This window comes from Bacillus sp. I-2, assembly GCF_001974945.1.
Lineage (GTDB): Bacteria > Bacillota > Bacilli > Bacillales > Bacillaceae > Bacillus > Bacillus safensis.
The window spans coordinates 227,642-280,103 of sequence record NZ_LZRW01000045.1 but is presented as its reverse complement, the minus strand read 5'-3'; the positions used below and the strand labels follow the sequence as shown (position 1 = coordinate 280,103).

General features: G+C 41.7%; 57 protein-coding genes and 1 other RNA gene (1 of these 58 only partly in view). 6 read left to right on the top strand and 52 right to left on the bottom strand.

Annotation, left to right across the window (positions count from 1 at the left end; all coding sequences use genetic code 11):
* Window positions 1–147: 147 nt before the first annotated feature.
* The 7 genes from BAE31_RS17935 to BAE31_RS17905 all read right to left on the bottom strand — a co-directional run bounded on the left by BAE31_RS17935 (window position 148) and on the right by BAE31_RS17905 (window position 6,905).
* Window positions 148–1,302, bottom strand: a complete 1,155-nt coding sequence (locus BAE31_RS17935; protein WP_034623490.1) for a THUMP domain-containing class I SAM-dependent RNA methyltransferase — start codon at window positions 1,300–1,302, stop codon at window positions 148–150.
* A gap of 108 nt (window positions 1,303–1,410) precedes the next feature.
* An RNA gene (gene rnpB / locus BAE31_RS17930) (RNase P RNA component class B) lies at window positions 1,411–1,797 on the bottom strand.
* Between the two features lie 60 nt (window positions 1,798–1,857).
* Window positions 1,858–2,163, bottom strand: a complete 306-nt coding sequence (gene gpsB, locus BAE31_RS17925; protein ID WP_012010336.1) for a cell division regulator GpsB — start codon at window positions 2,161–2,163, stop codon at window positions 1,858–1,860.
* A 75-nt stretch (window positions 2,164–2,238) separates the two neighbouring features.
* Entirely contained in the window at window positions 2,239–2,781 is a 543-nt protein-coding gene (locus tag BAE31_RS17920; protein WP_029706022.1) for an SLOG family protein, read from the bottom strand.
* A gap of 48 nt (window positions 2,782–2,829) precedes the next feature.
* The gene (cotD, locus tag BAE31_RS17915) at window positions 2,830–3,069 is read right to left on the bottom strand and encodes a spore coat protein CotD (RefSeq protein WP_076841037.1); all 240 of its coding nucleotides are present in this window, start codon (window positions 3,067–3,069) and stop codon (window positions 2,830–2,832) included.
* A gap of 317 nt (window positions 3,070–3,386) precedes the next feature.
* Window positions 3,387–4,634: a ribonuclease H-like domain-containing protein gene (locus BAE31_RS17910; RefSeq protein WP_076841036.1), complete on the bottom strand. Its 1,248-nt coding sequence runs from the start codon at window positions 4,632–4,634 to the stop codon at window positions 3,387–3,389.
* A gap of 24 nt (window positions 4,635–4,658) precedes the next feature.
* Window positions 4,659–6,905 (bottom strand): DEAD/DEAH box helicase, encoded by a 2,247-nt coding sequence (locus BAE31_RS17905; protein ID WP_076841035.1) that lies wholly within the window; start codon window positions 6,903–6,905, stop codon window positions 4,659–4,661.
* Window positions 6,906–7,064: 159 nt separating this feature from the next.
* Between BAE31_RS17905 and BAE31_RS17900 the strand changes: the two genes are divergently transcribed.
* Complete coding sequence (locus BAE31_RS17900) at window positions 7,065–8,183, top strand: NADH-dependent flavin oxidoreductase (protein ID WP_249895873.1); 1,119 nt, start codon at window positions 7,065–7,067, stop codon at window positions 8,181–8,183.
* A gap of 53 nt (window positions 8,184–8,236) precedes the next feature.
* Here the strand turns inward: BAE31_RS17900 and BAE31_RS17895 are convergent, their stop codons facing one another.
* Entirely contained in the window at window positions 8,237–8,743 is a 507-nt protein-coding gene (locus tag BAE31_RS17895; RefSeq protein WP_024422767.1) for a PTS sugar transporter subunit IIA, read from the bottom strand.
* 169 nt (window positions 8,744–8,912) lie between these two features.
* Between BAE31_RS17895 and BAE31_RS17890 the strand changes: the two genes are divergently transcribed.
* Window positions 8,913–9,332, top strand: a complete 420-nt coding sequence (locus BAE31_RS17890) for an Hsp20/alpha crystallin family protein (protein ID WP_076841033.1) — start codon at window positions 8,913–8,915, stop codon at window positions 9,330–9,332.
* Between the two features lie 19 nt (window positions 9,333–9,351).
* On the opposite strand, the gene BAE31_RS17885 is transcribed toward BAE31_RS17890, so the two are convergent.
* The 3 genes from BAE31_RS17885 to BAE31_RS17875 form a co-directional block, all read right to left on the bottom strand.
* Window positions 9,352–9,813, bottom strand: coding sequence for a YppG family protein (locus tag BAE31_RS17885; RefSeq protein ID WP_076841032.1), 462 nt, complete (start codon window positions 9,811–9,813; stop codon window positions 9,352–9,354).
* Between the two features lie 108 nt (window positions 9,814–9,921).
* Window positions 9,922–10,302: a YppE family protein gene (locus BAE31_RS17880; RefSeq protein ID WP_224426683.1), complete on the bottom strand. Its 381-nt coding sequence runs from the start codon at window positions 10,300–10,302 to the stop codon at window positions 9,922–9,924.
* A gap of 49 nt (window positions 10,303–10,351) precedes the next feature.
* The gene (locus BAE31_RS17875; RefSeq protein WP_223251001.1) at window positions 10,352–10,585 is read right to left on the bottom strand and encodes a DUF5446 family protein; all 234 of its coding nucleotides are present in this window, start codon (window positions 10,583–10,585) and stop codon (window positions 10,352–10,354) included.
* Window positions 10,586–10,782: 197 nt separating this feature from the next.
* Between BAE31_RS17875 and sspM the strand changes: the two genes are divergently transcribed.
* Window positions 10,783–10,887, top strand: coding sequence for an acid-soluble spore protein SspM (sspM, locus tag BAE31_RS17870; RefSeq protein ID WP_024422772.1), 105 nt, complete (start codon window positions 10,783–10,785; stop codon window positions 10,885–10,887).
* 24 nt (window positions 10,888–10,911) lie between these two features.
* Here sspM and BAE31_RS17865 read toward each other — a convergent pair whose 3' ends face one another.
* The gene (locus BAE31_RS17865; protein WP_041109590.1) at window positions 10,912–11,868 is read right to left on the bottom strand and encodes a DUF2515 domain-containing protein; all 957 of its coding nucleotides are present in this window, start codon (window positions 11,866–11,868) and stop codon (window positions 10,912–10,914) included.
* 46 nt (window positions 11,869–11,914) lie between these two features.
* Between BAE31_RS17865 and recU the strand changes: the two genes are divergently transcribed.
* Window positions 11,915–12,550, top strand: coding sequence for a Holliday junction resolvase RecU (gene recU, locus BAE31_RS17860; RefSeq protein WP_076841031.1), 636 nt, complete (start codon window positions 11,915–11,917; stop codon window positions 12,548–12,550).
* A gap of 19 nt (window positions 12,551–12,569) precedes the next feature.
* A complete protein-coding gene (locus tag BAE31_RS17855) occupies window positions 12,570–15,284 on the top strand; it encodes a PBP1A family penicillin-binding protein (RefSeq protein ID WP_076841030.1) in 2,715 nt (904 codons plus the stop codon).
* Window positions 15,285–15,319: 35 nt separating this feature from the next.
* Here BAE31_RS17855 and BAE31_RS17850 read toward each other — a convergent pair whose 3' ends face one another.
* The 17 genes from BAE31_RS17850 to BAE31_RS17770 all read right to left on the bottom strand — a co-directional run bounded on the left by BAE31_RS17850 (window position 15,320) and on the right by BAE31_RS17770 (window position 30,272).
* Window positions 15,320–15,829: a YpoC family protein gene (locus BAE31_RS17850; RefSeq protein ID WP_076841029.1), complete on the bottom strand. Its 510-nt coding sequence runs from the start codon at window positions 15,827–15,829 to the stop codon at window positions 15,320–15,322.
* Entirely contained in the window at window positions 15,826–16,488 is a 663-nt protein-coding gene (gene nth / locus BAE31_RS17845; RefSeq protein WP_076841028.1) for an endonuclease III, read from the bottom strand. The genes BAE31_RS17850 and nth overlap by 4 nt, the downstream gene beginning before the upstream one ends.
* A 17-nt stretch (window positions 16,489–16,505) precedes the next feature.
* On the bottom strand, window positions 16,506–17,210 hold the full coding sequence (locus tag BAE31_RS17840; RefSeq protein ID WP_076841027.1) for a DnaD domain-containing protein: 705 nt from the start codon (window positions 17,208–17,210) through the stop codon (window positions 16,506–16,508).
* 99 nt (window positions 17,211–17,309) lie between these two features.
* The gene (gene asnS, locus BAE31_RS17835; RefSeq protein WP_139336401.1) at window positions 17,310–18,602 is read right to left on the bottom strand and encodes an asparagine--tRNA ligase; all 1,293 of its coding nucleotides are present in this window, start codon (window positions 18,600–18,602) and stop codon (window positions 17,310–17,312) included.
* Window positions 18,603–18,716: 114 nt separating this feature from the next.
* Complete coding sequence (gene tseB / locus BAE31_RS17830; RefSeq protein WP_024422779.1) at window positions 18,717–19,202, bottom strand: cell wall elongation/penicillin-binding protein regulator TseB; 486 nt, start codon at window positions 19,200–19,202, stop codon at window positions 18,717–18,719.
* Between the two features lie 12 nt (window positions 19,203–19,214).
* Window positions 19,215–19,385 (bottom strand): YpmA family protein, encoded by a 171-nt coding sequence (locus BAE31_RS17825; RefSeq protein ID WP_065214698.1) that lies wholly within the window; start codon window positions 19,383–19,385, stop codon window positions 19,215–19,217.
* A gap of 132 nt (window positions 19,386–19,517) precedes the next feature.
* On the bottom strand, window positions 19,518–22,310 hold the full coding sequence (gene dinG / locus BAE31_RS17820; RefSeq protein ID WP_076841025.1) for an ATP-dependent DNA helicase DinG: 2,793 nt from the start codon (window positions 22,308–22,310) through the stop codon (window positions 19,518–19,520).
* A 114-nt stretch (window positions 22,311–22,424) separates the two neighbouring features.
* A complete protein-coding gene (gene panD, locus BAE31_RS17815) occupies window positions 22,425–22,808 on the bottom strand; it encodes an aspartate 1-decarboxylase (protein ID WP_024422780.1) in 384 nt (127 codons plus the stop codon).
* Window positions 22,801–23,667, bottom strand: a complete 867-nt coding sequence (panC, locus tag BAE31_RS17810; RefSeq protein WP_076841024.1) for a pantoate--beta-alanine ligase — start codon at window positions 23,665–23,667, stop codon at window positions 22,801–22,803. The genes panD and panC overlap by 8 nt, the downstream gene beginning before the upstream one ends.
* Window positions 23,664–24,503 carry a 3-methyl-2-oxobutanoate hydroxymethyltransferase gene (gene panB / locus BAE31_RS17805; RefSeq protein ID WP_024422781.1) on the bottom strand — a complete coding sequence of 280 codons (840 nt, stop codon included), beginning with the start codon at window positions 24,501–24,503 and terminating at the stop codon, window positions 23,664–23,666. Before panB ends, panC begins: the two co-directional genes overlap by 4 nt.
* A 197-nt stretch (window positions 24,504–24,700) precedes the next feature.
* Window positions 24,701–25,684, bottom strand: coding sequence for a biotin--[acetyl-CoA-carboxylase] ligase (locus BAE31_RS17800; RefSeq protein ID WP_076841023.1), 984 nt, complete (start codon window positions 25,682–25,684; stop codon window positions 24,701–24,703).
* Entirely contained in the window at window positions 25,657–26,859 is a 1,203-nt protein-coding gene (locus tag BAE31_RS17795; protein ID WP_076841022.1) for a CCA tRNA nucleotidyltransferase, read from the bottom strand. Before BAE31_RS17795 ends, BAE31_RS17800 begins: the two co-directional genes overlap by 28 nt.
* The gene (bshA, locus tag BAE31_RS17790; RefSeq protein ID WP_076841021.1) at window positions 26,852–27,997 is read right to left on the bottom strand and encodes an N-acetyl-alpha-D-glucosaminyl L-malate synthase BshA; all 1,146 of its coding nucleotides are present in this window, start codon (window positions 27,995–27,997) and stop codon (window positions 26,852–26,854) included. The genes BAE31_RS17795 and bshA overlap by 8 nt, the downstream gene beginning before the upstream one ends.
* 2 nt (window positions 27,998–27,999) lie before the next feature.
* Window positions 28,000–28,704 carry a bacillithiol biosynthesis deacetylase BshB1 gene (gene bshB1, locus BAE31_RS17785; protein ID WP_024422785.1) on the bottom strand — a complete coding sequence of 235 codons (705 nt, stop codon included), beginning with the start codon at window positions 28,702–28,704 and terminating at the stop codon, window positions 28,000–28,002.
* Complete coding sequence (gene mgsA / locus BAE31_RS17780) at window positions 28,691–29,110, bottom strand: methylglyoxal synthase (protein ID WP_034280445.1); 420 nt, start codon at window positions 29,108–29,110, stop codon at window positions 28,691–28,693. The genes bshB1 and mgsA overlap by 14 nt, the downstream gene beginning before the upstream one ends.
* 17 nt (window positions 29,111–29,127) lie before the next feature.
* Window positions 29,128–29,931 carry a 4-hydroxy-tetrahydrodipicolinate reductase gene (gene dapB / locus BAE31_RS17775; protein WP_034280443.1) on the bottom strand — a complete coding sequence of 268 codons (804 nt, stop codon included), beginning with the start codon at window positions 29,929–29,931 and terminating at the stop codon, window positions 29,128–29,130.
* A 5-nt stretch (window positions 29,932–29,936) separates the two neighbouring features.
* The gene (locus tag BAE31_RS17770) at window positions 29,937–30,272 is read right to left on the bottom strand and encodes a nucleotide pyrophosphohydrolase (RefSeq protein ID WP_024422788.1); all 336 of its coding nucleotides are present in this window, start codon (window positions 30,270–30,272) and stop codon (window positions 29,937–29,939) included.
* Between the two features lie 137 nt (window positions 30,273–30,409).
* Here BAE31_RS17770 and BAE31_RS17765 point away from each other — a divergent pair, with 137 nt between their 5' ends.
* The gene (locus BAE31_RS17765; RefSeq protein WP_024422789.1) at window positions 30,410–31,282 is read left to right on the top strand and encodes a YitT family protein; all 873 of its coding nucleotides are present in this window, start codon (window positions 30,410–30,412) and stop codon (window positions 31,280–31,282) included.
* 30 nt (window positions 31,283–31,312) lie between these two features.
* On the opposite strand, the gene ypjB is transcribed toward BAE31_RS17765, so the two are convergent.
* The 23 genes from ypjB to hepT form a co-directional block, all read right to left on the bottom strand.
* Window positions 31,313–32,116 carry a sporulation protein YpjB gene (gene ypjB / locus BAE31_RS17760; RefSeq protein WP_076841020.1) on the bottom strand — a complete coding sequence of 268 codons (804 nt, stop codon included), beginning with the start codon at window positions 32,114–32,116 and terminating at the stop codon, window positions 31,313–31,315.
* A 65-nt stretch (window positions 32,117–32,181) separates the two neighbouring features.
* The gene (gene lhaT / locus BAE31_RS17755; protein ID WP_076841019.1) at window positions 32,182–32,775 is read right to left on the bottom strand and encodes a lipoprotein heptaprenylglyceryl N-acetyltransferase LhaT; all 594 of its coding nucleotides are present in this window, start codon (window positions 32,773–32,775) and stop codon (window positions 32,182–32,184) included.
* 100 nt (window positions 32,776–32,875) lie between these two features.
* Complete coding sequence (locus BAE31_RS17750) at window positions 32,876–33,643, bottom strand: menaquinol-cytochrome c reductase cytochrome b/c subunit (protein ID WP_024422792.1); 768 nt, start codon at window positions 33,641–33,643, stop codon at window positions 32,876–32,878.
* A 41-nt stretch (window positions 33,644–33,684) separates the two neighbouring features.
* A complete protein-coding gene (gene qcrB, locus BAE31_RS17745) occupies window positions 33,685–34,359 on the bottom strand; it encodes a menaquinol-cytochrome c reductase cytochrome b subunit (protein WP_003215804.1) in 675 nt (224 codons plus the stop codon).
* A 2-nt stretch (window positions 34,360–34,361) separates the two neighbouring features.
* Complete coding sequence (locus tag BAE31_RS17740) at window positions 34,362–34,868, bottom strand: ubiquinol-cytochrome c reductase iron-sulfur subunit (RefSeq protein ID WP_007500911.1); 507 nt, start codon at window positions 34,866–34,868, stop codon at window positions 34,362–34,364.
* A gap of 144 nt (window positions 34,869–35,012) precedes the next feature.
* Window positions 35,013–35,459 (bottom strand): YpiF family protein, encoded by a 447-nt coding sequence (locus BAE31_RS17735; protein ID WP_076841018.1) that lies wholly within the window; start codon window positions 35,457–35,459, stop codon window positions 35,013–35,015.
* A gap of 61 nt (window positions 35,460–35,520) precedes the next feature.
* Window positions 35,521–36,060, bottom strand: coding sequence for a ReoY family proteolytic degradation factor (locus BAE31_RS17730; RefSeq protein WP_008344562.1), 540 nt, complete (start codon window positions 36,058–36,060; stop codon window positions 35,521–35,523).
* 75 nt (window positions 36,061–36,135) lie between these two features.
* Window positions 36,136–37,407 (bottom strand): tetratricopeptide repeat protein, encoded by a 1,272-nt coding sequence (locus BAE31_RS17725; protein ID WP_076841017.1) that lies wholly within the window; start codon window positions 37,405–37,407, stop codon window positions 36,136–36,138.
* Between the two features lie 279 nt (window positions 37,408–37,686).
* The gene (gene aroA, locus BAE31_RS17720) at window positions 37,687–38,973 is read right to left on the bottom strand and encodes a 3-phosphoshikimate 1-carboxyvinyltransferase (RefSeq protein WP_076841016.1); all 1,287 of its coding nucleotides are present in this window, start codon (window positions 38,971–38,973) and stop codon (window positions 37,687–37,689) included.
* A gap of 10 nt (window positions 38,974–38,983) precedes the next feature.
* Entirely contained in the window at window positions 38,984–40,099 is a 1,116-nt protein-coding gene (locus tag BAE31_RS17715; RefSeq protein ID WP_076841015.1) for a prephenate dehydrogenase, read from the bottom strand.
* Window positions 40,100–40,213: 114 nt separating this feature from the next.
* Window positions 40,214–41,311, bottom strand: a complete 1,098-nt coding sequence (hisC, locus tag BAE31_RS17710; RefSeq protein ID WP_024422797.1) for a histidinol-phosphate transaminase — start codon at window positions 41,309–41,311, stop codon at window positions 40,214–40,216.
* 11 nt (window positions 41,312–41,322) lie between these two features.
* Window positions 41,323–42,126 (bottom strand): tryptophan synthase subunit alpha, encoded by an 804-nt coding sequence (gene trpA / locus BAE31_RS17705; protein ID WP_041109616.1) that lies wholly within the window; start codon window positions 42,124–42,126, stop codon window positions 41,323–41,325.
* On the bottom strand, window positions 42,123–43,322 hold the full coding sequence (trpB, locus tag BAE31_RS17700) for a tryptophan synthase subunit beta (RefSeq protein ID WP_076841014.1): 1,200 nt from the start codon (window positions 43,320–43,322) through the stop codon (window positions 42,123–42,125). The genes trpA and trpB overlap by 4 nt, the downstream gene beginning before the upstream one ends.
* A complete protein-coding gene (locus BAE31_RS17695) occupies window positions 43,303–43,971 on the bottom strand; it encodes a phosphoribosylanthranilate isomerase (protein WP_076841013.1) in 669 nt (222 codons plus the stop codon). Before BAE31_RS17695 ends, trpB begins: the two co-directional genes overlap by 20 nt.
* Window positions 43,968–44,720 carry an indole-3-glycerol phosphate synthase TrpC gene (gene trpC / locus BAE31_RS17690; RefSeq protein ID WP_041109622.1) on the bottom strand — a complete coding sequence of 251 codons (753 nt, stop codon included), beginning with the start codon at window positions 44,718–44,720 and terminating at the stop codon, window positions 43,968–43,970. Before trpC ends, BAE31_RS17695 begins: the two co-directional genes overlap by 4 nt.
* A complete protein-coding gene (gene trpD / locus BAE31_RS17685) occupies window positions 44,713–45,735 on the bottom strand; it encodes an anthranilate phosphoribosyltransferase (RefSeq protein WP_041109624.1) in 1,023 nt (340 codons plus the stop codon). The genes trpC and trpD overlap by 8 nt, the downstream gene beginning before the upstream one ends.
* Window positions 45,707–47,254, bottom strand: a complete 1,548-nt coding sequence (trpE, locus tag BAE31_RS17680) for an anthranilate synthase component I (RefSeq protein WP_041109626.1) — start codon at window positions 47,252–47,254, stop codon at window positions 45,707–45,709. The genes trpD and trpE overlap by 29 nt, the downstream gene beginning before the upstream one ends.
* 231 nt (window positions 47,255–47,485) lie before the next feature.
* Window positions 47,486–47,869, bottom strand: coding sequence for a chorismate mutase (aroH, locus tag BAE31_RS17675; RefSeq protein ID WP_024422804.1), 384 nt, complete (start codon window positions 47,867–47,869; stop codon window positions 47,486–47,488).
* Window positions 47,866–48,957 carry a 3-dehydroquinate synthase gene (aroB, locus tag BAE31_RS17670; protein ID WP_041109628.1) on the bottom strand — a complete coding sequence of 364 codons (1,092 nt, stop codon included), beginning with the start codon at window positions 48,955–48,957 and terminating at the stop codon, window positions 47,866–47,868. The genes aroH and aroB overlap by 4 nt, the downstream gene beginning before the upstream one ends.
* Window positions 48,957–50,129 carry a chorismate synthase gene (gene aroC / locus BAE31_RS17665; RefSeq protein ID WP_076841012.1) on the bottom strand — a complete coding sequence of 391 codons (1,173 nt, stop codon included), beginning with the start codon at window positions 50,127–50,129 and terminating at the stop codon, window positions 48,957–48,959. Before aroC ends, aroB begins: the two co-directional genes overlap by 1 nt.
* A 73-nt stretch (window positions 50,130–50,202) precedes the next feature.
* Window positions 50,203–50,982, bottom strand: coding sequence for a CheR family methyltransferase (locus BAE31_RS17660; protein WP_024422807.1), 780 nt, complete (start codon window positions 50,980–50,982; stop codon window positions 50,203–50,205).
* A 145-nt stretch (window positions 50,983–51,127) separates the two neighbouring features.
* Window positions 51,128–51,574 carry a nucleoside-diphosphate kinase gene (ndk, locus tag BAE31_RS17655; RefSeq protein WP_024422808.1) on the bottom strand — a complete coding sequence of 149 codons (447 nt, stop codon included), beginning with the start codon at window positions 51,572–51,574 and terminating at the stop codon, window positions 51,128–51,130.
* 129 nt (window positions 51,575–51,703) lie between these two features.
* Window positions 51,704–52,462, bottom strand: the 3' portion of a protein-coding gene (hepT, locus tag BAE31_RS17650; protein WP_041109630.1) for a heptaprenyl diphosphate synthase component II. Its footprint extends 204 nt past the window's final position; the window shows 759 of its 963 coding nt (coding positions 205–963); its start codon lies off the right edge, out of view — the gene reads right to left on this strand; the stop codon is at window positions 51,704–51,706.

The window sequence follows — 52,462 nt, the reverse complement described above, 5'->3', positions numbered from 1 at the left end:
TACACTAATCGGATAACTAACTCTTTTTCCCATACAAAAAACACCTCCAAATTGTTTTCAGATATGCTATACCCGATTTTTCAATTTAAAGGTGTTTTTATTTGTCTCACTTTATGGGGTCAGTCCCTCTTTCGGTGCGGCCTTTTATTACGATTCGGTTGGTTGCTTTCTAGGCGGGCGTTTTCCCCAATATTGATAATAGTCTGTTTTAATAAATCCATTAAACAGTTTTCTCTTTTTCGTCGCTTTTCTTCCGAAGCACTCTTCGAATTTTTCGTGTGACGTTAAGATGTAAATGGACCATGTATCTAGGTTCTTAAACGCTTCACCCATTCCTTGATACATTTTTTCAACTGCTGGTTTATCACTCAGTCGTTCACCGTAAGGAGGATTTCCGACAATCACACCGTACTCTTCTTTTGTTTGAAAGTCTTTTACTTGCATTTGTTTAAACTCAATCAGTTCACTCAGTCCTGCTTCTTCTGCATTCATTTTTGCGATGTCTACCATACGATGGTCGATGTCACTTGCAATGATGCGGAGCGGCTGATCATAGTTTGCTTTTTCTTCTACTTCCACACGCGCTTTGTTCCATACGTCTTCACCGATCCATTCCCATGATTCAGACGCAAAATCCCGGTTAAATCCTGGGGCAATGTTTTGTCCTATCATCGCTGCTTCAATGGCGATTGTTCCTGATCCGCAGAAAGGATCAACAAACGGACGGTCAGGTGTCCAGTTCGTTAATAAGACGAGCGCAGCAGCAAGCGTTTCTTTAATAGGTGCTCCGCCTTGATCCATGCGGTATCCGCGTTTATGAAGACCTACACCAGATGTATCAAGCGTAAGAACCGCTTTATCTTTTAAAAGAGCGATCTCGATTTTATATTCAGGTCCCGTCTCTTCAAGCCATTCAGACTGAATGTTGTAGGAGGATTTAAGCTTTTGCGCAATGGCTTTTTTGACGATGCGCTGGCAGTCCGGCACACTGGCAAGCTGAGATTTCACAGATTTCCCAATGACAGGAAACGTACTGTTTTTTGGTAAAAAAGCGGCCCAGTCAATCGCCTTTGTCCGTTCAAAAAGCTCATCAAATGTTTTTGCCGAAAATTCAGCAACTTGTACCTTAATTCGGTCTGCTGTGCGCAGCCAAAGGTTTGCACGGCAAATCGCAAGAGCATCCCCCTTGAAAATCACTTTTCCGTTGTCGACTGTGCACTCATAGCCAAGGTCTCTTACTTCTTTTGCAACAATTGCTTCAATTCCCATTGGAGCTGTTGCGATGAGTGTATAGGTTTTCATTGATTTATCACCTGTTTTCTCGTCCTTTTATGTATTCAAGATAAAAGCTCTCCATATGTTGAAATAGGAGAGCTTTGTTTCATCATGTTTATTATAACGGATTTAACGTTCTGTAAGCCATGTTTTGTTCCATCGTACTGCAAACGGCAAATGCCTCGTACTCAGGTGGTAATCATCTATCTACAGAATTCTCTGTCCTTCTCTCCGTTTGGTTCCTTTGAGAAAGTTCCCCTACCAAGTTTGGGTTTCTCGCTCGAGGGGTTTACCGCGTTCCACTCTCACCATTTCTAGTGAGACTTCGTCACTGTGGCACTTTCAAGGATACTTTGCCATATCCTAAAAAGGACGTAGGCATTTTTCCTGCCGTCAGCCTTTCCCAGGCTGCCCTGGCTTATTTTTTCGCCAGGCACGAACACTACGGGCATCTCAGCACCGTGCGAGCATGGACTTTCCTCTGCAATGCCCTAAATAGCATTACAGCGATTACCCGAACGTTAATCAATAAGCGTTATTATAAACGACAATGACATCTGACACAAGCTTTTTCAGCAAGACTCAATCATAAAGTTTGCTGCCGAAAACGTGTTTCTCAAGGTTCGATAGTCTTTTTAAAATATCAAAGTTTGTTGTATTAGACTGTGCAGGCTGTCTTTTCCCTTGTTCAACTGCTTCTTCAAGCTGTTTTGACAAGTGGAGGTTTTCTTGTTGAAGTTTTTCGATTTCTTGGTTGAAGGTCTCATAGTCTTTAATGACCATATCTAAAAATTTATCGACTTCTTCTTGTTTGTACCCTCTGACACCTGTTTTAAATTCTTTTTCTAAAATTTCTTTCGCAGAAAGCTTTACTTTATCAGCAAGCATCTTTTTCACCTCATATCGTGAATTCATAGTATATTTTTTCAGAAATACGTGACGTTGTCAAATTTTCTCTTGCTTTTAATCAAAAAACGGATCTTCCGCCTCAACCTGCGCTCTTAGATCATCCATCGTGATGTACATAATCGGGTAATCGGTATAGGCTTCCGCCTCCCTGATCATATACTTCGGCGATCCCTCATGCTCGGGATCATATAAGACGAGAAGGCCATCTGTTTTTTCAATAAAAAAGCGGTTCTTTTGTTTAAATTGTGCCGGACTTTCGTACGGTCTATGCGTGACACTTTCTACAAAATCGGCCTGTGCAAGAATTCCTTCATACAACTCTTTGTTTTGTTCATTCCAGCGCTCTTCCTGTTCATAAAAAGGCGTAATAACTGCAAGTTTTAACGCTGGATATTCCTCCTGAAGCTCAAACACCACTTCGGCTGTCCAAATTTCTGCCCCAAGCTGGCCTGATATGAGAACCCATTCCAGACCTTCTTCGATAAGGGCTGTCAGCCTTTTTTGAAGCTCCGCTTTTATGTATTGAAGTGCAGGCTCGTCTTGTTTGAATATCCCAAGCTCAAACGGCTTGTACCCTGTGACAGCAATAATTTTCATTTTTTCACCTGCTTTTAAAAAATGGGACTTATTAAAGTCCCATTCACTTTATCTGTTACAGCAAGGTCCACCGCAGTTAAAGTGTTGATGTGTTGCCGGGTCCACCTGAGAAAACGTATGCGGGAAGTAGTGAACATGTTGGAAATTATGGTGGTGAACATTTGTCACATGCTGCGGGTGGATATGCGGCACAATTGTTGTTGACTCGCTGTGTGTACAGCAATGATTCGTCGGATGAACAATTGGCTGTGTAACATTTGGATGGCAATGATGATGATGATGGTACATGTAGCATTCCCCTCTCCTTTATTTTCTTACATTAACAATGTATGAATTAAGAGGTGTACATGTACTAATGCATTAACCTATTTTAAAAGTTGGCAAGAAAAATATCTTTATAGTTTGAAAACACAAAAGCGACCAAAATGACCACAAGAAAAAACAAGTAGAAAAGACCCTTATACATGCTCTACGCTCCTCATTCAATTTCTAACGCTATTTTACAGGATTCGCGGCCTTTCTACAATAAAAGTGCTAAACAATTTTTATTTTCGGCCGAGAGCCGAACGTTGTCATTTTTTGCGCTTTCCCGGGCAATAAATAGTTCATTGCCCAGCTTTTCTCAATAGCCGTTTTTTGCGCTTCTCAAGCTCTTTCGTGTCTCGTTCGCTTAATGAAGAGAAAGATAATAAAGATTCCGTGATGGAAAGAGCTGATCTTGCATCTTTTTGGCGATGCTCCTGAAACTTCGCAAGCTCTATGCCCGCTTTTAATGCTAAATGGACATCACTTGATTCAAATAATGTTTCCCAAATTCGAACTGCTTCATCCCACTCGTTTAGCCGTTTATATTGTAAGGAGAGATCAAAAGCCGCCTGATTGGCATGTTCAAAATCAGCACCTGTTAATTCCCGCAAATGCTTCGTAGCTTCCTGTACATCACGATGCGCAAGATGCCACCTAGCCAGCGCGTATTTCTCATCGTGCTCCTTTACCGCATCCATAGATAGAATTTTTTTGGATAGATGAATGTAGAGGCTGATTAACGAAAGGACGTCTAATTCATTATGAGTCAAAATCCCTTCAATGAGCTTCGGATTTTGTTCCTTTAAAAAGTGAAAATAGATCATCGGTGCCAAAAAACCCGGTGTGTCTCCTTCCCTGTGAACGTGCAGCTCTTCTTTTTCAACCACAGACAGCGCCATTCGTTCATATTTATGCTTCCACAACCGTCTTGACCCATGCAGAAGATCAAAATGGCCAAACTCTGGAAGCGCAGGGATTTGATCTCTCAACAAAGTATGTCTCGTTTTCACTTGCGGCCAATCGAATGATTTTCCATTATATGTAACGAGTGATTCTACGTTCACTTCATCGAGAAAACTTTTATAAAGAGCTGCTTCATTTCCCGGATTTGTGAGCAGGTGCTGTTTCACCACTACTTTGTCAGCAAAGACCCGCGCATGTCCTAGCAAGAAGATCATATTTCCCGTTCCGCCAGATAATCCAGTTGTTTCTGTATCAAAGAAAAACAGTTCATGCGGCTTGTAACCTTTAGCCGATAGAGAATGCTGGATGCCGCTTTTGTTCCAAGCCTCGATGATCTTTGGCAGTTCCGCAAACGAGTAGAGTCCATGCTTGTCTTCTAATGAATAGGTGACTTCTCGAATGAGACAAAAGGAATCCTCAAAGTGATAAGGAGCTGCACCCAATTGCTCCCATTCCTTTAAAAATGGGATGTTTTCGGCCGTTACAGGCTGAGGTTGCCCTTCCGCTGCTTTTTGCCGTTTTTCATTTGGCTGGTTGTGCGATAGGTGCTTCTTCATTCGATTTAATTTCCCTTTTAAAGACATAAGTAGGTGCCTTCCTCCTTTCCCTTAAAATACAGACATCAATTCAACAATGCTGCTTTTTCCGCTCACCTCTTTCATTTCCATGCCAATGCAGGATGGACAGCCGTTCTCACAGCGGCACCGCTCTATCAGCTGAATGGCTGCACCTGCTATTTCATCGAAACGAGCTTGGACTTCTTTGCTTAAACCAATTCCGCCAGGGTAGTGGTCATATAAAAAGACTGTCGGTTTACCGGTATGTGCCGCTTTAATTTGTGAAACAACATGAATATCTGAGCGGTCACACATCACAAAAGCAGGTACAATGTGCTGAAGAACATTTGCAATGCCAAGCAGCAGCTGTTCAAGTGTTTTCTCTTCAAATCTCCGCTCTGCATCATGTAATTCAAACCAAGCCGCACTCGTATGAATTTCTTCTTCAGGTAGGTGAATTGGACCAGAGCCGATATTTTCACCGGTACTGAGCCGGATTTTTTTGAAAATTGTTGGCATTGCGTTGACAGTCACATCACCGTAGTGAACAGATACCGCTTCTTTCTCTGTTGTCTGGTCGATTTCCAGCACCTTGAGCTGAACAGCTAAATTAGCATCTGTATAGTATTCTACATCTACTTGTTTCACATAAGCCTTCAAATGCTCGTAATCTAGCTTTTCTACTTGATACTGAACCCCTTCATGTAAATAAATCGCCTCATCATGAAGCAATGTCATTGCACTGAATCGATCCATCTCTCCAATAATCCGAACATTCGCTACGTCGGATTGATCCACAATTACCACATTTTCCTGGCTTGCAGACCGCAGGCTGATGCCATGCGCTGGGAACGATTGATCTGACCAATAATACCGGTTCCCGCTAAAATGAAGAACCCCTTCCTCTTGTAAGTATTGCAAAATGTCTTCTACTTCCATGCCGCCAAACTGTTCATCCGTCCGAAATGGCAGCTCGTAGGAAGCACATTTTAGATGATCCACTAAAATAATGAGATTTTCAGGATTGATTCTGGCTGCTTCAGGCGGTCTATTAAAGAAATATTCAGGGTGTCTGACAATATATTGATCAAGGGGTGAGGAGCTTGCCACCATGATAATGAGCGCCTCCTCATGACGCCTTCCAGCACGTCCTGCCTGCTGCCATGTACTCGCTACACTGCCAGGATACCCCGTCATAATGCATACCTTTAGCTGACCTATATCTACCCCTAATTCTAGTGCGTTTGTGCTGACGACACCTAGAATGTCTCCTTCTCTTAACCCCTTTTCAATCACGCGCCGCTCTTTTGGCAAATAGCCTCCTCGATACCCGCGAATCGATTTTGGACCGATTTCTTTTTTCACAAGCTCTTGAATATGACTTAAAATCACTTCTACTCGTACTCTGCTTCTAGCAAAAACGATCGTTTGAATTTTTTCTTTTAAAAATGTTTTAGCCAATTGGTTGACGACAGTGGCAGCGCTTTGTCTAATATTTAATGGTTTATTCACCACTGGCGGGTTATAAAACACAAAATTCTTTTTACCGCTAGGCGCTCCGTTTCGTTCAATAAGATGCACTTTGCTCCCTGTGAGCTGCTGCGCCAGCTCTTTTGGATTTGCAATCGTTGCTGAAGTACAAATGAAAATTGGATCACTTCCATAAAATGCACAAATTCGTTTTAACCTGCGAATCACATTAGCCACATGACTGCCAAATACGCCTCGATATGTATGAAGCTCATCAATGACAATATACTTCAAATTCTCAAATAAGCTGACCCATTTCGTATGATGAGGCAAAATAGCTGAATGCAGCATATCTGGGTTTGTGATGACAATATGTCCTGCTTGTCTGACTCGCTGCCGAATGGCCGGGGAGGTGTCTCCGTCATATGTTTCACTATGAATCGGAACATCCATCTCGTGGATGATCTCGTTCAGTTCACTCTTTTGATCCTGCGCGAGCGCTTTTGTTGGGAATAAATAAAGAGAGCGGTTTGTCTGGTCTTCTGCGATCGACTGAAGAACAGGCAGATTGTAGCAAAGCGTTTTACCTGAAGCTGTTGGTGTAACAGTCACTACATGCTCACCATCCATTACTCGTTCAAAGGCTTCCTTTTGATGAATATACAGCTCTTTCACGCCTCGTTTTTCAAGCGCCTTTTTTAGCCTGTCGTCCACTCTTTCAGGAACGGGTGAGGTCTGTGCAGGCTTTGCTTCAATTTCATGCCAATGTTCTATCTGTTCGTCTTTCTTTAATTCTTCTATCAGTTCGTTCATTGTTTTCTTTTTCATATTGCGTCCACCTCTCATTCTAGTGTACCGAATATTTGTTTGCATGACTAGGCGGCAATTTTTTGATGCAGACTTATGAGCAAATACTTTGAACTGTTGTAACAATATCTATTACACTTCTAAAGTGAAATGATTTTATCAAGGAAGAAGATGATCAGATTGAAAAACGAATTTAAGCCTTTGTTTGAACCATTTACGTTTCCAGGAGGCGCCTCTATTGATGGCCGGTTAGTGGTTGCTCCAATGACACACTTTGGTTCTCATGACGACGGCACCATTTCAAAAGACGAAATTGACTTCATTACAGCTAGATCAAGTGAAATGGGCATGGTGATTACAGCATGTGCGAATGTGACTCCAGATGGGAAGGCATTTGAAGGACAGCCTTCTATCGCAAGAGATGAAGATATACCAGGCCTGAAAAAACTGGCTGCAGCTATCCAGGCAAAAGGAACAAAAGCCATTATTCAAATTCATCACGGCGGCTCTCAGGCCCTCCCTCATTTAGTTCCAAACGGTGATGTGGTTGCGCCAAGTGATGTGTTTAAAGATGGAAAACAAATTGCACGCGCTTTAAAAGAAGAGGAAATTACGCATATTATCGACTCCTTTAAAGAAGCGACAAGACGAGCGGTTCAAGCAGGGTTTGACGGTGTGGAAATCCACGGAGCAAACGGTTATTTATTACAGCAATTTTACTCACCGCATAGCAATCAGCGTACAGATCAATGGGGAGGAAATGAAGAGAAACGTCTAGCTTTCCCTATTGCTGTTGTAGATGCAGTTAAAGAGGCCATTAAAGAACATGCGGCTAAACCGTTTATCTTTGGATACCGATTATCTCCTGAAGAACCAGAAACACCTGGTTTAACAATGACAGAGACGTTTACATTAGTGGATGTTCTCAAAACAAAAAGCCTCGATTATTTGCATATCTCTTTAATGGAGATTGGCTCTAAAGCAAGACGAGGCGCAGATTCTAATAAAACACGTATGGAACTGCTAAAAGAACGCTGCGGCGATGCTCTTCCGCTTATTGGAGTAGGCAGCGTCATTACAGCTGAAGATGCACTCCATGCTTACAATCAAGGAATTCCACTCATCGCTGTCGCACGAGAGCTGATCGTCGACCCAGATTGGGCAAAGAAAATTAAAGAAGGCAGAGAACAAGAAATTGAAACCGTCATTAAACGCAGCCAAAAAGACAAGTATCTCATTCCAGAAGGATTGTGGTCTGTCATGGAAGCGAGTCAAGGCTGGGTTCCGATGGAGGATTAATGTCCTCACCTCAATAAAAAACTACCCTATCAATGGGTAGTTTTTTTCATGAACTATTTCATTTTCACTGTAAAGAGCTTGGACGTCTGCTTTTCTACAGAGCCTTTTGGTTCTTTATCAAGTCGTTCGATAAGGTCACCATTCATAATCACAATCGGTGTCACTGTACTTGACGCTTTCTCTTCAATCAGTTCTAAATCACACGTAATAAGAGGATCCCCGATTTTCACCTTATCCCCTTCTTTCATGTGCGCTTCAAATCCTTCACCATTTAACCCAACTGTTTCAAGTCCGATATGAATCAGAAGCTCAAGCCCCGAGAGTGTTCGAATGCCAATTGCATGTTTTGTATGGAAGAGCTGAATGATTTCACCCTCTACTGGTGACACAATCGTCCCACTTTTTGGTTTTACTGCTACGCCGTCTCCCATCATCTTTTGAGAAAAGACTGGATCTGGTACATCAGTCATATCCATTAACTCTCCATCAACTGGAGAATAAATGACTTCTTCCTTTACATCATCTTGGTTTTTTCCGAAACCGAATAATTTTTTCAGCAATGTCAATTTGCTCCCTTCAAGCTTTGCTTCCTACATCTATTTCGTGTATGAAACTTTACGCCCATACACCTTGCTTCATTCAACACTATTTAATCATAATTTTTTCCTCTCATCAATTGATAACCGCCTGAGCCCCCTCTGCATAGGCTGTAGATGAGAGGTGATTCAGATGAAACATGAAGGCGAAAAAAAACATGAAATGCTGGCAAATGAAGATATGCTATATGAAGCGATTGAACAATTTTTTGCATCCTCCCCGTTTCACGAGATATTAAATAGTGCAGAGGCACTCATGACCACATCGCATTCACTTGCATCCATTACGACCGATGTGACAGAGGATGAACAAAATGTGTATATCGAGATTCATTTTCCAGACCATTTTGTCGAAGGAGACATTGCGCTAGAAGTAAAAGCCCAATATTTACACTTATCAGTGCAGGAAAAAATCAAAACGGATACGACTTCTTCGTATTCAAGCTTTACTAAAACCATTTTAATGCCGGCAAAAATAGATGAGACAAAAATGAAGAGTGTGTGGAAAGATCAATCGCTTCATGTGTCTGCGCCAAAGCAAACAACCCAATAGTTCAATCTATTGGGTTTAGCTATGCTTTAAAAATGCTTGTAAATCCTTTCGCCAATGAGCCTACTTGATTCATTGTACTCATCATTTGGCCAGCTGTATCAAACATTTTGTTAAAATCGTATTGCCCATTTGACTTTTTGAATTGTGACAGCACACTTTTAAATTGAGATGGCTGCTGTTTTTGCGGCCTTGGCAATGGATAAGGGTTCATAGGCGGCTGCATGGGCATCATGCCTGGAGGCGGCTGCATTTGGGGTGGATTCATCGCTTCGGGCGGCTTTAAAGGCGGCACGTTTTCTTGGTATCCATAAGGGGGCTGATAAACAGTAGATGGTGCCTGATTCATTCCCCCTCCACCTTGATACGGCGGCATGAAATAGTCTGGAGGCTGCGGAGGCTGCTGCTGCATCTCTGAATACGGAAAAGGCCTTTGCTTGAATTGATTGAATTCATAAGGCTGCTGGTTTGAATAAGGGAACATTTATCTCGCTCCTCTCGCTCTCAACACATATTGATGTCACTCATATATTATGACCAAGAGCAGAAGATGTGCCTAAAGAAGCCATAAGAAAAACGCAGCATCATGTCTTTAGCTGCGCTTTTTGATTTCTTCTATTAAAAGGTTCAGAGTGTAAACCACTGACTCAACTAAATTTTTCACACGGGGCGCGTGCTGTTTACCAAAATAAGATTGCAGGACAACCTCTTTACCATTTTCTTTTACGGCTTCAAGCTGTTCTTGGTGTAAATATCTAGGTTTGGCCTGCTCAATAAACGAGATCGCAGCGGTGAGCCACTCCTCCATTTTCTGATCAAATGTAACAACGGCCGGCTGAATATCCGTATAAAAATCATACGATGGGTACTCCTCTTCAGCCTTTCCCTTTTGGTACTGCTCATACGCTTCTTCGATCCATATTCTCAAGTTTTGTGTATGTTCAAGTAATGTTTGATTATCCAAAGTGTTCACCTCTATGAACCATCCTATCAAACGTTTACCTATTGCTCAAATAGAAAAGCTATCCGGCGTGATATGCCGGTCTTGCTGCCAGTTTATACTCGGCTGCATGAAGCTTCACTTCACAGTCCTTTACTTCTGATTCAAGCCGGTCAATTATTTGTTCTTGCTCTTCTATCGCTGCACGTTTCGTCTGCTTCACAGCAAGAGACAGCTCTTCCTCCACCGCATCAATTTTCCGCTCGATTTCCTCTAACAACTGCATAATGGATTCTTTTGATACAAATTCGCTCATCATCAGATTCCTCCTTTATTGTCTCTCGTTACATTCTCTTTTCTTTCTCCCCCTCCTTCACACATGACAAAACTAGAAGCAAATCGCCAATCTAAGTGTAGATGAGCGCTATTTCTTCCTTTTCGACAGATGCTTGTCCTTCTTTGTATGATTGCGTCCGATTGTGTAAATTCTAAGGACAAAAGGAGGTAGATTTCATGAAAAAGCAGCCAGCACCAAAAGAGCAAAAGCCAAAAGGGAAAGAAAACAGTCCAGATCAGCTGGATAAAAAGCTCGGCGGTCCTAATCGTCCATCAACGTAAAAAAAAGCAGGCACCCCCTGCTTTTTATTTATGCAAAAAATAGTGCTCTAATGAGAAAAGAAAACGAAGCTGTCTTTTTTTATGAAAATACCAGTCGGTCAGATCAATCTGCTTTGGCAGCGGCTCTGCCTCAAATAAAGATGGACTCAATTTCTTTTGAAACCAATCTTCCCTTAGATCGTCTAATGAATGTGTCATCACCGGATAAACCGTCCGAAGAAAAGGTGTTGACCTTCTAGCGATCCCTAAAAACGGCTCAAAATCAAACCGAGACCCTGTATGCGGAACGGTATGCAAAAAATGATAAAAATCCGAAAACAAATCGGCTCGAAATAATAGTTTCGCTAGTTTTTTACCTAATGTAATGCGTTCCTTTACATTGGAAAACTTCCGTATGGTTAAACCGTACAAATGCCCGTCCACCGTTGGAAAAACAACGGTTTGGAAATGTCCCCACTCGCTGAAAAGATATTGAATCGAGTGAAAAACATTCTTTTTCAGAAGAGGATTTTGTATAATAGGAGATTGTATAGTATATTGTTCATTTATGATGAGTGCATAAAGCAGACGCTCTGTGTCACGCTTTAGCCAGAAACGTTCCCACTCAGCGCTCATAAAACGAGACACGGAGAAATAAGGCAGCAGATGAAACAAAGGTTTACTGCACCTTTTAGACCATTCATACAAAAGAAGCTGAGGGTAAGCATCCGAAAAGATCAGCCAATTCGCTCTTTCATATGCTGTGAAAAAAAGGTGCCCCTGCTGATCCGTTAAACCTGGATGGAAGAGCTCGCCCTTTAAATCCGTCATGGACCACCCAGCATTTCTCGAGACAAAGGAAGCGAGCAGCGACCATTTCATCTCTGGATGCCGGTCATAAAAGCGCTTGTAAGCATTTGTCCTCGTCAGGTTGTCTTTATTTTTTGCTTTCGTTTCACGCAAAATTTGCTGAGTGATGATGTGCTCTTCTTGGGACAACATGGTGATCTCTCCAATACAAAATGCATTAAAAGGAGGCTGAAACTTGATGATTCGGTATCCAAACGGAAAATCGTATCAGCCCATTCAACAAATTGGGACAAAAAAAAGAATCAGCGGCGAATCCTCTTATAGTAACCGCGGGATGACGCTTGAGGCTGATTTAAATGAAACAAACCAATACTATTTGGTCAACGGGATCGCAGTCATTCATAAAAAGCCTACCCCAGTTCAAATTGTGAATGTGGATTATCCAAAAAGAAGTGCTGCTGTCATTAAAGAAGCCTATTTTAAACAATCATCCACAACAGACTATAACGGGGTGTACAAAGGCCGCTATATCGATTTTGAAGCAAAGGAAACCAAAAGCACTACCTCGTTTCCGCTCAAAAATTTCCACGACCATCAAATTGAGCATATGAAACAGGTTGAAAAGCAAGACGGCATTTGTTTCGTTATTATATCCGCTTTTGGCTCCGTTTATTATTTGCCCGCTTCAGATCTCTTTTACTTCTGGGAGCGGCAGAAGAAAAACGGCCGTAAATCCATTAGCAAAGACGAATTAATGGAAGCTGGCCACATAATGACACTTGGATATTCGCCAAGAATTGATTATATTAAAGTAGTGGAGACACTTCATTTTTCGGATGAGAGCAAGCAGCAATTACGTTCGAAAAAGGTTTAACACGAAAGGTTGAGATGTGATGTCTGATCAATTTACAAGTCGTGAACAGCGACGTAAAGCAAGTCAAGAAAACAATAAGAAGCAAAAGAACAAAAAAGGCAAAAAGAAAGCAGGTCTATTTAAAAAAATATTTTTATCTTTACTCGTGATCGGTCTACTTTGTTTAGTTGCCGGAATCACAACTTTTGCCGTTTTTGCATCAAGCGCTCCTTCTATTGATGATAGTAAGCTTAAAACACCATACTCTTCAAAGCTTTATGATAAAGACAAGAAAGTGTTTGCAGAAGTTGGTGCAGAAAAAAGAACATATGTCTCGATAAAAGATATACCCGATGTGGTAAAAGACGCGTTTATTGCGACTGAGGATGCACGTTTTTATAAGCACCACGGGATTGATCCAATCCGTATCGGCGGTGCACTTGTCGCAAACGTTGAGGACGGCTTTGGTGCTGAAGGCGGAAGTACAATTACACAGCAGGTTGTGAAAAACTCCCTCCTAAGCAATCAAAAGACGTTAAAACGGAAAGTACAGGAAGTATGGCTCTCGATTCAGCTTGAGCAAAAATACTCTAAAGATGAAATTTTAGAAATGTATTTAAACCGTATTTTCTTCTCTCCTTATGCTTATGGTGTTGGAAAAGCAGCTGAACAATTTTTTGGAGTGACAGATTTAAATAAACTAACCGTTGCACAGGCTGCCACACTTGCAGGTATGCCGCAGAGTCCTTCTGCCTATAACCCAGTGAAACATCCCGAGGCAGCGGAAAAACGCCGTAATATCGTTTTAAGCCTTATGAAAAAACAAGGCTACATTTCAGAAAAAGAATATGACGTTGCAAAAGCAACCCCTGTCAGTAAGACAGTTGTTTCAGCTAGTAAATATAAGAGCCAAAACTCTAGTAAGTACTCTGCCTACATTGAAGAAGTGATGGAAGAAGTACAGAAAAAAGCCAAAGTGGATGCATCAACTGATGGATTAAAAATCTATACATCACTTGATCGAAAAGCACAGGATCACTTAGATGATATCATCAATGGAGATTCAGTTGGATTTACGAAAGGGATGCAGGCGGGTGTCACCCTGCTTGATACGAAAAATGGTGAAATACGCGCCATTGGCGGTGGACGTGATGTTCCAGCCGGCGGCTTTAACTATGCGACGGATGCAAAACGCCAGCCAGGGTCCACAATCAAACCGATCTTAGACTACGGGCCAGTCATTGAAAACAAAAAATGGTCAACATATCAGCAAATTGATGATGCACCGTATACGTACTCGGATGGTACACCGATTAACAACTTTGACAGAAGACATTTAGGTAAAATGTCGATGAGAAGCGCTTTGGCACAATCGCGTAACATCCCTGCACTTAAAGCATTCCAAGAAGCTGGTTCAGCCAATGCCGCTCAATTTGCTAATAATTTAGGCATGGACTTACCTTCTGATATTCCAGAATCTTATTCAATTGGTGGATTTGAAGATGGTGTGTCTTCATTAAAAATGGCAGGTGCATTTAGTGCGTTCGGCAATAACGGATACTATAATGAACCGCACGCTGTCACATCTGTTGAATTTAATGACGGGACAAAGCTTGACCTTACGCCGGACTCAAAAGCAGCAATGAGTGATTACACAGCATTTATGATTACAGATATGCTGAAAACTGCTGTCCAATCTGGAACTGGTACACTTGCACAAGTACCGAACGTTCAAGTAGCTGGTAAAACAGGTACAACGAACTTTACACAAGATGATATTAATAAACACAATATTCCTTCTGGCGGTGCGAAAGATTCGTGGTTTGTCGGTTATACGCCGCAATATACAGCGGCCGTTTGGACTGGAATCGGTAATTCAAAAGATGCAGACGGCAAAATATGGCTGAATGATTACGAGCAGCGTGTTGCCAAAGTCGTCTTCCAGCGATTAATCTCTCAAATTGATGATGGAAGCGGATCGTTTGAAAAACCAGACAGTGTCGTTGAAGCAACGGTTGAAAAAGGATCGGATCCAGCGAAATTAGCCGGACCGAATACACCAAGTGACAAGAAGACAACAGAATACTTTGTTAAAGGAACGGTTCCAACAAAAGTGTCTGACACATACGAGAAAAAAGAAGCCGATAAGCCTTCTGATTTAAAAGCGGTGTATGATGAAGAGAAAAAATCCATCACACTGACTTGGGGCTATTCTGACGACGCTGATGCTACATTTAATGTCAAGCAAGCGGTTGATAATGGCGGCTATAAAGAGATTCAAAACAGCTCTGCTAAAGAAGCGGTCATCTCTGATGTGAAGCCTGGCTCCACATATAAATTCCAAGTGACAGCCACTGTAGATGATGTCACAAGTAAAGCGGCTTCTACCTTCCTCACCATTAAGGATGACGCAGATGAGGAAGAAAAAGCGGATGATGAGAATAAAGAAGAAGAAGAACCGCAGCAGCCTGACGACGAGCAGACAGACCAAACAGACGATAACAAAAATCAGCCCCCTGGCACTGATGAGCAAAAGCCTGATGACAAAAAAGATCAAGATCAAAATAAAGATCAGGACCAAGGCGGAAATACAGAGAACGGAAATAATGGTTCTTCAGATGATGGCTCAGACAGTACAAATGGGAACAGCAACTCGCAAACTGATAATAAAGATAAAAAGAAAGATGATGAGAAAGCCAACTCTCAAAGTTCCAATTCGCAATCAAATGCTACTTCTCGAAAAGAAGATGAATAATGAAAAAGCACTTGCCTCCTATGGCAAGTGCTTTTTTAACGCTGCTGTCTGATTTTCTTAAGTGCTTCAAATTTTCCATACTGCTTTTTTAATTCCATGTATAGCTCGTCCAATTGAATAAAACAGTGATATTGAGTTGGTTTTAGCAAAATGAACTCTAAACGTTCCGTCCAATTAATCGGAGCAACAGGAAATGTCTCTTGCTTGATATGTTCCCATTCAAACGTTTGGACACTCTCCCCTTTGATCCAGTAAAACATCGCAATCATACTGACGATTCCTTGCAGCATATCATCTTCTTCACAGCGGGATTTTCTTGTTTGGAAACGAGGAAGCATTTTTTCTTTTAATTCGTCCCACAGCTCAAACATCACAGGAACAAATTCTTCAGTTTCCTGCCATGGAAGCTCGTCTGTTAAAGGTTCTGAAGATAGATCATATATGAGCGGATTGGCTCTCAGTATAGCTACTCGATCACCTTTAATCTCTACCTTTTTTTCTTTTAGCTTTTCGACATATGAGGTGAAAACAGCTGCCCCGCTCATGCCAGCTTCACCAATCCTTTTTTCAGCCTCTTCTGCCCTTCTCTGCACATATCAAGAAGTGGACACGATTCGCACTGCGGCCGCTGCGCCTTACAATGATATCTCCCAAAAAAGATCAGACGGTGATGCGTCACAGACCAATCTTCTTTTGGCACCTTTTTCATCAAGGTTTGCTCTACTTCAAGCACAGAATCCTTCCAGCGGCAGATGCCTAGACGCTTACTGACTCGTTCTACGTGTGTATCTACTGCTATTGCCGGTACACCAAAAGCGACCGAAACGACGACATTTGCTGTTTTCCGGCCAACCCCAGGAAGCTTAACAAGCTCATCCCGGTCCTTTGGTACTTCACCGCAATATTCTTCAATCAGCATTTTGCTCAACTTTTGAATGTTTTTAGCCTTATTTCGATAAAGACCAATCGAGCGAATATCTTGCTGCAGTTCTTCAAGCGGTACACTTAAATAGTCTTCTGGTGTTTTATATTTTTGAAATAACGTTTTGGTGACCTTGTTTACAAGCACGTCCGTACATTGAGCAGAGAGCGCAACAGCAATCACAAGCTCAAATGGGTTGGCATGAACAAGCTCACACTCAGCCTCTGGAAACATATCTCCTATAATATCTAAACACTCATTGATTTGTTTTTTTGATAACATGCCTTCTCCTTTATTGGTTATTGTTCCAGCCAATTATAAAAAGGAACTTGTCGTTTATAAGTAGACGTCTCTTCGTTTGAAGGTGGCGTTTTCTGCTGAGAACGGAAATGCTGGCTATGTTCTTTTGCTTCTTTCGCTGTTTTCAGCCCTTTCTTTTTCCACTCAAATAAAATTCGATCAATATAACGGAAATTTAATTTCCCTGATAAAACGGCTTCTCTTAGTGCTAGCCGAATCATCTCAGCATCATGATGGTCTTGATCCATCCAGATCGAAAGTGTTTCTCCTTCAAGAGGTGACAGCGGTCTGCCGAATTCATCTTCAAATAAAGCATATAAAGATTTTTCAGCCTGCACATGATGTTTTTGCGCTTCTTTCGCCTGTTTTGCTTCTAAAAAGTCATACAGTACGCCCCATAAAGGTTCTACTGAATAGCGGTCATGCTGAATACCAGACCTGTCTTCAAATGGCTGAATCGAGATAAACCCTTTTTGAATCAGATGCTGAACCATATACGCGCACTCTTCCGCTGAAATGGTCATGCCATGAGAAAGCTCTTCAAATGTTTGAAAGAAAACGCCTTGTTCTTCATTCATTTTAATCTTGAGCATCACCATCATCTGTGATTCATTCAGTCCTAACTGCTCATAATGAGCAATCAGCAAATTAGGCAAACTTGTCGACCCCATTTGCTGCATATTAATAAATTGCTGCCTATTCATCGGATACACCTCTTCACTTTAAGTATATCACGTTTTATTTCACGTGCCTCTCTAAAAAGACGTTTGAAAAAGCCTCCATTTGTTGGAGGCTTTCACGTCTTAAGGGTATAAACGGTTTAATAATCTTGGGAAAGGAATGGTTTCACGCACATGCGGCGCTCCGCTAATCCAAGCAACTGTACGTTCAAGTCCAAGACCAAAACCTGAATGCGGTACAGAACCGTATTGTCTTAATTCTGTATACCATTTGTAAGTTTCCTGATCAAGCCCATGTTCTTTCAATCTTGCTTCAAGAAGCTCTAAATCATGAACACGCTCAGAACCGCCAATAATCTCTCCGTAGCCTTCTGGTGCAATCAAGTCTGCACAAAGGACAACATCTTCACGATCCGGTGCTGGCTGCATATAAAACGGTTTTAATGATGTTGGGTAATGAGTAATAAACACTGGTTTATCATAGCTTTCGGCGATCGCAGTTTCGTGAGGCGCGCCGAAGTCATCTCCCCATTCGATATCATCAAAGCCTTTTTCCTGCAAGAATTTAATCGCTTCATCGTAAGTGATGCGCGGGAATGGTGCTTTGATGTTTTCTAATTTAGCTGTATCACGGCCTAATGTATGCAGCTCAACTTTACAGTTTTCAAGTACACTTTGAACAACATGAGACACATAATTTTCTTGATACTCAAGGTTTTCATTGAATTCGACAAAAGCCATCTCAGGCTCAATCATCCAAAACTCAATTAAATGACGTTTTGTTTTAGATTTTTCAGCTCTAAATGTTGGGCCAAATGAGAATACTTTTCCGAGTGCCATTGCTGCAGCTTCCATGTAAAGCTGGCCGCTTTGAGAAAGGTATGCATCTTCATCAAAATATTTCGTAGCAAACAGTTCCGTTGTGCCTTCAGGTGCACTTCCAGTTAAAATTGGCGGATCTACTTTCACGAAACCTTCTTGATGGAAGTATTCATATGTAGCACGAATAATTTCGTTACGGATTTTCATAATGGCATGCTGTTTTTTAGAACGAAGCCATAAATGACGGTGATCCATTAAGAATTCTGTTCCGTGCTCTTTTGGTGTAATTGGATAATCTGTCGCTTCATGAATCACTTCAATGGATTTCACTTGCAATTCAAAACCTAGCGGTGAACGCTCATCTTTTGTCACTTGACCTGTCACATAGACAGATGTTTCTTGAGTGACTGATTTCGCAAGCTTAAAGACTTCCTCTTCCACTTCTGCTTTTACTATGACTCCTTGAATAAAGCCTGTCCCGTCACGCAGCTGCAAAAATGCAATTTTTCCGCTTGAACGTTTATTGGCAATCCATGCGCCGATGGTTACTTCTTGATCGACGTGTTTGAACACTTGATTAATCGTTGTTTTCAACATAATTCCCTCCAAAGCCAGAAAGAAACTCACCTTTAGACAGGTGTGAATCTTTTTTCATACATTTTATTATAACCGTTCTAAATCAGCATGGTCAACGCAAGACAGGAGAAACTACGGTGTTAAATTTTTTTCGACGTGTCCTGTCGAGAAGTCGACATAGCTGAAGCTATATTGATTGTTTTCATTTAAGTATGTCACTTCCCAAAGAAGTACGTCACCTTCTCTTGCTAATTTGACTTCTTTTAGCTTAGAGACCGTGTTCTCCTTTTGAACGGCTTGTACTGCTTGATTCGAGGTAATGCCTTCTTTTGCTTTTTTTGCGATCACTTTTTCTTTTTTGCTGGCAGGAACCCAAACGTAGGTCGTTTCATTCTGTTTGTTTTTCCCTTCAACAATAAATTGTTTTTCTTTCCCGACAAAGGTTTCCACTTGCTCCACTTGTACGATGTTTGCTTGTTCTTTTGCTCGTTCGATCGCTGCTTCATGCCCTTGTTCTCTTTGTCCCATGGCAATTTGATAAATCCACGTAAAGCTGATGATGCCAATAAGCAGAACGAGAGCCACTACAGATGAAATAATCCAGACTATTTTTTTCATGTCAAGCTTCCCCTATGTGCGATATATCGTAAATACCGCTTGATTTTGGTCTTCTTGATCTAATGCTAATCCAAACATGAGATCTTCTCTTTTAAGCGTTCTGTTCAATAAGTCAACGATTTTGTATAGGTCTTCTGAATGCTTAATTTGAACAGTTGAAAGTACCTCTATTTTACTTTCCACTTCTAATTCCTCCTCGGTACGTAAATATTGTTAGACATACTTTTCTGCACAGGAACCGATACTATTTTTACAACGGAACACAAAAAGCCGTTACGATAAATTAACTCCAAACCCACACCAGCTAAAGGCCGCTTATGACAGCGGCTTTTCGTTGTTAAGGTTTTCTATATACGCCTCAAGTGACTCTTTTGACATCTCGTGAACCGGCGCATGAGGGAGTGATTCTAAAAATAGTTTTCCATATGAAGCTGTTTTCACTCGGCGGTCTAAAATTAGCAATGTGCCTATGTCTTTTTCAGAGCGCAGCAAGCGTCCAGCTCCTTGCTTAAAGGTTAACACAGCTTCTGGTAAAGCGACGGCTTTAAACGGATTTTTCCCTTGTTTTTTAGCTGCATCACATTTGGCTTCAATGAGCGGAGAATCAGGCGGCCTGAACGGAAGACGTGCCATGATGACTGTTGTCAGCTCTGAGCCCGGAAAATCAACACCTTCCCAAAAACTACCCGTACCAAGTAAAATGGCCTGTTTTGCTAATTTGAACATTTTCGTTAATTTTACGGGGCTTCCGCCTGTCAGACCTTGAGCAAAAAGGGCTGACTGCATCCCTTCTGTTTTTAGCTCTTCATAGACTGCTTTTAACATCTCATGTGAATTAAACAAAACCAATATTTTTGCATGCTGCTGCTTTTCCATAACCTTAATATATTGCGCAGCCTGCTTTACATAATCTCGTTCATCACGGTTCGTAATCGGCGGCATGTCTGCTGGAACAATGACCTTAAGCTGTTTTTCAAGTTCGAAAGGTGAATCAATTTGCACAAGATGAGGGTAAAAATCTTGCAGGCCAAACCGTTCCAAGCAATAATCAAAGCGGTGATTGATGGTGAGTGTCCCTGATGTGAGGACAACACTCTTTTTGTTCATAAAGAAACGATCAGCCAAAAGCTCCCCAGTATCTAACGGCTGTGCATGCATAAAGACTGCGTTTTTGGCACCTTTTGCATCAATTTCAATCCAAACCGTTTCATCGTTTTTCGGTTCAAAGATAAATCGGTACAGTGTACTGCAAAAAGTATGCATAAACGACATGACTTGGTCGTATTCCTCTGCTTCAAAGGCAAAGTGTCCTGTCAGCTGATCACTTTTTTGAAGAAGCTCACTTTTTTGCTGTTCATACAGCTTCTCACAAGCAATTAACAAGGAACAAAGCTTACTTGCCGTTTCTTTAATCCGTTTCCACTGAGCATGCTTTGAATGATGACGTACTCTATGAATGAGACGATTGATGTCGGCTTTTGGTTTTGTCCTTTTCACAAATGAATGGACGGTGCTAAAGAAAGCGTCACTTTCCATTTGAAGCTGATTGAGATACTCATCCATTTCAATAAAGGTGTCTGTCTGTAACCCTGCATGATGAAATCTCTTTTTCAGTTTCTTTAACAGTCCGCCTTGCAAGGAGCCAAGCTGCGTTAATTTCGCGTGAAGCTGGATATAAGACGCACTATCCCCTAGTGTTTCATTTGCTGTTTTCTCAAATTGATGGGCTTCGTCTATCACATATACGTCAGCATGCTGAAAGATAGACGATGCCTCCGTTTGTGATAAGAGCAGACGATGATTCGTTAAAATTAAATCAGCTGTTTTTGCCCTTTTTTTGGCGCGCTCATAAAAGCAATACTCTTTAAAACGGCGCTTTTTCGATGTAAACGGCATATGCACACAGGAAATGCGGTCTTTTATATTGGCAGCTCCTGACGGTAAATTCAGTTCAGATAAATCACCTGTTTCTGTTACAAGGAGCCACATTAAAATTTGCGCCTTCGTTAAGACGACATCATAGTTATCATCTTCCTCATGAAGCACATGCTCAAACTTATCTAAACAAATATAATGCGCCCGGCCTTTAAATACACAGGCAGCAGGCTCAAACGGGAGCAATTGATTCAACATCGGCACATCGCGCTGAAGCATTTGCTGCTGCAAAAGTATGGAATATGTACTAATAATGACAGGTTTTCCTGATTTCCTCGCTTCTAGAGCAGCTGGGATGAGGTAAGCGAGCGTTTTCCCAATACCCGGTGCCGCTTCAATTAATGCATAGGCTCTTTCATGAAACACGTCTCTCACTTTATTCATCATCGTAAGCTGGCCTTCTCTTACCTCATAGCCTTCTACCGTTTGCGGAAGCTTCTTTTTGATCTCCTCAAACAGCTGTTCATCATCTTCACCTACTGAATGTGTCGCCCTACTGATAGGATTGGTGACATCTTTTACAGCAAAAGAGCCGACTTCCACCAAAGAATCTTCCAGGCTAGCATGGCTCGTTTCAAGCTGCTTAATTAAAAGTCCTATATCACTTAGGAGATAAGAGGATAATCTGCGCAGCTGCTTCAGCACATTTTTCGGTGTAAGTTTTAATTGATGTAATAAAGTTAAAAATAACATGGCAGTAACTTCCGCATCACTATCCGCCCTATGCGGGTGGTCATGTGGAAGCATGAGCTCTTCACTTAATTCAGTGAGCTTATAACCTTCAAGCTCAGGATAAAGAATTCTAGAGATCTCAACTGTATCAATTGCTAGCACATCCAGCTCATGTTTCCCGCATGCTTTTAGTTCATCATTTAAAAAATTCAAGTCAAAATGAACATTGTGCGCAACAAAATAAGCACCCTGTATGAGATCATATACCTCTTGGGCAATGTCCTCAAAAAACACCGCATCGTCAACCATGTGCTGCTGAATGCCTGTCAGCTGTTCAATAAATCCAGGGATTGCTTTTCCCGGGTTCACATATTTTGAATACCGTTCGACAATTTGTCCATTTTCAATGACCACCGCAGCTATTTGAATGATTTTATCACCCTTTTTAGGTGAATTTCCGGTGGTTTCAATATCAACGACAACAAACCTTTGATCGGTCATAAAATGGACACCTCAATTCCTCGTTTCACCCTGAAGTGAAACACGCTCTGGACAAAATAGATGAAACAGAACAGCCTCTCTTCCTGAAACTGTTCTGTTTCCACGGAGCCTGCGTTATAAAATCGTTCTCGCAGGCTCTTGCCCAATCATTTGTTCAATTTGATTTTGTTTATTTAACACGACCACTTTTGGTGTATGTGTCTTAGCTTCTTCTTCTGACAGCATCCCATAAGCGATAATAATGACTTCATCCCCTGGCTGAACGAGTCTCGCCGCCGCACCATTTAGACAAATGACACCGCTCTTTCTTTCGCCGGGAATAATATATGTTTCAAGTCTCGCGCCATTATGATTATTGACAATTTGTACTTTCTCATTTGCCATCATACCTGCCGCATCAAGTAAATCTTCGTCAATTGTGATACTTCCTACATAATGTAAGTTTGCTTCTGTTACCGTTGCTTTATGAAGCTTAGATGTCATAAAGGTTCTATACATGTTTTTCACCGCTTTCAGGAACATGGAAAATCACATTATCAATCAGTCTTGCCCGTGAAAATTTCACCGCAACCGCCATAATGACTTGACCTGCCAATTGCTCCAGCGGCTCAAGTTCTGGATATGAGTAAATCTCAATATAATCAATTTCTCCGCACGTCTGAACAAGTTCCTCTTCAATCAGCTGATATACACGACTGACATCACGTTCACCCTTTTCAACAGCTGACCGGCCTTTTTTTAATGCGCGGTATAAAGCGGGTGCTTCTTGTCTTTCTTTTTCTGACAAGTACACATTTCTTGAGCTTTTCGCTAAGCCGTCTTCTTCTCTGACTGTTGGTACAGATACAAGGTGAAGATCAAAAAAGAAATCCTTGATCATCGCATCGATCACAGCGACTTGCTGTGCATCCTTTAGTCCAAAGTAGACATTTGTTGGTGACACAAGATGAAACAGCTTTGTGAGCACAGTGACAACGCCGTCAAAATGTCCTGGACGTTTTTTTCCGCATAAGACATCCGTCCGCTTTTGAACCGTCATCGTAATAGATGGTTCATTTTGGTACATTTCCTTCACATCAGGTGTAAATAAAATATCCACCCCTGCTGCTTCTGCAAGACGCTGGTCTCTTTCCATATCCCTTGGATAGGATTCAAAGTCTTCATTTGGTCCGAATTGCAACGGATTGACAAAAATACTCATCACGACAATGTCATTTTGTCCTCTTGCCTCTTTCGCAAGCGTCAGATGTCCTTCATGAAGAAAGCCCATCGTTGGGACAAAGCCGATTGAATGCTGGTTTTCTTGATGCTGCTTGATTAATTCTTTTAGCTCGTGAATATGGGAGACAACGTTCATTTTTTGATTCCCCCATATAAGCCATCAAGGACTTCTTCTTTGATATGAAACGTGTGCATGTCCTCTGGAAATGTGCGTGCTTTTACTTCTTTCGTATATTGAATGAGCGCTTCTTCTAAAACAGTATCAATTTGCGCGTATTGTTTCACAAACTTAGGTGTTCTAGATACCCCGTATCCTACCACATCATGGTAAACGAGAACTTGTCCGTCTGCCTCAGCTCCTGCACCAATTCCGATCACAGGAATCTTCAGCATATCGGTAATTCGTTTTGTCAGTTCGCCAGGTACGCATTCCAGCACAAGAGCGATTGCACCGGCTTCCTCACATTTCAAGCTGTCTTCAATCAACTTTTGAGCACTTTCGTGGTCTTTTCCTTGCACTTTATACCCGCCAAGTACACCAACTGATTGAGGTGTGAGGCCTAAATGACTGACGACAGGAATTCCGCCTCTTGTTAGAGCTTGAATGGATTCAAATACTCCATCTCCGCCTTCTAGCTTTAGGGCATCGGCACCACTTTCTTGCATGATGCGTGCTGCATTTTTCATTGTTTCTTCTAACGAATAATGGTAAGACATAAATGGCATATCAGTCACAACAAATGTGTCCTTTGCGCCTCTTTTCACTGCTTTTGTGTGATGGATCATGTCATCCATCGTGACTTGAACTGTGGAATCTAGTCCAAGTACAACCATCCCAAGTGAATCACCAACTAAGATCATGTCGACTTCCGCTTTTTCCGCTTGCTTTGCAGCTGGATAGTCGTATGCGGTCAGCATCACAATAGGTTCGTTTTGTTCTTTCATTTTGAAAAAATCTAGCTTTGTCTTCATTTGTTCCTCCTCATTCTGGAGAGGAGATGGCTTGCCTCACATCACATGCTTTGATTTCTCATGTGCGGCGAATCATCCCTCTGTCCAAGTCCCTTAGGATCAAGGCAGAAATTTATCGAATTTTTCTTCCTAACAGGTACAGTTCTTTGCAGATACTGCCCACACGAAGTATATCAAAAATGTGCCGGGTGTTCCACTCAAGTTGACTTGATCTCAATGTCTGCGGAGTAGATTTTTTGGATACCGTCCTCCGTTTCAAGCAATAACACACCTTCTTCATTGATGCCAAGCGCCTTCCCCGTATATTGCCCATTGACGGTGCGGGCAACAATATGTTGACCGATCGTCATCGCAAACGATTCCCATAATTGTTTAATCGGCGCAAATCCTTGCTTCATGTAATCGTCATACCTTTTCTCAAAAGTGGACATCATCTGTTGTATGAGTGCAGCCCGATCCACTTTTTCATTCAGTTCCATTCGCAGACTTGTGGCGACATCCTTTAGTTCATCTGGGAAGTCATCAGCTGTTTGGTTCACATTAATGCCCGGCCCAATGATGACCGCATGAACCTGGTCAGCTTCTGCTTTTAATTCCGTCAGAATGCCAACGACCTTTTTTCCATTCAACAAAATATCGTTTGGCCATTTAATAGATGGATTGAGTCCCGTTTGCTGCGCAATCGCTTCTGCGATGGCTACAGATGCCAAAAGCGTCATTTGCGGCGCTTTATGCAGCGGGATCTCAGGCCGGAGAATAAGACTCATCCAAATGCCTGTCCCGTATGGTGAATGCCACGTTCTTTGAAGACGCCCTTTTCCGTTTGTCTGATGATCACTGACAACGATTGTGCCGTGGGGCGCACCTTCATTGACAAGATCATGGGCAATCAGCTGAGTTGAAGCGACTTCTTTCTGAAAGTAAATATGCCTGCCGAAGCTCTCTGTTTCCAGACCAAACAGAATTTCGTCCTCACTAATTTTGTCCGGTTTACGAAGCAGACGGTATCCTTTTCTTCTAACTGCTTCTACCTCATACCCCTCTTTTCGCAAGTCCTCCATATGCTTCCACACAGCTGTTCGGGAGCAGCCAAGTTCATCACAAATCTGCTGACTTGAGACAAAATCCTGGCTGGATGCTGTAAATAGTTCAATTAATCGTTTTCTAATTGCGGATCGCATGCTTTAAGCCACTCCTCTATGGCTTCTTTTCGGTTTTCTAAACGGTTTTGCAAAACGGCTTTTTTCACAAAATTGAGCTCCTCTGCAATCCATTTCCCAGACGACTTTTGCCGAAATGCCATTAAATCTTTTCCTGAAACAGCGAGGTCTTGGAGCTTTTTAATCGGCAGTGCATCATAAGAACGCTTCGCTGCCTCCAGCTCATCAAAGAAAATGCGGCGCTCATGTTTTAGCTGTGTGATCTTCAAACTAGATAAGAGCACGTGTTCACCAGCTTCAAACATGTTTTCCGCATCCCAGTCACAATCAACGTATTTACTAATGGCTACTGCTTCTTTCAAAAGCTTGGTTGACAGCTTCCATTCTTTTAAGAAGGCCGCAGCCTCCGCTTCATCTAGGCCGAGCAAATGGATGCAAGCCCCCCATACCTCTTCTAGTCCATCCAGTAAGTAATATGGAAAGGCTTGAAAGGATTCATGAAGACGCTCCTCTTTGAGACCTGGCAATTCTTCATGTAATTTGGTTGAAATGAGTACTTGAATGGCCTGCTCACAATGACGGCCTTTTAAAAGCTTCTCCATTTCAATCTTTTTGCGCTCAACTGATATGTTGGCAAGCAGATGCTTATCCTTTTTCATAGCTTCAGCCGTTTCATCAGCGAGTTCAAAGCCAAGCTGGCTTAAAAAACGGACAGCTCTCATCATGCGAAGCGCATCTTCTTGAAAGCGGCACGCAGGATCTCCAACAGTTTGAATTCGTTTCCGCTTAATATCCTGTTTACCACCTACATGATCAATAATTTCCCCATTTATATCCATGGCCATCGCATTAATCGTTAAATCTCTTCTTAAAAGATCTTCCTTAAGCGACGTGATAAACGCCACTTCTTTCGGTCTGCGAAAATCTTCATATTCTGATTCCGTTCGAAACGTCGTGACCTCATAGCTGACACCATCATGCAACACAATGACAGTGCCATGCTCCTTACCGACATCTACTGTTTTTTCAAATAAAGACTCAACCTTATCAGGTGTTGCATCTGTCGCAATATCGATATCACCGATTTCCCGTCCTAATAGAACATCTCTCACCGCTCCGCCGACAAAGTAAGCCTGATGCCCATGTTCGTGCAGTGTATGTAATATAGGGATCGCATGTGTGAATGGTTCATTCATCTTCATCATCACCTTCGATCAATTCTAGGTAAAGCTTCTCATATTCACTCACAATCTTATCAGAGGAGAAATGAGCCTGAACACTAGACTGAGCTGCCGCTGACACTTTTTCATGAAGCGCTTCGTCTTTCAGCAGAGACACTGCGTGCTTTGCTGCTCCGTCTATATCGCCGAGCGAGACAAGAAACCCCGTTTCTCCATGTGTAATGACCTCTGGAATACCGCCGACATCCGTACCGATACAAGGGACACCGCACGCCATTGCTTCAAGAAGCACAAGCCCAAAGCTCTCCTTCTCTGAAAGAAGCAGCTTCAAATCACTTATTGAATATAGCTCCTCAACCTTCTCTTGCTTGCCTAAAAACAATACTCGGTCTGTTAGTCCTAATTTTTTCACGAGTTCGCATACAACCGATTTCTCAGGACCATCACCAATGAGCAGCAGCTTTGCCTGCACCTGTTCAGCAATCTTTTGAAACACATGAATCACATCATGCACCCGTTTCACCTTTCGAAAGTTTGAAACATGGATGATGACCTTTTCGTTCGGTAAAAGACCATAATGTGTCTTTAGCAAATCGTGATCTTCACGCAAATACACCCGTTCATCAACAAAATTATGAATCGTATCAATCTTTTTATCAGGTTTGATGAGATCGTATGTCTGCGCAGCTAATGAATGCGACACCGCTGTTACGCGGTCCGATGATTCGATGGCGAACCGGATCACTTCCTTTAATGATGGATCATAGCCTAAAACCGTAATATCCGTTCCATGAAGCGTCGTAACGACTTTCACAGAGTGTCCAGTCATTTGTTTGGCTAAGAACGCACAGACAGCGTGCGGGACTGCATAATGCGCGTGAATAATATCAAGCTTTTCTCGTTTTGCGACTTCTGCCAATTTACTTGCCAGCGCAAGGTCATAAGGCGGATATTGAAAAACTGCATATTGATTCACATCCACCTCATGAAAGTAAATATTCGGATATACTTTATTAAGCCTAAACGGAATGCTAGAGGTAATGAAATGAACATCGTGCCCTTTTTCAGCTAAACGTTTTCCAAGCTCCGTGGCTATAATGCCTGAGCCGCCGACACTTGGATAACAAGTAATTCCGACCTTCAGTTTTTTCATAATTACCCCCCAAGTAAGTCATCGTCCAACAAAAGTGGTTTCTTTGTGATAAACCCTTCTGCATAAGCTTTGTTGACTTCTCTTCCATACATAGACTCTCTCATTTTGACAAAATCAATATAACCGTTCACAAGAGGCGTCTCTACTGAGTTTGCCGATTTAACAAATTGGCTTTTATACGCATGCAAGCTATCAATTTTTTGGTGCATTTCCTCAGAAATATCGATCACAAAATCTGGACGATGGTGCCCATTAATCATGTAATAATACATTTGGCTTATTTTATGCGCTGGCTGCTTGTATGAATCTTCAAATTTATGTATACCTGCAGAAAAAGCGGCCTCTTCTACAAGTGAGCCCGCATGGCCATGATCTGGATGCCGATCTTGGTGGTACGGAGCGAAAATCAGTTTCGGTTTGTAAGTTCGAATCACGCCCGCAATTTCCTTCATCGCTTCATCATTTAGATACAGCCCTCTATCTGGCAGTGTGAGCTGGATTCTCGCTCTGACACCTAAAATAGCGGCGGCGGCTTTTGCTTCTTCTTTGCGGCTCTCTACTGTTCCATTTGAAGATAATTCGGCCTGGGTCAAGTCGCAAATCCCGACGCGCGCCCCTTTTTTTACGTATTTTGCAATCGTTCCGCCCATTCCGATCTCTACATCATCGCTATGGGCACCGAATGCAAGGATATCAAGTCGTTTCATTTGTTCCTCCGTTTTTTGCTACATCTCGAAAATCAAACGTACCTTTATTTAAATTCCTGACTAAAATTTCAGCAGTTCCCATATTGGTGGCTAATGGAATGGTATACACATCGCAAAGCCGGATGAGTGCAGATACATCCGGTTCATGCGGCTGCGCAGTTAGCGGGTCTCTAAAAAAGAGCACAAGATCCATTGCATTATCAGCAATTAAAGCACCGATCTGCTGATCTCCCCCAAGTGGTCCTGATTGGAAACGATGAATGGGAAGCCCCGTCGCTTCTTTCACTCTCAAGCCTGTTGTACCTGTTGCGTAAAGTGTATGATCTGCCAAAATATCACGGTACGCGGTGGCAAACTGAATCATGTCACTTTTTTTCTTATCATGAGCGATTAAAGCAATGTTCATCAGGAATCCACTCCTTATTAGTCGATGATATTTTCTAAACCATAAACGAGCTGATCAATGTGCATGACCTGCTCTACTGAAAGCTTCACGCCTGACATAAAGGATGCACGGTTATAAGAATCATGACGAATGGTGAGCGTCTGTCCGTCCATTCCAAACAGTACTTCTTGATGTGCAATCATGCCAGGAAGTCTCACGCTGTGCAGACGGATACCATCATAATCAGCTCCTCGTGCCCCTTCGATCAATTCTTTCTCTTCTGGATGTCCCTGCTTTTTGCTTTCTCTTACTTCTGCAATCATTTCAGCCGTTTTTAAGCCCGTACCGCTTGGGGCATCTAGTTTTTTATCATGGTGAAGCTCAATGATTTCAACGTCAGGAAAATAATTCGCTGCCATTTTGGCAAATTTCATCATTAAGACCGCACCGACAGCAAAGTTTGGTGCAATAATACAGCCTATGCCCTTTTCTTCTGTTAATTGCTGAAGCTCTTTTAGGTCATCTTCTGAAAATCCAGTTGTTCCTACGACTGGACGCACGCCATGTTCAAGTGCTTTTTTTGTATGTACTTTCCCGATTTCTGGTGTTGTCAGATCAATTAATACATCTGGTGCTGTTTCTGAAAGACATACATCAATATCCGTATAAATCGGTGCATTAGATGTCGTATGAATCACATCAGATAATTTTTTTCCTTCATGCGTGTGATCAAGTGCTGCCACCAGCTCAAAATGGCCTGTTTCTTCCGCCAGCTTCACAGCCTCTATCCCCATTCTTCCTCTTGCTCCAGCGATTACTACTTTGATGGTTTCGTTCGTCATCGTCTCTACTTCCCTTCTTTTTTCGTCCAGCGGTCTTTATCTCTTGTATTGAATTTATGCATCACACGATCATGTGCTTCTTCTAGTGAAATATCAAGTGAATTAGCGAGGCATGTTAACACAAACAAAACATCACCAATTTCTTCTTCCATGCTTTTTTCTGTTTCCGTTGTTTTTTTCGGCTTTTCTCCATAGTAATGGTTAACCTCTCTTGCCAGCTCCCCTAATTCTTCTGTCAGGCGGGCCATCATAGCAAGCGGGCTGAAATAGCCTTCTTTAAATTGTCCTATGTAATCATCTACTTCTTGCTGCACGTGACGCAGCGTTTTTTCTTTCGTCATGAAGCTCTTCCTCCTATCCATCTCTTACATGTTAGCGAAATCATAAATATTTGACAAATGTTTAAGACTCAGTTTGCTTGTTTCTCTCCCATACCATATAATATTATCGCTGTCTAAGCAAAAAAAGGAGTGGTCTCTTGCTAAAAGAAATTCGTCTTAAAAATATCGTATTTATTTTAATAGGATCTGCGATTTTTTCTTTCGGTCTTGTTCATTTTAATATGCAGAACAATTTGGCGGAAGGCGGATTTACAGGTATTACACTGCTTTTATATTTTCTATTTCACATTGACCCATCTATTTCAAACCTTGTCTTAAACATTCCGATCTTTTTTATAGGCTGGAAAATGCTCGGCAGAACGATGTTTACTTATACAATTGTAGGAACAGTGAGTCTTTCTGTCTTTCTTGCCATCTTCCAGCGCTTTCAAATACATATGCCCCTCCAGCACGATTTAGCCTTAGCCGCCCTCTTTGCAGGTGTATTTATCGGAACAGGCCTCGGAATCATCTTTAAATTCGGCGGTACAACAGGCGGTGTGGACATCATTGCAAGACTGATCAACAAGCATTATCAGGTGGCAATGGGACGAACAATGTTCATCTTCGACGCATGCGTCATTACCATCTCTCTGACCTACTTAAATTATAAAGAAGCAATGTATACACTTGTTGCAGTGTTTGTTGCTGCGAAGGTCATTGACTTCATGCAAGAAGGCGCTTACGCTGCCAAAGGCGCCATGATTATCTCTGAAAAAGATGACATCATTCAAAAGAAAATCACGGATGAAATGGAGCGCGGTGTCACCATCTTAAAAGGGGTCGGTTCCTATACGAAGCAGGAGCGCAACGTTCTTTATTGCGTCGTTCCGAAAAACGAGCTTGTCCACCTTAAAAGTGTCGTGACCTCAGTCGATCCTCATGCGTTTGTATCTGTCAGTGACGTGCATGATGTACTCGGTGAAGGCTTTACATTAGATGAACACAAAAAGCCGCTCAATCCACATTAAAAAAGAAGCACCAGTTTTGGGCTTCTTTTTTTATGATTTAGGATAATCAGCCTGACGTTTTTGCTTCTTTTCTTTTTCAGCACGATATTTCCGAAATCCAACATACGTTAACGTTAATAAAATGATACTCCCGGTTGTTAAGATGACCCATAAAAGCGATGGATCAGCTTCATCTTCATCGACGTGAGCAAACACACTCGATAAATCCTCTTCCAGCTTCGTGAGACGTTCAAGCTTTGTCCCACTTGATGCTTTTAAAAACTCACCTTGCTCAATCACTTCCATGTGCTGCTTAATCGTCTGGAGCTTTTCAGGCGAAATATCAATGGTTAAACTTGGATAGATCATATCGTATAAAGAAACAAGCTCATTCCAAGTTTCATAAAATGTTGTCGATTCTGGATCTTTTACTTCTTTTTTCAAAGTAGGAAAAGACCCCATAATGGGCTTCTCCAGCGAACCCCAAAGAGGCTCAGAATCCGACTGGATCGCATCAAGCAGCATTCTAAATTGAGAGGCATAACGAAGCTTTTCGCGCTCATTCAATTCATCCTGCGGCAGCCCTTTTATCATATCTTGATAGCCAAGTGTAATTTGCCGAATCTGCGTATTCGTCAAAGTTCCACGCCAATTCTCAGCTTTAAATGTCTTTTCAACATACAATGCGACTTGTAACGCCTCATCATATTTAGCTTGTCTCGTTAATTGAAAGATGGAATCTGATAGTTCCGTTAATTCTTGCAGCGTGTTAGCAGCTGTTTCCTCACCTTTAGCAACTGCTGGCTGTAATACGAGAAAAAATAATAGAATCATCGCGATTGGCTTTCGTTTCATGCAAGTCCCTCCTAGCCCTTCTCCTTACAGCGTATGAAGAAAAGGACAAGGTTAGACCAACATTGTTAAGGGAGTTCCAGCTTGACCGATTTTTTCGATAGAACGAGATAATACGAAACAAGAAGAACCGCAATACTTAGCCAAAACGTCACGTAGCCGATCTCGTTTGAGTAAGCAGACAGCATAGAATAACGGGGCATCATACCAAATACATAATCAATTACATCATTATGTAAGATCCAAACGCCTGCTACCACGAGATGACGCATTTGAAAACGATAATATGGCGCAAACAATACAGCCTGAACCGCCATCGCAAAGTGAGACCCAATCAGCATGTATCCTTCCCACGGAAAATCATCAATAGATAAAAGCACAAAGATATTCATTCCTACCGCCCATAACCCATATTTAATCAAGGTCACAAGAGCAAGTGCTTCAAAATAAGGAGCATTTCGTTTCATCAAAAACGCAAGTAATACAAATAAAAAGAAAAAGCTGGCCGTTGGACTGTCTGGTACAAAAGCTAAAAAGACAGCCGGTGTCTCTACGAGCTGCGGAATATACCAATAGTAGCCGTACACAGTGCCAAGGAAATTGATGATAAGAACCAGCACAAGCATGTAGCGCGTCGCTAGCAAATATTGAATCCATCTCATATGTCTCTTCACTCACGATCTGTTAAAATCAGAAAAAAGCTGACAGCGCCAGCTTTTTCTCTTTTGAGTATATCCTTGTACTTGCATTTAAACAACTGAATTATTTTGATTTGACCTCAGATAAATATTTAGAGAGCTTCTCAAGTTCTTCATCACTGCCTTTAAAGACACCCTTCGGCATGTTGCCTTTACCTTCTACAGCGATTTTAGCGATCTCCTCAGGCGAAAGACCGTTGTCAACGAGTGACGGTCCGGCTGCTCCGCCCTGCATGTTATCTCCATGGCAGGAGATACATGTCTGCTCTTGATAAATTTTATACTCTTCAGCTGAAGTATCAATCTCTGCTTCTTTCTTAATCTCACCTTGTTTTGCCGCTGCTTCCCAATCATGAGTTGCAACAGACTCCCACGTTAAATACGTTGCTGCGCCGACTGCAAGAATCATCATCCCGACTGCAATTGGTCTTCTATACGGTCTGCGTTCTGGACCTGAATCAAGAAATGGTGCGAGCAAAAGTGCACCAAACGCAATTCCAGGCATAATCATCGCGCCGACGACAGTGAAGTTTCCTGCAGCAAATTCATATTTTAATAACTGGTACAAAAATAGGAAATACCAGTCTGGCAGCGGAATATAGCCAGTATCTGTAGGATCAGCCATCCGCTCAAGCGGAGGCGCATGAACAACAGTTAGGACAAGAAATCCAATTAAAAAAACGGCACCTACAAGCCATTCCTTTAAAAGAAAGTTCGGCCAAAAGGCTTCTGTTTTTCCCGGATATTCGGAATAGTCTTTAGGTATGTTAGGTTTTCTTTCTGCCGGTATTCTGGAATCTCCGACAAACTTCATCCCTTTTCCCCTATGCAAAGTCATCCCCTCCTCATTGAAAATACATCAAACGCAGCATTTTATAGCGGTCCAGAAATTCCTTGCTTACGAATCATAATAAAGTGGGCAGCCATCAGCCCAAATAATGCCGCTGGCAAGAAAAAGACATGGATAGCGAAAAATCTCGTCAGCGTTTGTGCCCCTACAATGTCAGGATGACCTGCAAGCAGCGTTTTGATCTCTTTACCAATGAAAGGTGTTGCTTCTGCTATTTGAAGACCAACCTTCGTCGCAAACAGCGCCTTCATATCCCATGGTAAAAGATAACCTGTAAAACCAAGTCCAAGCATCACAAAGAAAATGAGCACACCAACAATCCAGTTCAGCTCTCTAGGCTTTTTATACGCCCCTTGGAAAAAGACCCTTAGCGTATGTAAAAACATCATCACAATGACTAAACTCGCACCCCAGTGGTGCATCCCTCTGACAATCTGTCCAAATGCCACTTCATTTTGCAAATAATAGACAGATTCCCAGGCATTTTTAATATCCGGCACGTAATACATCGTTAAAAACATGCCCGAAAGGACTTGAATGACTGTCACAAAAAACGTTAAACCGCCAAAACAATACACAAAAGCGGAGAAATGATGTGCTGGGTTGACGTGCTCTGGCACCTCGTGATCCGCAATATCTCTCCATATCGGTGTAATGTCCAGCCGCTCATCTACCCAATCGTAAATCTTGTTAAGCATCGTTACCCTTCCCCTTTCGGCACAGCTTTTCCAAGATAGAGGTATCCGTCCTTCACTTGCTGCTTATAATGGTCAAGCGGTGCAAGCGGTGGAGTTCCGGGTACGTTTGTACCATCCTTGTCGTACAGCCCATAATGGCACGGGCAGAAAAATTTGTTTGGATTTTTCGGATCACTGTTCCAGTTCACTGTACATCCTAAATGTTTACAAATTGGCGATAAAGCGACAATTTCATCCCCTTCTTTGTACACCCATGCTGACCTAGATTCCTTTGACTCGTACCATGCATCTACTTGATCAATTTTAAAGTCAAAGCGCTTCGGTTCCTTTGTCAATTCATCTACACTGACAACTTGAACCATATCCTGATCCTCTGTTCCTTTTAGCACAGGGTCAAGCGCAAAGCGAACCATAGGCATGAGCATTCCAGCGGCCATAAATCCCCCCACGCCGGTCAACGTGTAATTCAAAAATTGACGCCTGGACACTCCATGTCTCTTCTCGCTCATTTTTTTCTCCCCCCCTCAGGTCGTCAGCTACTTTATAACTGAATTAGAAAAAATTTCATAAAACTAGGACACCCTCATAATATATCAATCTATTCACAAGGTCAACATCCTAAAAAGCTATGTACAATGCAAATGTAAGGGTTTTTATGAAGGGTTCCATTTTTGTAACAAAAAGTTCAAAATTTGTTCTACACTGTCTTGAATGACTTTTTGCTTTAATTCAACCTTCAAATGCTCCAGCGGAACCGGCTTGAGCAAAAATAGCAATTCACTGATCTCAGCATGCTCTTTCCACTTGTGATCAGATGTGATCAATATGACATGCTGAAAATGATCTTTGAGCGACTGCTTCATTGTGAGTATGTCTTCTGGTTTCCGGTCACTCACTTCCAAATATGTATGTGGCGGAAAAAGAAAAACCCGCCCTTTTAACTGTCTTTCAAGTTCATCTGCTACAAGAATAGTAAACTCTCCTAAAGACACGGTTTGTTTCATTTGATCCGCATCAATCCCAACTAATGGAATGATAGCGGTATCAATGTAAGCTTTAGATTGCAAAAAGCGATCCGCGTCCTCTGCTTGAAACTTCATCCATTTCCCCTCTTTCATGACATAAGCCCTGCCTGTATAGGGCAAGGCTTATTCGTTCAGTTTATGACAATAGGCTTAATTCTTTTGCCAGCTTATTAAATGTTTCTTGATCATGACGGTCAAGTGCTTCATCTATCTCTTTCATGAGTCGTTCTTTTTGGAAAGTTGCGATTGAGTGCTCAAGCACTTTCTCAGCAAGATCCTTATCTTTTTCGTTCTCATAAAGATCCTTTGGAATATGAGGATTTGTTTCAAGAACAGCTGCATATTCCGGCGAACGATAAGCAGAACGGAAATTCAATTGAATAAACAAATCCTGCTGTTTATTCAAACGAATATCATGAAATGACTTTTCAGCATCTGTCGTCATGATGTTTTCTTTATAAAATCTAAAGGGAACTTCATCCACACAGTGTGTTGACATGATGATTCCCCTTGGGCAAAATTCTGCTTGCTCTACAAAATGAACCTTTTCCATCAAAGAGTCGTGACTCATTAAATAATTTAATATCCAAACACACTCTCTTCGCTTTAGCTGATAATGGTTTAAGAACCACCGGATAAATTCCTTTTTTTCATTGACAGAAACAGGGGTCTGCATGTTATTCCCTCCTCTATCGTAAATTAAATTGCTATACATGAATTATTCAACAAACCAGTTCTTCATTCCTGCAAACTATAAGGAAATTTCGTCTTCAATTCTTAAAATCGTTTCTTCAATTTCTTCATTCGTACCATCTTTCTCTAGAACTTTGCGTAATAACGGCAATGCTTCTTTTTGTCTGCCCTCTTCTAAAAGGAACGAAGCGTATTCATATAAAAAGTCACGTTCCTCATCAAAATCAGGCAGGGCAAGCTTGAAATATTCGGCCGCTTCTTTGTATTCTTCTCGCCCGACAGAAGCAGATGCAGCATACCAATTCCATTTTGGATCATCTTCCCCAAAGCTTTTAACCTCTTTAATAACATCCAGAATTTCATCAAACAGCTCTTCATTTAAATAGATCGCCAGCAATGTTTGAACTGCTTCAATATAACCCGGATCGAGAGCAAGTGCTTCTTGAAGCAGTTTTTTCGCATCTTCTGAATCCCCATTTTTCAAATCAATCTTGGCACCATATAAATATAATTCTTTGTTATACTCATCAACTTTAATACCCTCTTTTACTACTTCTAAAGCCTCGTGATATAGTCCTTCTTCCTCATAACTTTTCGCTAAAGGCATATATAGTGACGAATAGGACGGATCAATATCTTTCAGTTCTGTAAGCTGCTGAATGGCTGTTTTCGTTCTGCCAGCCCTCATTGCTGTAAATCCGTAGCCAAAAAGAGTATTCGGGTCTGCTTGATCTTTTACTGCCTTTTCGTACCATTCAAGTGCATCCTCAAATTCTCCAGCTGTGCTGAGCGATTCAGCGAGCCGCTGATACACATTGACACCGCCAACCTCATGCTGTTGATCTGCCACTTTGTAGAAATAATCGGCCGCTTTCTTTGAAAGGCCTTGAGAAAAATACAACTCACCTAATGCAAAATCGATGATGGCTTCATTCGGAAGTAGTTCTTTCGCTTTTAAAAGCTTTTGTTCACTGACTTCAAATAGTCCTTGCATTTGATACAAATCTGCCATTAACAATAAACTCTCTGGGTACGCATCATCATCTTCAGGAATCGTTTCTAATACTGAAATCGCCTTCTCTTCTTCATCAGAGTCAATCAACAGCTCTGCATAAAAACACGTTAAACCTGTTTCCTCTGGATATAAATCATGTAAATCACTGATGAGATACCGTGCTTTATCGATATCTCCCCAATCATAATATAATTGAGCCGCTTGCGCCTTTTCTTCATCATGCAAATGCTTCTCTGCTTGAGCAAGTGTTTGGAGTCCTTTTTCAGTCTCACCCGCCTCAACTAATTTTATGGCTTCTTGTAATGAACTATTCAAATCAAACCGTTCCTTTCTGTTTCCAAAAACCTAAACTATTGTTACTTCATATCATAATCGACAGGTACACATCCAGCAAATATGTTGCTCTTTTAAAATGAACCCATTTTTGTGTTTTAAAGACTGTTTTTCATTTCATCCTATAAGAAACTGATGATTTGTAAACTGCAGACACTATTTTTATCGGACAAAATGTTTTTTTCAAGGTTTCACCTTGAGACAAGCTATGCTATATTTCTGACAAATATGCAAAAGGAAAGAAAAAGCCTGAGGACCTCCTCAGACTGTTTTCGTTAAATATTCAATGTGTTCAAAGAAATTCGGGTATGAGACACGAACAGCATCTGTATCTTCAATCTCAATTGCTTGCTTTGTCACACATGCGGCAATTCCCAGCATCATACCGATACGGTGATCTCCGTAGCTGGAGACGACTGCGCCGCCTTGAAGCGTAGTTTTACCATGAATCTTCATACCATCATCTGTTGCTTCAATATCAGCACCGAGTTTTTTAAGTTCTGATACGACTGTATCAATTCGATTAGTTTCTTTAACTTTTAACTCAGCAGCATCTTTAATGATCGTTGTTCCTTCTGCTTGGGTCGCAAGAAGTGCAATAATCGGAATTTCATCGATGAGTCTTGAAATCATGTCACCAGAAATTTCAATCCCTTTTAATGATGAAGTAGAAATCGTTAAATCACCATACGGTTCTCCGCCTTTGGCATCTACTTCATTGATTTCAAGATTTGCACCCATAAGTTTCAGCACATCAATAATACCTGTTCTTGTTTTGTTTAGCCCGACATTTTTTAAGACAATCCGGCTGTTAGGAACGATTGATCCAGCTACAAGGAAAAATGCAGCTGAAGAGATGTCTCCAGGAACAAATATATCTGTTGCTGTTAATGTCTGGCCGCCTTCAATAGAAACACTTTGTTCATCTTCATCTAGTTTTACACCAAACATAGAGAGCATTCTTTCTGTATGATCTCTTGATTTATGTGGTTCAGTTAATGTTGTTGTACCCTCTGCTTGCAGCCCAGCTAAAAGGACAGCCGACTTAATTTGTGCACTTGCCACCGGAGACTCATAAGATATGCCTTTTAAATGACCGCCACGAATAGACAGTGGTGTATACTCGCCATTTGCTCTGCCGTCTATTTTGGCTCCTAGTTGTTTAAGCGGACCCGTCACACGTTTCATGGGTCTTTTGGCAATACTCTCATCACCAATTAGTGTACTGTGAAACTCACAACCAGCTAATATTCCCATCATTAATCGAATGGTTGTACCAGAATTGCCAACATCGAGAATGTCAGACGGCTCCTTGAGCTCTTTCAGTCCTTTACCATGAATGACAACATCTGTCCCTTTTTGTTCAATTTCAACGCCCATCTTTCTAAAGCAATCAATCGTACTTAAACAGTCAGCTCCAGGAAGAAAGTTTTTCACTACTGTGGTCCCTTCAGCAATTGCACCAAACATCACTGATCTATGTGAAATAGATTTATCACCTGGGATATGAATTTCTCCATTCATAGGAGCTTTTTTATGAATTTTCATGTTTGTCACCTCAGTCAGCATAAAATGTATCGTAATTCGCTCTATTTTTTATACAGATTTCTGCACGCTTGCGGTCGTCATCTGTTTGAAAACTAATGCGTAAAATCCCATTAATGTCTTCCCGCGTCTCAATAATACGGATATTTGTAATACTAATGTTTTCACTTGCTAGATGCCCTGTAATCTCCGATATGACCCCGGGGTGATCCGGAACATCGACATACAGATCATAAAAGGCAGGAATGGCTCCTTTTTTCCTTAGAGGCAGTCCATCACGATATTCCTTTGCATCTTGAAAATAAGAGAACAATCCTTCAGCATCTTCTTGCTCTACGAAGGTTTCAATGCGGTTAATCTCTTTTTTCCATTCATGGAATCGGTCTAAAATCTTGTGTTTATTGTGCAGCAGGATATCCCGCCACATTGCAGGATTGCTTGAAGCAATCCGTGTGATATCACGAAAGCCTCCAGCCGCAAACCGTTTAACAAGTGGGAATTGTTCTTCAAAATGATGTGCTTGATGCACAAGGCTGGCTGCAACAATATGAGGAAAATGGCTAATTACACTTGTCACAGCATCATGTTCTTCTGGTGTCATCTCGATGAAATGAGCATTTGTCCCCTTTAACAAATCCATCAACCGATCAACAGCTTGGCGGTTTGTTTCCTTTGCAGGCGTTAAAATGTAGAACGCATTTTCAAATAAAAAGTCTTTTGCTGCAATAACACCTGACTTATGAGAGCCTGCCATTGGATGTCCACCAATAAATTGGTAATGCTCAGGCAGCGCTTTTTCAGCAAAATGGACGACCTTTTGCTTTGTGCTGCCGACATCAGTGATTATGAGCTCTCTTTCAATTCCAGAGTCTGCAATATCACTAAGCATCTTTACTGTTTGCTGGACAGGTGTTGCCAAAATAATGGTCGAAGATTCTTCTAAACCAGCCAAAAACGAATCAGCTGTTGCATCAATAATTCCCAGCTTCGTTGCAGCAACCATTTGCTCTTTGGAAACATCAAATCCTACAATTTTTTTATGAGGATACTCTTTTTTAATCGAGAGTGCAATGGATCCCCCAATTAAACCGAGTCCAGCGATTAATATTGTTTCGTTTGCATCATTCATATTCATCACCTGATTTTTCGCGAAAATTAAACAACCTATTTCAACAGCTTATATGTATTGAGGTTGGTACAATGAAAGCCATATCCTGCCTTAGGATATGACTTTATGGTTATGCTACGCACGAATGCCTTGCAGTAAATCGGCAAGTGTGCTTAGAATGTCTTCATTTTGCTCTTTTGTTCCGACGGTAATACGTAAAGAAGTCGGAAAACCAAGTGCTTTACCGGAACGAACAATGTAACCTTTTTTCAATAATGCATTGAACAATTCATCTGCATCTCTTTTAAAATCAATCAGCACAAAGTTTGTTTGAGATGGATAGATATATAGTCCAAAACGGTCAGCAAAATCTTGATATTGCTTGAGACCTGCTTCGTTTTTCTGTCTGCATGATTGTATGAAATCTTGATCTTTGATCGCTGCACGAGCAGCTGCCTGAGCGATACGGCTAGTATTAAACGGCTCTCTCGCTGGTTCAATGGCAGTAATCAGCTCTTCTGATGCAATTCCGTAGCCTACTCGAAGCGCTGCAAGTCCATATGCTTTAGAAAACGTTCGAAGTACAATGACATTTTGATAATTGTGTAATAAAGATAAACTGTTTGGAAAATCTTCCGCACGAACGTACTCAAAATACGCTTCATCTAGTACAACAAGCACGTGAGCTGGCACTTCGTCTAAAAACGCCACAATCTCAGATTCTGACAAATGATTTCCTGTCGGGTTATTTGGATTACATACCCAGACAACCTTCGTATTTTCATCGATCGCATCCAGCATGCCCTTCAGATCGTGAGCTCCCCCTTCTAAAAGAGGCACTTCTCGAATTTCAGCATGTTCAATCACTGCATTGTGACGATATTGCGGAAAAGATGGAGATGGGATGACGGTATTTGTATGTTGGTCAAGGAATGCTCTCGCAATAATTTGCACAAGTTCATCTGAGCCGTTCCCGAAAATTAATTGTTTTTCACTTACTTGAAGAAACTCAGCAAGCTCCGTTCTTAAACTTGCGCTGTATCCATCCGGATAAATCGCTAGATGTTCGAGCTCAGCTTGTATTGCCTCTCTTGCATGTACAGAACATCCAAAAGGGTTTTCATTTGAAGCCAATTTCACAATTTTGTCTAATTGATATTCTTTTTTGACCTCTTCAATTGGTTTCCCAGGTTGATACGGTTTTAGCTGTTTTAATTGATCTTTGATTTGCAAAATGTTTCACCTCATTTGAATGAATAGAGGGGACTAAATGTTTTTGCATATGTTTCAAATTCTCTTAAAGCCTCTTGACGTGTATCACTTGCCAGCAATTGTTCTTGAAGCTCTTCAATTTTTTTCACAAGTGCACTTCCGACAACAACACCGTCACTCAGTTTATTCATTGAGTCTACCTGCTCTCTTGTTGAGATGCCAAAACCGACCGCAACCGGTATGTGACTCAGCTGTTTCACTTGTTGAATAAAATCTGTAATTGACGCGTCAAAGGATTGTCTGACACCTGTTACACCAAGAGATGAAACACAATACACAAAACCTTCTGCCTGCTCTACAATGTTTACTAATCGTTCCTTGCTTGTTGGTGCAACGAGTGAAATATATGAAATGTCATGTGTTTGACAGTTCTTTTGCAGCTCGCTGCTCTCTTCAAACGGCAAGTCGGGTGTTAAGAGTCCCGAAATATGATTTTTGCGCAGTAAAGCGAAAAAGTATTCTGTGTCTAATTGTAACACAGGATTATAATACGTAAATAGAATTACAGGAATTTTTACACCGTTTTTTTTCATCTTCCCTGCTAATTCTATCGCTTTTACGATATTCATGCCATGATTTAGAGCTCTTTTGGAGGCTCTTTGAATGACAGGACCGTCTGCTAGTGGATCGGAATAAGGAACACCGAGTTCAATCGCATGTGCACCGGCTGCTTGAAGGGAGATAGCTAAATCAATCGTGATGTCTTCTGACGGATCTCCAGCTGTGATAAATGGGATAAATAATTTTTCGCCTTGCTCTAATTGAAATCTAATCATTTTGTTTTCCCCTCACTTTCGAGCACGTTCATTAATGTATGCACATCCTTATCGCCTCTTCCTGACAGGCAGACAAGAATGATTTCATCTTCATTCATCGTCTTGCTTATCTCAAACGCCTTGGCTAACGCATGTGCAGATTCAATTGCTGGAAGTATTCCTTCTTTTTCAGTCAGCAGTTTTAGGGCATCTAGTGCTTCTTGATCTGTTGCACTCACATATTGAACCCTCCCGCTCGCATGTAAATATGCGTGCTCTGGTCCAATTCCCGGATAATCTAAACCAGCGGAAATAGAATATGGCTCAATAATTTGGCCAAATTCGTCTTGGATTAAATATGTCAAAGACCCATGGATCACTCCTTTGGTTCCTTTCGTGATGGTTGCAGCATGGAGCGGCGTATCGATTCCTTTTCCAGCTGCCTCTACACCAATGATATCTACCTCTTCATCTAAAAATGCTCGGTACATTCCAATGGCATTACTTCCGCCGCCAACACAGGCAATGACTTTATGAGGAAGCCTTCCTTCTTTTTCAAGCAGCTGCTCTTTTGCTTCATCACCAATCATCCGCTGGAACTCGCTGACGATTTGAGGATACGGATGAGGGCCTACAACGGAGCCAATCATATAAAAATGATCACTGCAGTGCTGAACCCAATAGCGGATGGCTTCGTTGGTTGCATCTTTTAGTGTGCCATTCCCGCTTGTGACAGGTATAACTTCAGCGCCAAGCAGTTTCATTCGAAAGACATTGAGTGATTGTCTTTCCACATCTTCTTTTCCCATAAATACCGTGCAGGATAACCCGAACTTTGCGGCCACCGTTGCAGCAGCTACTCCGTGCTGCCCCGCGCCTGTTTCTGCTATGATGTTTGATTTCCCCATTTTTTTCGCAAGCAGGGCCTGACCAAGCGCATTGTTAATTTTATGAGCACCCGTGTGGTTTAAATCTTCTCTTTTTAAATAGATTTTTGCGCCGCCGAGGTATGCTGATAATTGGTCAGCATATGTAAGCGCAGTTGGTCTGCCTGAATAGTTTCGAAGTAGTGATACATATTCTGCTTGAAAAGCAGGGTCTTCTTTTAATTCACGAAATGCCTGCTCGATTTCTGCAAGTGGCTGCATGAGCGTTTCCGGGACAAATTTCCCTCCGAATTCTCCGTATCTGCCAATCTCATTTGGATATGCGTACATCATTTAACATCCTTTCTTCGAGCGCTTCGATCTTAGCGCTGCTTTTCTTCCCGTTTTCTTCTATTCCGCTTGAAAGATCGATCGCTTCTGGACCATAGGCAAGGAGCTCTGCTATCGTTTCTGGTGTGATACCGCCTGCAATTATGCAAGTTTTCTCCAGCCGTTTTGCATGCTTAACGTATGCAGGCACCGTCTCCCAAGCAAAAGCTGTTCCAGAGCCGCCTCTCATCCCTTTTACTTTCGCATCAATAAGGAAGCCATCGACAACAGGCGCAAATGCCGTCATTTTTTCAAGCGTGTTTGTGATATTGGATTCGTGGTGGAACACTTTCCAAACGACAGCCCCTGTTTGTTGTTTGATTTCTTTAGCGTCATCCTGCGTTTCATCTCCATGAAGCTGTACGATATCTAAAGGTATATGTTTTGTGATCTCACACACTTTTTCGATCTTTTCATTTACAAATACACCGGCAATTTTTTTCTCACACTTTGTATGGATGAGCCATTGTTTCACTTGATCTGGCTGGACTTGTCTTTTACTTGGAGCAAAAATAAATCCAATGGCATCTGCGTGAGATTGCGCAATACATTCCACATCATCTTGTGATACTGCCCCGCAATATTTTACATAAGGCTTCATCCTGTTCATTCTCCAAACAATGTTTGAACGGCTTTTTCTTGTGATTGTTCTCTCATTAATGATTCTCCTACAAGAACTGCACCCGCTCCATGTTTCTTCACAAAGGTCAGATCATCAAATGTTTGAATACCGCTCTCACTCACTAGTAAGACATCGTTTGGAACGAGGGGTGCGATCTCTTTTGTTTGTTCAACTGTTGTTGTAAATGTATTTAAATTCCGGTTGTTCACTCCAATGATTTCAGGAGTGAACAACTTTAAAATATTTTCCAGTGTATCTGCTGCATGTACTTCGACAAGGACATCAAGGCCTTTCTCTTTCGCTTCAGCATAGAGCTCTTGCAGCTTTTGCGGCTCAAGTACTTCTCCAATTAATAAAATGGCATCTGCCCCTATACGTCTTGACTCTTCTACCTGTATGGAGTCAATGATGAAATCTTTTCTTAAAATTGGACGATCTACGTGTTTTTTAATGAGGGATAAGTATTCGTTTTTCCCTTGAAAGAACGGTTCATCCGTTAAAACAGATAAGCAATCAGCGTTTGATTTTTCGTAAGCTTTTGCTGTTTGTAAAGGATCAAAATTCGGTTGAATGATTCCTTTGGAAGGAGACGCTTTTTTCACCTCCGCAATTAGACCAATTGAGCGATGAGGATTCATGAGTGCTTCTTTAAATGATCGTCTTTCAAAGTGTCCATCTACTGGTAACTGCAATGTTTGGATATGTTCTTTTTTGCGGGCAATGATTTGATTAAGCATAGATCTCTTCCTCTCTCGTTTTTTGTTTTAAACGAGCCAATTGTTCTTTGGCTGCGCCGTTTTTAATCGTTTCAATCGCTTTTAATGTTCCGGCCATGAGGCTTTCTGACTTCCCTGCGACATATAAAGCGGCTCCAGCATTCAGGGCTGTAATATGAAGCGGTGCCCCTCCTGTTTGATGATTCAATATATTCTGAATCAATTTAGCACTCTCTTCCGGTGATTGGACCTGAATATCTGATAAGTATCCTTTTTGCAGCCCAAAGTCTTCTGGATTGAGTGTATATTCTGTCATGACATCTTTTTTAAGTTCAATCACATATGAATTTGCTGTAATCGTTAATTCATCCAGTCCATCTTCTCCGCAAACAAACAGCACATGTTCTGGCTCTAACGGTGCAAGGGCTTTTGCCATTAATTTTGCCTTTTCCTTTGAGTAGACACCGATGATTTGCTTTTTGGCTTGCATTGGGTGGCAAAGCGGTCCTAAGAGATTAAATACCGTCCGGAAGCCGAGCTGCTTGCGGACTGCGGCTACTTGTTTCATAGATGAATGATACAATGGAGCAAATAAAAAGCCCATGTTTTTCTCTTGTATTTGTCTTCTTGTTTCTTCTGGTGTGGATTGAATATGAATCCCAAGACACTCTAGTACATCGGCACTCCCGCTTTTAGAAGAAACTGATCGATTTCCATGTTTGGCGATTTTGGCTCCAGCAGCGGAAGCGACAATGGCAGCGGCAGTTGATATATTAAAGGTGGAGAGTCCATCGCCTCCTGTGCCGCAAGTATCTACAACATCAAGCGCTCGTTCCATTGGTGCTGCATTTTGCCTCATGGCTTTCACAAAACCCGTCATTTCTTCAGCGGTTTCTCCTCTATGCGCTAAAATCGAGAGACTTGCAGCGACTTCAGCATCTGTTAAAAAGCCGCTCATCATATCATGCATGAGTTTATTTGCTTCATTTTCTGATAGAAAGCCTCCATTAACAAGAGCTGATAGTCGGTGATTCATCCTGCACACTCTCCTTTTCTGAGAAAATATGTTCCGCAAGCTGAATGGCTTTCAGAAGTGCTCCTGCCTTGTTACAAGTCTCTTCCCATTCATTTTCCGGGACAGAATCAGCCACAATGCCGGCGCCTGCTTGTATAGAAGCGGTCTGATTTTTGACGCTCATCGTACGAATCGTAATACAGGAGTCGATATTGCCGTCGAATCCAATATAAGCAATACAGCCGCCATACGTTTCCCTTGGCTCAGGCTCCATTTCATTTAATAATTGCATCGCTCTTATTTTCGGGGCACCTGTTAATGTGCCTGCTGGGAATGCGGACATGAGCGCATCAACTGGATGTGTATCCCGCTTTAGCTTTCCTGTCACAATAGAGATGATGTGCATGACATGAGAGAAGTTCACTACTTTTGTAAAGGTTGGTACGGACACACTGCCGTATTCTGCCACACGGCCTACATCATTTCTGGCAAGATCCACTAACATGTAATGCTCGGCTTTTTCCTTTTCATCTTCAAGCAGCTCTCTTGCTAGTTCAGCATCCTCTTCTCTTGTTGTTCCTCGTTTTCTTGTGCCAGCAATAGGATGAATTTCTAAATGCCCATTTTTGGCATGGATTAATCGTTCTGGCGAGCTGCCGACTAAATCACGATCTTTTAATTTCATAAAATACATGTAAGGAGATGGATTCACAATGCGAAGCACGCGGTATAACTCAAATGAACTCACTGATACAGGGATATCAAATCGCTGCGAGAGTACGCCTTGAAAAATGTCACCCGCTCGAATGTATTCTTTGATTTTTTCTACATCCTTTAAAAATTGCGCTTTTTCATAGGTTGACGTCACATGTTCAAAGGATGGCGGCTCATTCATATTCCCTGATAAAATCAGTTCTTTCATATCAACCTTTGAATGGAGCTTGTGAATCATCTGTTCAAGCTGTTTTTGATTTTCTTTGTAAGCTCGAATTTTTTCGTCTTCTGTTTCATGTCCGGCCAGCTGAGTGTATTGGATAAAATGAACATGATTTGTTTCATGATCAAAGGCAATCATCGTTTGGCAGACAAATAATGTGCAATTTTCTGTCGTCGATGCGCTTCGGTGAGGCCTGACAGAAGGTTCAATGTTTGGGATCAGATCGTAGCTTAAGTACCCAACAGCCCCGCCTGTAAATGGGATATCAATATCTGGCGTTTTGATTTGATATTGCTCTTTCATCCAATCCAGCAGTTCTTTCAGCTCTTGCTTTTGCATGACTTCCTGCCCCGCAGCGTCACGTGCAACGTATTTGTTTTGGTCATCATGTAAGGTTAAAAATGGGTGCAATCCAATGAAGGAATATCTCGACCAGCTGGAAGACTCATCTTTGCTTTCTAGCAAATACACAATATCTTGTTTGAGTTTTTCAACAATTTGAATCGGTGAGAGCGTATCGACTGTAATGGTTTCAACAATTGGGATCGTTTTGTAGGACTCACTGTCCTTTAAAAATTGAGTCAGGTTTGATTGGGAATTCATAAGCACACTCCTTAAATGGGATTAAGGAGAATGAGGGGACATATAGAGGGTTTGTATGAGTATACGAAATAAGCCTAAAAGAGGGTTGCTCTTTTAGGCAGTATGATTAAATAGAAGTATCGTATCTCTGCTCAACTCTACTCATCTCAACTACCCTAGTCTCATTCTCATCTTCTCTAAGCTTGCAATGCCGTTTACACCTGTGTGTAAACTTCGGCTGTTCATATCGTATTATAATTCCTTGTTTTTTGTCAACTGTAAATCAGGGCGAAGCGTCACAGCTTCTTCCAAGTATACATGCTGTATGTCTTCCTGCTTTGTATCTGTCTGGACAGTCATTAAGACACGAATACATTGCTTTAAACCGCCATCAATGTCCAGTTCCTGCATGCAAGTAACCGGTACATATGTCCATCCTTCAAACTGACGAAGTGCTTTTGCCGGAAAAACGGAGTGAATATCTTGTGTAGCTGAAATCAAGATCTGCACGACACGTTCTGGATCTACTTGGTTTCTTGAAATGATCGCTTCTAGCAGCTGTTTCGTTTTGTTTAACACTTCTGTTTCTGTATCTTCTATCACAGTTGTAGCCCCACGTATCCCGCGAAACATCATAGACATCCCTCCTCCCGTTTCCATTCTTCGAGCCAGTAGTGCAGCTCACCTTTTGTGAAAGACTGTAAGGTGACGTCTCCAACCTGTTTTAATAAAACAAATTGAACACTGCCGCCTCTTGCTTTTTTATCACCAATCATCCGGTCAACAAATGTTTTCGTGGAAATATCTTGTGTGACTTGTACAGGGAATCCAAGCTCTTTCATCCACTCTTTTAGTTCCAAACGATTAAGGCTGAGCCCCAGCTGCTTTTCGCTCACATACAGCGCAAACTGCATGCCGATTGCAATGGCATCTCCGTGCGTGATGGCGCCATATCCATACTCTGCTTCAATGGCATGCCCCAGTGTATGGCCTAAATTCAAAAATGCACGCACACCTTGTTCTTTTTCATCTTCTTGAACGATTGACGCTTTGACTTGAATGCCTTGATACAGCATATGTGCCAGCTCGCTTTTTGATAAATCCGTCAAAGAACGAATGGACATGAGTTCTGATAAAAATTCTTCACTTGAAATCAGTGCATGTTTGATGACTTCTGCAAAGCCTGATCTTCGTTCAATTTGAGATAGTGTCTCAAGCATACTAGTATCATAGATCACAGCTTTCGGCTGATGAAACGCACCGATTAAATTTTTACCGAGCGGATGGTTGATCCCTGTTTTCCCGCCAACTGCACTATCATGTGCCAGGAGCGTCGTCGGCACTTGGATAAAATCAATGCCTCTCATATAAGTGGCAGCAGCAAAGCCAGCCAAATCTCCAATCACGCCGCCTCCCAGCGCAATGATGCAGGAGGAACGATCAAGCTGAAATTGAATGGCTTTCGTATGAATATGCTCAAATTCGGCAAAGGATTTCGACTGCTCTCCGCTCGGCACAACCACTTTGTTCACTGGCCACTTCTGCTGAAGTAAGCGAACCATCTCATCACCATAAATGGCATCAACAGCTGCATCTGTGACGATTAAGAGCTTCGTATAGGAATGCCCAGTGGAAGTTATCAAGTCGACGATATTGCGTTTAATCCCATCACCGATAAATACAGGATAAGTGGCTGAAGACGTCTTAACTTCCAGTGTTTTCATTAAAATTCCCTCTGAAGCTGGCGCATTTTCTCAACATTTTCTTTAATGCGGTCGATTTGGTCAAGGCCAAACTGCTCCACAACTGCATTGGCAATTTCCCATGCAACGACTGCTTCTGCAACAACACTTGCAGCAGGAACAGCACAGCTGTCAGATCGTTCAATACTTGCAGAGAAAGGTTCTTTTGTTTCAATGTCAACGCTTTGAAGCGGCTTATAAAGCGTTGGGATTGGTTTCATAACCCCTCTTACGACAATTGGCATACCCGTTGACATTCCGCCTTCAAGACCACCTAGGCGATTTGTTTTTCTCGAATAGCCCTTTTCTTCATCCCAGATGATTTCATCATGGACCTCACTGCCATTTTTAGAGGCTGCCTCGAAGCCAATACCGAATTCAACCCCTTTAAAAGCGTTGATACTAAGTACAGCGCCAGCAAGCTTGCTGTCCAATTTACGGTCGTAATGAACATAGCTGCCAACCCCAACGGGCATCCCTTCAACGATGACTTCAACAATTCCGCCAATTGAATCGCCGTTTTTCTTCGCTTCATCAATTGCATCCATCATTTTCTGACCTGCTTCACTGTCATAGCAGCGAACAGGTGATTCTTCTGTTACCTTCTGCAAATCTTCAATAGACTCATATGCTGTATGAGCTGCTTTTACTCCACCAATTTCAAGGACGTGACCAGCCACTTTGATTCCAAGGTGAGCCAAAATTTGTTTCGCTACTGCACCTGCTGCTACACGAACCGTTGTCTCGCGGGCTGATGAGCGCTCTAATACGTTTCTCATATCACGGTGTCCATATTTGATCGCCCCATTTAAATCCGCATGTCCTGGTCTTGGACGGGAGATTTGACGCTTCATTTCACTTTCTTCTTCTTCCGTGATCGGCTCTGCCCCCATCACCTTTGTCCAATGCTTCCAGTCGTTGTTTTCAACAACAAGTGCGATTGGGGAACCTAATGTTCTCCCGTGGCGAACACCACTTAACACTTTCGCCTGGTCTTTTTCAATCTGCATTCTTCTTCCGCGGCCATGACCTTTTTGTCTTCTAGCCAATTCATAATTGATGTCATCCTGCTCTATGTAAAGTCCCGCTGGAACTCCTTCAATAATTGTGGTCAGTTGTGGACCATGTGATTCACCTGCTGTTAAGTACCTCATGACTCAATCTCCCTTCATCGCATTAACGCTTTTAAGTAAAAATATAATAACACACTTGCTACTAAAAAGTCAGCTACATACCCTTCTTTTGATAAAAGAAAGTATCAGCAGATGTCAGTCCAAACTTTTCTGGATGAAAAATTTGCTCTGTAGAACCAACAAATAATACGCCATTTTGTTTTAAACTGCTGCTCATTTTTAAGTAAATTTCTTCTTTTGCCTCTTCAGTAAAGTAAATCAGTACATTTCGGCAGACGATGAGGTCAAGCTGTTTTTCATATGGATCTGCTAAAAGGTTGTGCTTCTTAAATTGAATATGCTTTCGAACCTCATCCTTCACAGTGTAAAATGAAGAATCTTCTTTTGTGAAATATTTTTGCTTGATATGATCTGGCACCTCTTGCAGAGAGCGTTCATGGTATCTGCCTTTTTGAGCTGACTGCAGAACTTTATCATCAATATCAGTTGCAATAATTTGGAAGTCTTTCACAAGAGGATGGCTTGACAGCAGCATGGAGAGTGTATATGGCTCCTCTCCTGTCGAACATGCTGCACTCCAAATCTTTAAGGTGCCGCCATTTTTCGAAAGCAGCGGCAGGATTTTTTGATCAAGTACTTCCCAGCGCTGATAGTTTCGGTAAAATTCTGATACATTAATCGTCATGCGGTCCATCGTCTCATCTAATAATGCTCTGTCCTTTTCAAGCGCGGCCGCGAATGCTTCAAAATCTTTATATCCTTTTTTATCATAAAGTGATGTTAATCTCCGTTTCATTTGTGCTTCTTTATATAAATTTAGATCAACCCCGGTTAGTTTTTTCCATTTTCCAACAAATACTTGATATGGATCCATCAATGTCCTCTCCTGTCTCATCTATCTTTGTCCTAGTATAGCTGTTTTTATCGAAAATTTGTATCTTCTCATGCGAAATTTCGTGTAGAAAGTTCAATATAAAAAAAGCCAAAGTGCTCATTAGATGAACACCTTGGCTTGAATCTTAATAAATCCAGCTTGAGATGGTTTGATCCCAGCTTGTGAGTTCTTCTTGTTTGAAGAATAAGTTAATTTCTCTTTCAGCACTTTCTGGTGAGTCTGACCCATGGATAATGTTTTTCCCAACAGTCAATCCATAGTCTCCTCTTATTGTGCCTGGAAGCGCTTCCTTTGGATTTGTTTTGCCGATAATCTGTCTTGTCACGTCTACTACCTGTTCACCTTGCCATACCATTGCAAATACAGGTCCTGACGTAATAAAGTCAACCAATTCCCCGAAAAACGGTTTTTCTTTATGCTCTCCGTAATGGGTTTCTGCTACTTCCTTTGGAATACTCATTAGTTTTGCACCAACAAGCTGAAGCCCCTTTTTTTCGAATCTTGACACAATGTCACCGATTAATTGTCTTTCCACACCATCAGGTTTGACCATAAGAAATGTTTTGTCCATATACGTTTTCCACCCCGTCGTTATGTATGTATAGGCTTACATTGTTACAAAGTGATCGTATCATTTTTTTTTATAATAATCAATTTTTGACAAAAAATTTCACAAAAAAACCAATCAACATCACGTTGATTAGAATTTTCGTTTCCCAATATATTTTGCAATGGAGGCGAGTGACGTTCTCGCACGTCCTCGAGGAAGTTTGTCGAGCTGTTCAAAAGCTTTTTTCAAATACATTTCACTCACTCGCATCGAGCGGTCGATCGCATCTGTTTGTTTGAGGCTTTCAATGACAGGCTTCAGCTGCTTCTCCGTCGTTTCACTATTGATCAGCTTCAATTGACCTTCTAGTGTCGGATTTTTCAGTGCATATAAGACTGGGAGTGTGACATTCCCTTGTAAAAGGTCTCCTCCGACAGGCTTGCCCAGCTCTTCTTCAGTTGATGTGAAATCAAGGACATCATCAATGATTTGATAAGACATGCCGACATAGTATCCAAACCAATAGAGGGCTTTATGTGTTTTTTCATCTGTACCTGCTGCAATGGCGCCTAATTGACAGCTGCCTGCAATGAGCAAGGCTGTTTTTCGTTTGATTCTTCTTAAATATGTACGGAGGTTTTGTTCCATATTATATTTATCTTTCACTTGCTCTATCTCACCAAGACAAAGCTCGACGACCATTTTTGACAAAATTTCATGTGCCATTGGGTGATTGATTTTTGTCATGTATTCAAGTGATCTCGCAAACATATAATCCCCTGTGTACATGGCAATTCTGTTATCCCATTTTGCCTTTATCGTTGGTTTGCCTCTTCTCAGCTCTGCATCATCAATAACATCATCGTGAACAAGTGATGCCATATGAATCAGCTCGAGGGCAACGGCAAC

Coding starts and splice junctions, on each gene's coding strand:
- ndk (WP_024422808.1), bottom strand. CDS start 51,574: ATGGACAAAACATTTCTTATGGTCAAACCTGATGGTGTGGAAAGACAA.
- BAE31_RS17660 (WP_024422807.1), bottom strand. CDS start 50,982: ATGGATCCATATCAAGTATTTGTTGGAAAATGGAAAAAACTAACCGGG.
- BAE31_RS17840 (WP_076841027.1), bottom strand. CDS start 17,210: ATGAATAGGCAGCAATTTATTAATATGCAGCAAATGGGGTCGACAAGT.
- sspM (WP_024422772.1), top strand. CDS start 10,783: ATGAAAAAGCAGCCAGCACCAAAAGAGCAAAAGCCAAAAGGGAAAGAA.
- tseB (WP_024422779.1), bottom strand. CDS start 19,202: ATGAAAAAAATAGTCTGGATTATTTCATCTGTAGTGGCTCTCGTTCTG.
- trpB (WP_076841014.1), bottom strand. CDS start 43,322: ATGTACGCATATCCAAATGAGATTGGCAGATACGGAGAATTCGGAGGG.
- BAE31_RS17800 (WP_076841023.1), bottom strand. CDS start 25,684: ATGCGATCCGCAATTAGAAAACGATTAATTGAACTATTTACAGCATCC.
- mgsA (WP_034280445.1), bottom strand. CDS start 29,110: ATGAACATTGCTTTAATCGCTCATGATAAGAAAAAAAGTGACATGATT.
- nth (WP_076841028.1), bottom strand. CDS start 16,488: ATGTTATCAAAAAAACAAATCAATGAGTGTTTAGATATTATAGGAGAT.
- aroA (WP_076841016.1), bottom strand. CDS start 38,973: ATGAAAATTCATAAAAAAGCTCCTATGAATGGAGAAATTCATATCCCA.
- BAE31_RS17905 (WP_076841035.1), bottom strand. CDS start 6,905: ATGAAAAAGAAAACAATGAACGAACTGATAGAAGAATTAAAGAAAGAC.
- BAE31_RS17935 (WP_034623490.1), bottom strand. CDS start 1,302: ATGAAAACCTATACACTCATCGCAACAGCTCCAATGGGAATTGAAGCA.
- recU (WP_076841031.1), top strand. CDS start 11,915: ATGATTCGGTATCCAAACGGAAAATCGTATCAGCCCATTCAACAAATT.
- BAE31_RS17735 (WP_076841018.1), bottom strand. CDS start 35,459: ATGAAGTTTCAAGCAGAGGACGCGGATCGCTTTTTGCAATCTAAAGCT.
- trpD (WP_041109624.1), bottom strand. CDS start 45,735: ATGAATCACCGACTATCAGCTCTTGTTAATGGAGGCTTTCTATCAGAA.
- panC (WP_076841024.1), bottom strand. CDS start 23,667: ATGAACGTTGTCTCCCATATTCACGAGCTAAAAGAATTAATCAAGCAG.
- lhaT (WP_076841019.1), bottom strand. CDS start 32,775: ATGAGATGGATTCAATATTTGCTAGCGACGCGCTACATGCTTGTGCTG.
- aroB (WP_041109628.1), bottom strand. CDS start 48,957: ATGAAAACACTGGAAGTTAAGACGTCTTCAGCCACTTATCCTGTATTT.
- BAE31_RS17875 (WP_223251001.1), bottom strand. CDS start 10,585: ATGAGCGAATTTGTATCAAAAGAATCCATTATGCAGTTGTTAGAGGAA.
- gpsB (WP_012010336.1), bottom strand. CDS start 2,163: ATGCTTGCTGATAAAGTAAAGCTTTCTGCGAAAGAAATTTTAGAAAAA.
- dapB (WP_034280443.1), bottom strand. CDS start 29,931: ATGACGAACGAAACCATCAAAGTAGTAATCGCTGGAGCAAGAGGAAGA.
- trpA (WP_041109616.1), bottom strand. CDS start 42,126: ATGATTAGATTTCAATTAGAGCAAGGCGAAAAATTATTTATCCCATTT.
- bshA (WP_076841021.1), bottom strand. CDS start 27,997: ATGAAAAAACTGAAGGTCGGAATTACTTGTTATCCAAGTGTCGGCGGC.
- panB (WP_024422781.1), bottom strand. CDS start 24,503: ATGAAGACAAAGCTAGATTTTTTCAAAATGAAAGAACAAAACGAACCT.
- cotD (WP_076841037.1), bottom strand. CDS start 3,069: ATGTACCATCATCATCATCATTGCCATCCAAATGTTACACAGCCAATT.
- BAE31_RS17770 (WP_024422788.1), bottom strand. CDS start 30,272: ATGACGAAAGAAAAAACGCTGCGTCACGTGCAGCAAGAAGTAGATGAT.
- BAE31_RS17795 (WP_076841022.1), bottom strand. CDS start 26,859: ATGAATGAACCATTCACACATGCGATCCCTATATTACATACACTGCAC.
- qcrB (WP_003215804.1), bottom strand. CDS start 34,359: ATGCTTAACAAGATTTACGATTGGGTAGATGAGCGGCTGGACATTACA.
- BAE31_RS17715 (WP_076841015.1), bottom strand. CDS start 40,099: ATGAATGATGCAAACGAAACAATATTAATCGCTGGACTCGGTTTAATT.
- trpC (WP_041109622.1), bottom strand. CDS start 44,720: ATGCTTAATCAAATCATTGCCCGCAAAAAAGAACATATCCAAACATTG.
- panD (WP_024422780.1), bottom strand. CDS start 22,808: ATGTATAGAACCTTTATGACATCTAAGCTTCATAAAGCAACGGTAACA.
- BAE31_RS17730 (WP_008344562.1), bottom strand. CDS start 36,060: ATGCAGACCCCTGTTTCTGTCAATGAAAAAAAGGAATTTATCCGGTGG.
- BAE31_RS17885 (WP_076841032.1), bottom strand. CDS start 9,813: ATGTTCCCTTATTCAAACCAGCAGCCTTATGAATTCAATCAATTCAAG.
- ypjB (WP_076841020.1), bottom strand. CDS start 32,116: ATGAAACGAAAGCCAATCGCGATGATTCTATTATTTTTTCTCGTATTA.
- BAE31_RS17890 (WP_076841033.1), top strand. CDS start 8,913: ATGAAACATGAAGGCGAAAAAAAACATGAAATGCTGGCAAATGAAGAT.
- bshB1 (WP_024422785.1), bottom strand. CDS start 28,704: ATGAAACGACTTGATATCCTTGCATTCGGTGCCCATAGCGATGATGTA.
- BAE31_RS17920 (WP_029706022.1), bottom strand. CDS start 2,781: ATGAAAATTATTGCTGTCACAGGGTACAAGCCGTTTGAGCTTGGGATA.
- BAE31_RS17740 (WP_007500911.1), bottom strand. CDS start 34,868: ATGAGCGAGAAGAGACATGGAGTGTCCAGGCGTCAATTTTTGAATTAC.
- trpE (WP_041109626.1), bottom strand. CDS start 47,254: ATGAATTCCCAATCAAACCTGACTCAATTTTTAAAGGACAGTGAGTCC.
- BAE31_RS17695 (WP_076841013.1), bottom strand. CDS start 43,971: ATGAACAGGATGAAGCCTTATGTAAAATATTGCGGGGCAGTATCACAA.
- BAE31_RS17910 (WP_076841036.1), bottom strand. CDS start 4,634: ATGTCTTTAAAAGGGAAATTAAATCGAATGAAGAAGCACCTATCGCAC.
- dinG (WP_076841025.1), bottom strand. CDS start 22,310: ATGACCGATCAAAGGTTTGTTGTCGTTGATATTGAAACCACCGGAAAT.
- BAE31_RS17855 (WP_076841030.1), top strand. CDS start 12,570: ATGTCTGATCAATTTACAAGTCGTGAACAGCGACGTAAAGCAAGTCAA.
- BAE31_RS17865 (WP_041109590.1), bottom strand. CDS start 11,868: ATGTTGTCCCAAGAAGAGCACATCATCACTCAGCAAATTTTGCGTGAA.
- aroH (WP_024422804.1), bottom strand. CDS start 47,869: ATGATGTTTCGCGGGATACGTGGGGCTACAACTGTGATAGAAGATACA.
- BAE31_RS17850 (WP_076841029.1), bottom strand. CDS start 15,829: ATGAGCGGGGCAGCTGTTTTCACCTCATATGTCGAAAAGCTAAAAGAA.
- aroC (WP_076841012.1), bottom strand. CDS start 50,129: ATGAGGTACTTAACAGCAGGTGAATCACATGGTCCACAACTGACCACA.